Source organism: Maledivibacter halophilus, assembly GCF_900167445.1.
Taxonomy (GTDB): Bacteria; Bacillota; Clostridia; order Peptostreptococcales; family Caminicellaceae; genus Maledivibacter; species Maledivibacter halophilus.
Map to the genome: position 1 here is coordinate 56,135 of NZ_FUZT01000005.1, position 57,671 is coordinate 113,805.

Here is a 57,671-nt window from a genome sequence, read left to right on the forward strand (position 1 = left end):
TTTTCTGCATACTTTAATGCTAATTTAAAAAGTGTGCTTTGATATAATTCTCTTGCCTCACTTTCAACTTCTTTCTTTTTACTTACACAAGATATTAATACTATTGTTCTCACTACACTCCCCCCTAATTTTTTAAGTAAAAGGTACCGGGTGCTGCCCGATTCTTGTCAAAGAAACTGAAAATCCTTTTTTAGATTTTTCATTAAAGTCTGTTTTAATAACCTACATCTCTATAGAATAAAGTAAATTATTATAATTTGTATTTAATGGCTTGCACCCCTACTACCTTAAATCTATTAATGATTTAACTACTGTTTCGAAATCATTTTTGACTTCTTCTGGTATTTTTACACTTACCTCTTCCCTGTTAATCTCTATAGGATCACATCTAAGTTCTATCCTTATTATAGTTTCTTTATCGTAAAAGTAATACGCATTTAAAGAGTATTCTGGCATAAGGCTTAGTATAAAGGTAGTGTAATATTCATCATCATTATATTCATTTAACTGTATATATTCAGGTCCCCTCTTAAATTCGCCTAACTTTTAAGCTGTATCTTTGTTATAATCTTCATCATCTCACTTTACCATTAGCTCTATACCATATACATAGTTCTCTTTTAATTCTTCTATATTTTCATAAGTATAATTACTCTCTGAAATAGACATATTGTACACTGCAATCATATAGTCATCTACACCTGCATCTTTATAATAAGATCTGTACATCTCCCCTTCAGTATCGTCATCTTCAATATATCCCTTAGGTACTTTATATTTAATATCTCTCCCTCTTACTTTATGTACCCTACTTTCTATGATTTCCTCTTTTTCTAGCATTATTTCTTTATTGTTTACATTACTACACCCTACTATTGTTATAAATAATATTAAGTTAATTATGATTTTTACGCTCTTTTTCATTTTCATCCCCCTTATTATTTTAAACAGTAGTCAGTTATATAACTGTGTAACTGTCTAAAAACTATTTTTTAGAGCTTTCAAAAGGATTTTCCTTCACTATTTGTAGAACTATTAATATATTCTCAAAGAAAAGATAAATCCAAAATATTCTTATAATATTATAACATTTTTGTTATTATTATGTAGTATTGGTCTTATTGTGGAAGCAAAAAAGACTAGAGCATATAAACAATCCCTAGTCTAAGCAAATTAAGTTTTAGCAAAGAAAAAACCTAAAATTCTTCGCTAGGTTGAAAATCACATAATTCATCTAAAAAAACCCCTAACCCTTTAGCTAGTTTCTTAGCAGTGGAGACCTTGCAGTCTCCACGCTTTCCTATATCTTGAATAGTTCTTCGTGGTACTCCCGATAACTCAACAAGCTATGGCACTGATAGCTTTTTCTCTAGTCTTATTTTCTTTAAATTCAATTCATTTCCTCCTTTTATATATGAAAGGTACCGGGTAACCAATGTCATCCAAGCAAATCCATGTATTTATTATTACCAAATGAAAATGTAACTATGGATGAATTTATAAATAACCTCAATAAAGATACATGGCACGAAATGAAGGAAAGTTTACAAGAAACTAAGGATGTATACGTGAAAATTCCACGATTTAAAGTGGAATATGGTATAAAAGATTTAAAGAATGTTTTACGTCAATTAGGTATGGAGGAAGCTTTTTCTGAATCCGCTGATTTCTCTGGTATTAAAGAAGGCATATTTATTAGCAGGGTTTTACATAAGGCAGTGATAGAAGTCAATGAAGAAGGTAGCGAAGCTTCAGGTGTTACAGTAGTTGAAATGACAGAAAGTGCACAAATAGAGCCAGATGAATTTATAGCTAATCGCCCATTTATCTATGCTATTGAAGATGATAAGACAGATACCCTCTTATTTATGGGGGTAATGTCTCATATGTAAGGAAAAGTAAACCCAATTATTGCAATAGCATTAAGAAAGAAAATTTTTTTCGTTTTAGCACATACTTTTGGAGTTTAGATATAATATTAACCATATTGTGCCATTATGAATAATTTATAGTAAGAAGAATAGAAACCAAATTATAATAATTTATGTATTATCTCCCATAATATGCTATAATATGTTAATAGTTGGTATATTGTAGAGCTGTTATGAATATGAGTAAAGATTTGATAATTGAATCTATTAAATTATTTTTAGATAAAGCTAATACTAAAATGATAAATGGTATTGTTTTGACAATAGGTGTAATAATTATTTTTGTAATTCTAATTTTTGCTATAATTATTATTAGAAAAACTATTAGATCTTTTAATCATGAACAAGATTATATCAAATTGTTAAAAATTCACACAGAAGCTAATGAAATGTTACGTCTCTTAGCTGAACAATATGAAAAATTAATTAATATTAATAACTCAACAAGTAAATTGTTTTGCGCATTAAATAAACTTATATTTAATAGATTAAATGGAGATGATAATATTTATAAATTTAATGAATTAATTGAAGCTATTATTTATCAAGTTCCAAGTGTCTTAAAGTCATCTCTTTCAAAAAAGCACAGATGTGTATTATGGATACCTACTAAAGAAAATAATAATCTAACAACTTTATACGCTAGTTCTACTGAATTACAAAATAAATCTTTTTCAATAAATAAGTCATTTGTTGGCCGAGTTTTTCTTGAAGGTGAGATACATAATTGTGGAAATGTAATTGAAGAAAGTACTTATGATAAAAAGAAAAAGAATAAAATACATTATAAATCATTGGCTGGAATACCTATAAAAATAAATAATGAAGTTGTTGCAGTTCTTACTATAGATGGTAAAGAGGAAAATTCATTTTCTGATGAAGATATAGATAATTTATATATTTATTCCCAAATGATAAGTTTATGTATGTTGTTCATTAAGGAAAAACATGGTATAATTAATTTGAAAGAGGAGGCGTTATAAATGTCTATAGCTATGTTAGAAAGAAATGTAAATAAATTTTTATCTGGGCAAATCAGTTCTAAAAAATTCATAAAGATGACGTCTTTTAACCAAACCACAAAAAATGAAGCAAAAAAAATAATTAATAAATCTGATAAAATATTAAGAAAAAATAATATAAAATAAAAATTTAACCCTTTTGCTTATTTCTTATAAACAAAAGGGTGTTTTTAATCTTCCTATATAAATCCCTTTATCCATAACATCATTTTAAATACCACTTAAAAATTGGATAAGATGTTGATACTATTCCCATATTAAACTGGATTGGCCTTTAGGAGGCTTCTCATTTAACATATTAAGAACCTTAGATACAAGACCCTTTCGGTAAGCAATTTCATTTAGCTCAGGAAGTAATGGATTTCCAAAAACGTGAAGAACACTATTCCCTCTGAAAATTCTGTTGAAACCAATTCCTTTAGCAATTTTTGTAAGGTTTGAGATTCGGGTGGTACCCGGTACCTTCCATACTTTTATGACTATCATAAAACATATACAGGTCTTCATTTTTTCTAATATAATCTTTCTTTTGGATTTCATTTATTTTGCCTCCCTTTATTCTTTATATCTGTATTATATACATTTTAATTTTCTAAAGAATTAAAAAAATATTTCCAAGATGTAAACTTTTGGTTTTTTATTATCCTTTATCCTATAGTAATTACATGGCATAGGCTTAAAATATACAAAACTCTCATTGTCAAGGTAGAAGGTAATAATCTATCCTTCTTGGTGTATCAATATCATCATAAGTCATAAGTTCTACTTTGTTTTGAATAAAATTTTTATCTGTTTTAAGCGGATTCTTACCTTGTAGTTTCCATACTCTGTAGGTTAAATCATATATTTTTTCATATCCAATAAAGTGTAATTTTTTATAAGGTTTTTTAAATTTTTGTTTCTGTGTATTATCCCCCACATCTTAGAGTTTTAAAATCCTCACCAATTTTGATACCTCCTAGAATTACACCTACAGGCTTATCTTCTCTAAAAACAATATAAGATAAATTAAAGGTACAGGGTATTACCGCAATCGAATAACCAATATCACGTTCCAAACTGATTTTTCCACCTTCCTAAACTGCAATAAAAAATAGATCGTCAGATAGTTCCAATCCATTTATAAATCTTTTACGTTCATCTTCCCATTCATCCCATGTATATTCTTTGCATTTATAAATAAATTTTTAGCATTTCTCTTCTCCCTTCCCTGTTACAAATTTCTCTATTGAAAAACAATATCCTCAAATTATCTATCACAAGTTTCGATAAGTAATACTTCTAGCCTTTTCTATTCGTCTTCAATATAAATAGTAAATCCTCCGAAATACTTTGAAAAAGCATTATAAATCAAAGTAAATAATACTGCAACTACGCAAAATAATAATATTGAGAATATATATTGTTTTATCAATGTATCAATTCCAAAAATCTCAACAAAACCATTGAATTCTGGATATATTCTATATAAACTAAATATTACCCTCATGATACTGATAATAATACCTAATTTTATTGAACTTAAGTATTGGATTTTTCTAATTTTAACTTTTTTCACCTCAACACCTCCAAACTATATTGGGTGATATATTCTATGTTATTTAATTAATTTCCTTTATTTTACTCAATGAAAGGTACCATGTGCCGCAAAAATCTTATATGCCATAATCCAATGACTCTAAAAAAACCTTTTTTACACTTACAATTAATACTTACTATAAAAAAAGAACCTTTATTTGGCTCCTGATTATGTCTTAAAAGTGGCAGATATCACACAATTAAAAACTGTCTGATTTATATTAGTTTTAAAACAGACAGTTTTTTACAATTCCATTTATATATTTACCACAATTATTTTCTGGGAATTCCTATTTTTTGAAAGCCATCCACATTCATCATCCCACATAATAGTTACTTCAGGTGACTGTGCAAATTCATATTGATTCAATAGTTGTTTAATTTTCCTTATGCTGACAAGATGTTCTTCAATAGCATCTGCTAAGTCCATATAATATTTCGCTTTTTTTAAAGCCTTTAATTTATATTTTGTTTCTCTTTCTTCTATTAATTTGTAATTATTTTCTTCTCCACCAAATTGTGTGATAATAGTTTTCATAGGTATTTCCATAGAACGATATTTGGCATAGAAAAGCAGCCTAAATATATCCACAACATTATAATATCGATGACCATTTTTCCCCTTTTCAACTTCAATTAAATCTTCTTTTTCATAATAATGGATAGCACTAGTTTCACATCCAAGAATTTATCCCAAATCCGAAATACTATACCTCATAGCCTCTCATTTCTACCTAAAGCTGCTTTAGGTATTTATCTAGAAATTTCTTATTTGTCAATTTTATCACATTATTATAATTTAAAGTGGATTTTTCTTTTTTCTTAACAAACTAACCCCTTTCTTAGAAAGCGGTTAGTTTAAATTTCAAAGAGCTTATAATCCATTGTTCCCAGTCCTATTTTTTCTGCATGTTCAAGAGAAATTCTCCCCTTTTCAAAAAGGTTTTTGCCGCTATTTTTCTGTACTAAATCTAAGCATGCAGTATCTAATGCAACTGGGTCCTTTCCAGCTAGAACTCCAATATCATCTGCAATAGATTTCATTGGTTTCCCAACACAATCACACTCCTTAGTAATGTTATGGACAAAGGTAATATATATAATATCCTTGTCCTTTGATGCTCCATAGGCATATTCTGAAAGTTTCTCAAGGAAATTAGACCCTCCCCATGTGTTTCTAATTGCACCTTGAGGACAAACAGCAATGCATCCAGCACATCCAATACACTTATTTTCATCAATTTTAGCAGTATCTGATATATATATAGCATCGAAATCACACTTGTCTACACAAAGACCGCAGGAATTGCATTTTTCAGATTTTACCTTAGGTGATATTCCAGAGTGCTGTTCTAACTTTCCTCCACGAGAAGCAAATCCCATTGCAAGCTGTTTAAGTGCTCCACCAAATCCTGCCTCTATATGACCTTTAAAGTGACTCATAACAATAAATTGATTATATTTGCCATATTCTTTACCTATTTTGCAATTTTTTATATGTTCTTTGTTGATCTCTATTTCATTATAATCTGTTCCTATTTCTCCATCTGCTATTATAATGGGAATCTGGGTAAACCCATGGGATTTTGCTGTTTCAATATGGACCTGGGAGGTTGTTCTGCTTCCCCTATATAATACATTGGTTTCAATATAGGATGTAGATACTCTATTTTCTTTAAGGTAATTTATAATTTCATCATAACATTTCGGTGGAATAAAGGTTTTATTTCCCTTTTCTCCAAAATGAACTTTTATAGGAACTTTGCTCTCAAATTCATGTCCAGTTTCTGATACTATTTTTTTAAATAATTTTACAGCATCCCTCCCTAGTTGATCATAATTTGAAGTTGAATTTTTTATAAAATATACTTTACTCATATAATCTCTCCTTTATATTATAAAGATACGTAGTTATTTTTTTTGAGAAGATAATTATGCAATTTGCTCCCTTGTTTTTCTTTCTGATTTTAATATGAATATATCATACCGTTTTAATGTACCATATTATAACAATAAAGACAAATAAAACATCCCTAAAATAAAAGGTACCGGGTACCACCCGAGTCTTCTACTTGAGCTTTCTATTGATCCTAAACATCTAGGTGCTAAAATTGGTTTTACTTCTATTTTACACACTTGGGGTCAAAACTTGATGTATCATCCTCATATTCATTGCATTATCCCTGGTGGAGGTCTAGCACCAAATTTCAATAGATTTATTCAACCTAAGAAAAAGTTTTTTATCCATGTGAAGGTTCTTGCTAAAAAGTTTCGCGGTAAATTTCTTTATTATCTCAAAAAGATGAATAAGAATAATGAATTACAGTTTACTGGTAATATCAAATATTTACAAAATGCTGATAAGTTTCAAGAACTTATTGATTCTTTATATACCATACCTTGGAATGTTTACTCTAAACCTGTTTTTAAAAATCCTAATCAAACAATGAAATATCTAGGGAATTACACCCATCGGGTTGCTATCTCCAATCACCGTATTGTAACGGTTGAAAATGATAAAGTTACCTTCAAATGGAAGGATTACAAAAATGGTAGCAAACAAAAGCTGATGACATTAGATGTATTTGAATTCATTAGGAGATTTTTACTTCATGTTCTTCCTTTTAAGTTTGTAAAGATTCGGCACTATGGTATTTTAAGTAATCGTAATAGACTTAAATCTATCCAGCTGTGTAAAAAATTAATTACACTACGTACAGGTAAAATTCATCCCAAAATTGAACTACTATCTTCATATCAACTTATTGAAAAAATGATTGAAATTGATATCAGGCTTTGTCCCCACTGTAAAAAAGGTAATATGCTGCCAAAACAATATCAGTATTTATCCCTGGTTGATTCATCCTAACTTCCTAGCAACTTCATATTTTAAAAAAGTCCTCTTATGGGGAGGGGGCACTATACTCTTTTTATGGTTATATTTATCATATATTGATTTTTTATCCATAGCAATAAGAGTTAAAATTCTATTTAAACCACTATCTTATAAAGAAAAATGTATTGAATCTCCATAGCAGCAGCTGAAATATCCCGCGGCTATCGTTCAACAAGGTGTATCAGCAATTGAGCTCCTAAGTTCTCGTTAATTCGAGACTATTTTTTTGCTCAACTGCTGATACACCACTAGATGTTATGTGAAGGTTTACTTCGTCCCATTTCCACTATCTTCCCCTAAAATACTAACTTCTTTATTCTCCATGTTGATCTTGTGAATAATTGAATTATTATCCCAATCAAGTACATATATTTTATCTTGAAAAACATTAACACTAGTTATTCTTCCACTAAAAATCTCTTCTACTTCTTTAGTTTCTAAATTCATCATATATAAAATATCTTTATTAATATATAATAAATATTTCTTTCCATCCTTATTATAAATATTTGATACATAACCATCAGCTAATTCCTCAAATTCAGTTCCATCATCACGTACTCTACATATACTTAAATTACTATCAACAGCTCCATTAAGCTCATCGTGATTTCTATTATTAAAATATATCCACTCTTGGTTAACTATGAAGTGTGTTGTCTCTATATACTCACCTGTACCTTGTATTAGTATTTCTTCATTGTTTTTCCCATTTAAATCTATTCTAAATAACTGACCTTTTGTAGATTTACAATAATATATATAATCTGATTCATACTGCATGCAATTTATACTTGCACTAACTAACTTCTTTTTCTTAGAACCATCTAAATCTATTCTATACAAGCCGTTCTCATAATATCCTAAATTCACAATATTTGCATATATCACTCCATCTACAATAATACTTTGATACGTGTTTATATCTGAAATAATTTCCCTTTTTTCTGGATTATTAATGTCTAATCTCATTAATTTTGCACCGTTTTTATAATCTCTATAATACAAATAATTATCATACAAATTTAGATTCATTCCATATGTATTAACATAAGTCTCTTTCATAGTTCCAACTAACCTAGAAATATTATTATTACTTTCTCCATCTTGAAAATAAACGAATCCATCTTCTCCTTCCAAAACAAATCCCATTTCTACAATATTAATTGGGTTCGAATTCACTTCATGATCTCCTGATGTATAGTCCTTACACCCACTTAACAAAAATGTTGTACATATTAAAAATATTATTATACATATATTTCTTACTCTCATACCTACTCTCCATTTCTATATTCAGAAGTAAACTTTCATATAACGTCTCGTGTTTGTGACGTCCCTGAACTGTACTCGCAGAGTCTTTCCCATTGGCGGTGCTTGCACCCGGTGAAGGGATGTGGTGTGGCTATTCTTCAGAGATTGACGCCCCAGAGTTTTCCTCATAGGAGACCCTACCACACACTTGTACAAACATTTTGTTAGATGATGTTTTGACCTCATATCCTTAGCCCATTCTTAAACGTGTCTTTTACTCTACATAAATCTCCTCTTTATCTATACTTGTTTTTAATAACACCTTACCAATTTTTTCAATCCTATTTATGTCTGGATATTTAGAGACTTTTGCCATAAGAGTATCTTCATCAATAAACATAATAAAATCTTGTTCACCACGCTTTGATAAGTGATACCTATCTTTTGTAGCAATATTGTATCCAAGTATCTCATGACTTATTATCCCAGATCCCATAGCTATATTTGTATAGACTTCATAAACACTATCCTTATCCAAGTCTGCAAGAAAAATGCCCATAGTTGGCATACCATGTAAAATTTCTAATACCTCATTATATTTAATTATAGCAACTCCGTAAAACGAAGCGTAACCTACATCAACTTTATAGAGCTGAGTTCCTGCATTTTTCCATATTTCTTGTGTTGTAATCTCTTCTATAATCGCAACTTCCTTAGCATTTCCTTTTATACCTCTGTCTTTTAGTTTCTGAATTATTAACATTCTTGCATCCGTAATTGTCAATCCATCTTCTGGAGAAATAAATTTATCTTTCACTTCAACAGCATCTAAACCTTTTGAACTATGACTACCATTAATACATGATGTTAAAGTAGATATGATTAAAATCATACACATCCACCTTAGATATTTCAACACTCTATTTCCTCCTTTATTGTAGTAATAACAACACTATAAACTCCTTGCTATAAAATGACCCTTAAGAACTCCTTCGATATGAGGACAAAATTTTATCTAACTTAGGAATTACCGTCTTCTTTATGTCGGTAATACTCTCCTATATATGAAATAGACTTTTTATATTATATAACATTCTGGTAATATTTTACTTAAAGATATTATATATGTCAAACCTCATATAATAAAGATAGAGCAGTAGAAGAAGATTTATTGGCATTTAATAAAGTCTTTAAAAAGTTTATAGAGAAGAAAATGAGTATAAGAAAGTATTTATAAAAAATAATAGAGTGATTGGTGCAATAGTAATTGGAAATATAAGATATTCTTCTATCCTTAAAACAGCTATTGAAAAAGATATAGATTTAAGTGGTGTAGACTATAAAAATGTATGATTTAATGAACTATTTGAAATAATAAAAGAGAAAAAATAAGTAAAAGGATTAATCAACTTTCTTTAGTTGATGATGTGTTTATACAAATAGATACACCATATAAGCTATGTAATAAAATTAAAAATTCTATTTAGATAAAAAATTAAAGAGGTGAATAATAAGTGGAAAATGCAATGTTTTGTTATCAGTGTGAACAAACAATGGGAGGAAAGGGATGTACAAAGCATGGTGTGTGTGGAAAAACACCAGAAATAGCTAATTTGCAAGACTTATTGATATATCAATTAAAGGGTATATCATGTTATGCAAAACCTTTAATTGAAAAGGGAGAAATTATTGATAAGGAAATTGTAAAATTTGTAGAGAATAGCTTATTTACTACCCTAACAAATGTAAATTTTGATGCCGAGGTTCATGTAGAGTTATTAAAGGAATCACAAAAAATAAAACAGACGCTAAGGAGTAAAGCACCTACTGGACAATATCCTGAAGAAGCTACATACAACCTCAGTGATACTAAAGAAGCAATGCTTAAGGATGCAGTGAAAGCTGGTATTATGTATGACCAAAATCTTGATCCAGATATTCGCTCCTTAAGATGGACAATAATTTATGGATTAAAGGGTATAAGTGCTTATGGACATCAAGCAAGATATATCAATTACCATAGTGATCAAGTAGATCACTTTTACTTCAGAGCTTTAGAAGCTACTACAAATGATGATTTAACCCTTCAGGATCTTATTCGAATGACTATGAGAACTGGAGAAATGAGTATAGAAGTAATGAGAATTTTAGATGAAGCAAATACGGAAGTCTATGAAAATCCATCCCCCCATAAAGTTAATGTAAATGTTAAAAAAGGACCATTTATAATAGTATCTGGACATGATTTAAGAGATTTAGAGCAGATTCTTCAGCAAACAGAAGGAAAAGGAATCAATGTTTATACCCATGGAGAAATGTTACCATGTCATGGGTACCCAAAATTAAAGAAATACAAACATTTAGTAGGTAATTTTGGTTCAGCTTGGCAAAATCAGCAAAAGGAATTCAATGATATACCGGGAGCTATTGTAATGACAACGAATTGTTTAATGAGACCAAGAGAATCCTACAAAGACAGATTATTTACTACTAATGTTGTGGGGTGGGATGGCGTTAAGAACATTAAACTCAATCAAGATGGTACTAAGGATTTTAGTCCAGTTATAGATAAAGCATTACAGTTAGGTGGATTTAAAGAAGATGAAGAAGAAAAGGAAATTTTAGTAGGCTTTGGGCACAATGCAACCCTATCCCATGCTGAAACCATAGTAAATGCAGTGAAAAATGGAGACATTAAACATTTCTTCGTAATAGGGGGATGTGATGGTGCAAAGCCAGGAAGAAATTACTATACTGAATTTGCTCAAAAAGTTCCACAGGATTGTATAATTCTAACATTGGCTTGTGGTAAGTACAGATTTAATAAGTTAGAATTTGGAACAGTGGCAGGATTACCTAGACTATTAGATGTGGGACAGTGTAATGATGTATATTCAGCAGTTAAAATCGCATCAACACTTGCAGATGCTTTTGATACAGATGTTAATTCTCTACCACTTACTATAGTGCTGTCTTGGTATGAGCAAAAAGCAGTAGCTGATTTGTTAGCATTATTATCTCTTGGTATAAATGGAATGTACTTAGGACCAAGCTTACCAGCCTTTATATCTCCTAATGTACTACAATACTTAGTAGATACATTTAGCCTAAAACCAATAAGTACGCCAGATGATGATTTAAAGAGTTCACTTCAACAACATTATCAATAAGTATGAAAGGTACCGGGTACCCAATGTCATCAACTTAAGAAAAAAACCTTTAATGTAAAGGATTTTTTCTTAAGTTGATGACATTGACCGGGTACCACCCGATTATACCTCCAAGACTCGATACAGGGCTGTTGGCTAAACTTTACCCTGACGGGATTCGCACCCGCTAGAATGTAGCCTTGCCAGGGCGCACCGCTAAATATATTGTTTAGTTGATGGATGATGTGACAATGTGGCAATAAACTTCAGTTAACTTATCCAAGTCATTTCTGCACTGTCTAAAATCCATTTTCCGTTTTCTTTAATAATAGTACTCTTAACACCAATTGCACCTATGCCAGATCTAAATTTAGAACCCTCTATTATTACTCTATTCTCTGAAACTTGATTAACACTTTCTACTACTAATAAAACTCCTTCTATATAGTTACCATCCTTAACCATTCCCTTTTCCTTTAACGATTCAAATGACTCATCTATTACATCAACCTTATATTTCTTAAAAAAATCTAATATTCTTTTTATATCTTCATCGGTTGCATTCTCTAAAGTCTGTGTATTTATTGCTATATATTGCATATCACTATTTAGCCCTTCATCTATCGGCATACAAGAATCTAATGCTATTGTATATATGTCGCTGTAAATACTAACTTCTTCATTTACTTCTGACTCAACAACATTTTCTTTGTCTCCATTTCTATCGCTATTACTACACCCAATTGTACTTGTCACAATTAAAACAATGACTAATAATAATATTTTTTTTAACTTCATCAGATTCACCTCCATTTTATATACGAAATTCGACTAATACTCTATCATTTATTAAGACGCTTTAAATACTAAATATGTTCCAAATTCAATATAAAGAGGCAATTATAGAACACCATCTGTCACCTAACGTTCTGGTGTTGCCGATGTGGACATCATTCCTCTGTTTGTCCATGTAGGCAACACTTTGTTAAGTGATGTTGGATACGGAAATTGCCACAATACATTAAATTCTTCATTTCACTTCATAATAAATATACTTTTCTTATTTAGCTCTAATTCCTTTGATATGAGATGAATAATTAGTTCCTCAATTGCCGAGGCACTCCCAAATAGGCAAAGTATATACGTTAGTACATCTAATTGGATACGCACAAGTAATAGAGGTGATAAAAATAATAAAAATCCTGTGACCTTATTACCATAAGTGTGAAGTATTCCAAAAGTCTTATGCTTTGCAAATACTACTATCATAGAAACTACTCTTATCACTACTATAACAATAATCCAATAATAAAATTTTACAGGTATTTGTATAATAGGATATAGTATATATATCACTATAAATATCATTAATAAATCTGCTACAGAGTCTAACTTCTCTCCAATTCTACTTGTAGTATCAGTTTTCCTTGCAACATACCCATCAAGCATATCACTAATTCCACATACAGTGTATATTAAAAAAAATTCTACACTTAAAGGTCTTACTATTAATAATGTGAAGACAAGAAAAAGTCTTGTAATCGTTATGTAATTTGCTATTGTTGTCATCAAAACACCTTTTTATATAAAATTATATATCATCAATACCGTAGTATCCAATGTCACTTAACTTAGGGGTTACCAACTACGCCTATGTCGGTAATGCTCTCCTATATATGAAATAGACTTTTCATATTATATAACATTCTGGTAATATTTTACTTAAAGATATTATATATGTCAAACCTCATATAATAAAGATAGAATTGAACTCTATTTATAATCCACCGATAAATTATTCTTCTACAAAAAATCAAGACCAGGTTTCCTAGTCTACGCTAACTAAAGTTTTAGTACAGAAAACAAAATAAAGGTAAAGACTATGCTCTAGCTATCGCCAAAATCTTTCTAACATTATCATAATTCAAACTACAGTACCATCATTTATAGAATTTAAATATTTAATCTAATATTTCTTTAACTCTACCCACAATACCACTCTCAAGCATTACTTTAATACCATGAGGATGAGTATGAGAGTTGGTAAGAATTTTTTCAACTATACCTTCTGTTACTTTTCCAGAACGTTGATCTTGTTTCTGAACTATATTGACTTTTGTACCTTTTTTTATATTTTCTCGTTTAGTTCCTGACATATTCTTACCTACTTTCTTTTTGATTAAACTGCTTTTATTCTTGTAGAAGTAATTTTACCTTTAACTTTATTTAAATTCTTAATCTTTAAAGTTGGATTTATTACACCAGATTGATGCATAATATTTTCGAGCACTTTAAATTCTTTTCTGCTTATAACAACCTCTACTTTATACCTTCTCCCACCATTATTTCCACGTGCTAGGAAGTTATTAACTGTATAGCCTTCTTTCCTAAGTTTTTCTGCTATTTCAATCATCTTGCCTTTATTATTCAGAAATACATCTACTTCTAAAATACCTAGAGCAAGTCGTTCTTCAATTTTACCACCAATGTAAACTCCCAAAGTTTTCCCTAAAGCATATGCAATTGCAAAATGAAAACCTTCTGAGTTAGTTACTTTACCTAACACTGTTGCAAAAATGATAGCATCTATAAATACTAAAAAATAAACAGGATTCATTATATTCTTTGCAAGCAATATACTTTTTAATGTTGCTAAAATATTTGTAAGCGCTGTTACTAAAAACAAGCCGATAAGAGTTAATATTATATCTTGTGTCATTAAGACACCTCCTTTTTCAATTTCTAATTGTCTTTTATTTAATTAAATATGTTTATTAGCATACTAATTTTTACATTTAAGTATCAAATCACAAAAAAGCCAACATGATAGTAACATGTTAGCAATTAATCAGTATATTTTATAAATCCATCATTAATCTAAAAAAATCTACAATATACATAACTTCCGTTACTAGGGAATAACAGAGTAAGCACACATATAGTATTAAGTGAGATCAATCATGTAATTATTTATTTTAATAATTCATATTGAAAATTCAAGAATAGAATAAATATACTTTTTTATTAGATATTATTGATAATCTAATATATCCTAAGGAGGGCATCTACATTATTATAAGCCTTAGACATAAATGAAAAGCATCTTCATAGTAATTTTGAAACTATCTATAAAATTATTGCAAAAAATAATCTAACTATACATCAATTAACTTTGTGTAACAAACAAACTAACTGCTTAAGTATATCATATTTGGAAATCATATGCAAATTCTTTTTTATATCTAAGTTGTTTTAAGGTAAAAGGTACCAGGTACCGCCTGAATCTTCCGCCTGAATCTTGTCGAAGAAACATTTCATTAAAATCTGTTTTATTGAAAAATCATATTAAATCCTTTAATACTTAACTCAAAAGTTAATAAAACTATCTACGCCAGCTTCATCAAGTAACCTAACAAAAACACCTATTTCTTCTAAACAAGGACCTCCTTTACCTAAATTTGGATTTTCTTTTCTAATTGGAAACTTATAGTCAATAGGCATATCATAAAATTCTTCTCTAATCTTTTTAACAATTTTTACTGACATTTTTACTCTATTTTCTTTACTTCCTCCATATTCATCTTTTCTTTTACTAAATATGCTGAAAGTAAAACTACCCAAAAGTCTATCACCATGTATTTGAATCATATCAAATCCTGCTTGTTTGGCTCGCCTAGCTGCATTTATGAAATTAATTTGTATTTCTCTTATTTTTTCTATAGATATATCATTTATATAATCAAACATATTTTTCTTCAACAAGTTTCTTATTTCACCATTACTCATTTTATTTGAATACATTATTTTTTTTATATAATCTACATCATAATCAGGATGAAACAATTGAGCAGATATTTTACAACCATGGATATATTACTCCTCAGTTATGTGAAGACATGGCTAAAAAATCTGCATAATTTGTTCGAAAAAATGTGTCTACTATATTGACATAGTTCCATATTATACCATAATATAATGATTAACCCTAACTTTCATATCTAAGTGACAGCCCTTTTGCAAGGATGCTCTGGACTATTCTCGGTCTATAACGAATAAAAAGCCGTTGCATTTCTCGTGCAACGGCTTTATCATTATTTACAGTTACAAGTTTTTCATTGTGTCACACTCCTTTTAGAACGGCTTATCAACAGTGCAATCACAAGCACAAGTGCCTCAGCTACAATCATACCTGTCCAAATTGCTTGCTCGCCAAACAAAGCAGGCATAAGGAAAATAAAAATACTATTTGCAATAAAGCTTCTCAATACAGAAAAAATAACAGCCTGCTTTGTCCTTTTGGTTGCAAGGTAGTAAATGGTATAGACGATATTGGCAGCAGCAAAAATAAAGCATATCCCATATACTTTGATACACTCGTACCCAAGTTCGATAAGTTCTGTGCTGTTGTTAAAAATAGAAATAATGCCTTTGCCAAAACTGAGCATAATCACATAAATAATGGCTGCAAGAAAAATGTTCAGTCTTAATCCTTTGCGGAAAAAATACTGTTCCTTTTCCTTTTCACCTTCTCCAAAGCTACGACTCAAAAGTGGCTGTATACCCTGAGCAAGACCGATGAAAACTCCGACTACAACCACAAGGATATAGGAAATAACGGAAAACGCAGATACTCCAATTTCTCCAAATGCCTTTAGAACAATAAAGTTATAACACAAAATGGTGACTGGTTGGCTCATTTGCGTTATAAATTCCGGAATTCCGGTTTTAATGATCTGAAAAGCGAGGGGTTTAGATAATTTAGGAAATGCGATTATAAGTTCACCTTTTTTGCGTATAAAATGAGTGGACAAAACAAGGCAGGCGAGCACTTGTCCGAGTCCGGACGCAACAGCAGCACCCACAAGTCCCATTTTTAGCGGATAGATAAACAGCCAGTCTAAAAACACATTGCTAACAGCACCTACAATCATTCCCCAAAAGGCAAGACGAGGATTATTATCATTTCGTACAAAAGCAGAAAGAGTGGTTGAGCCACAGAAAAATATGCCAAACATAACAAAGTATTGGATATAATCGGCAGTATCTTTTAAGAGCAAATCACTTGCTCCCAAAATTTTAGCAAGATTTTCAGAAAACAAAAAGCTAATAACGGTCATTGTAAAGGAAAAAGCCAATACCATTAAAACACTTAGACGAAAAGTGTTATTTGCCTCTGCTTTTTCACCTTTTCCAAAATGGATTGAAGTAATCGTAGCTCCGCCTATGGTGATCATCATACTGACTGCTGTTAAAATAGAAATAAACGGAACTGCAATGTTGATAGCAGCCAATGCTGATGTTCCAACACCCCTTCCGACAAAAATACCGTCAACCACAAAATATAAGCCTGTTACAAGCATTGCACCGATTGATGGTATGACAAATTGATAGAATTGCTTATTTTTCAAATTAGATATCCTCCTATCCTCCCTATGGAATAAAACATCATTGTATGTTATACTTCAAATTATAAACTATGCCATAATGGCAGAGTCAATAGGGAGTGGAAAACATAATGAAAAAATATTTATCGATAGGAGAAGTAAGTAAAATTAAAGGGGTAAGTGTAAAATCCCTAAGATATTATGGTGAGCTTGGAATACTTCCTCCTATATATATTAATAAGGAAACAGGGTATCGTTACTATTCTATGGAACAGCTTGTGATTGTTGATTTGATAGTAGTGTGTTTAGATTTAGGTATTCCTTTAAAAAACTTTAGAGAATACATTACAGAAAATCAGAGTATTGATGTAGAAAAGCTATTAGCTGATGGGGAGCATATTGTATCTGAAAAGGTAAAAAAATTGAAATCTTCTATTGACTTCTTAAATACGATGTCAAAACATATTACAAGAACAAGCAAGGTGAAAGACAATACCGAAGAATTTGCGCAACATATACCTAAAAGATATTTTTTAACTGCCGATTGGAACGGAGATTTAACGGATTATAGAGAAATCAGCACCAAATATACTGAACTTTTTAGGCAGTGCAATAAGTTAAATATGCCAGATACTTTTAATCAAGGTGTATTCTTTGAAAAGCAGAACGAAAAAATCATATCTAAAGTATTCTTGGAAATTCCTTGCCCCTCTTCTGATATAACCAATTTGCATATTGTCGAGGAAGGAAATTTTATTTGCAGAGTTCTAAAAGACGATGAGTTATCTGCTCATTTAGATGATGATTTTAAGGGTATATTTATCATTAAAGAACTATTCGATTTGAAGATTGAGCCGCAGGTAGGTTTACTTGAAATTCAGAAATATGCAAAGGATAACAATTATACTTAAAGGTACCGGGTACCGCCCGAATTATGCATCGTCTCTAAAGCTATATGCACCTAAACCAATGAATCCAAAATACAGTTAAGCTGTTTGCTTACTTAGTGAGAGTTTTCTTCTTTTCTTTGTCAAGTATATTGCAAGAATTGTTACAAAGAGTTCAGTAAACACAAATGCTAACCAAACACCAGTCATATCTAAAATTTTACTTAATACAAGTACCATGGGAACAATTATCACAAGTCCTCTTGCAATTGTAATGAAGAATGCATCCCTTGCGTTTTCTGTGGCACTAAAAAACATAGCTGTTACTATATTAATCCCGACAAAGAAAAATCCTATAAAGTAAATTTTTAAACCAGTTTCTGCAATTCGAGCAATACCTATATTATTGTCACTGTTAAATATGTGAATTATGCTGTCGGAATATAATATGACACACATATATATTATTGTTGCTATTACTCCAGATATCAATAAAGCATATTTACGTACTTTTCTTACCATGTGATATTTTCTCAATCCATAATATTTACTGGTAAGAGGTTGTATTCCCTGAGCTAATCCAGTAAACACAGCTATTCCTACAAGAGTTAAATTGGCAACTATTCCATAAGCAGCTACCCCTAAGTTCCCCTCAATTCCCAAAATAACCAAATTAAATGTTATCAGAACAACTGCAGATGAAATCTCGATAATAAATGCAGATAAACCTAATCTAAATATATCTGGAATAAAATCCCATTGCAGCTTACTTTTCAAGAAAGCAAATACATTTTTCTTATTAACAAAATGAAATAATAATATACAGATACTGATTATCGGAGCAAGACCTGTTGCAAAAGCAGCCCCAAACATTCCCATTCCAAGAGGGAACATAAACACATAGTCTAAAACAACATTTGAAAAGCTTCCTACCAACATCGCAATCATTGATAAATTTGGATTGTTATCGTTACGAACAAAAGCAAGAACTACATTATTTAAAATAAAAAACGGTGCGAAAGAAAGTATTGTTGTCAAATATGTTTTTGTAAGGGGTAGTGTCAATGTATCAGCCCCTAGAGCTAAAGCTAAATGTTTTGCTTCGAATAAACCTATGATAACAAATATCACTCCTATCATAACGCCTAACTTGATAGCTGAAGAAAACACTACACTGGCTTTTTTATCTTTATTCTGGGATTTTAATATACTGAATCTAGTAGCTCCTCCGATTCCAATCATTAGACCCATTCCATGAATCACACTATAGATCGATATAGAAAGATTTAGTGCTGCAATTCCCGTTAAGCCTAATGCTTTTGAGACAAAATATGTGTCGGCCAAAATGTAAAAAGAAAGACCAATCATACCCAGTATATTTAAACTGACATACTTTGCAAAGTTTCTTAATAAAGAATTTTCCATTTTATACCTCTCCTTTCAAAATAAAAAAAGGCGTTCCGACAACATTCCTTCTAAGACCTAATGGAATGTTTCAGAACACCTTAAACTCTTTACCCGGTGGCAAAGTTTAAGTTCTAATTATTAATATCCAATAAATTATATTGTATTCTCAACGAATTGTCAATACAATTCCAGTAAAAATAATTACCAAAGTGTCCTACTATATTGCGGTTAAATTTATAGACAAAACTTTAAAGCTTAAATATTGTATTAAAGGTACAGGCCGAATCTAAATTTATAAAGCAGCTTGAAGAATTATCCTATTTATCAATTCAAATATCAAATAATAAATAATAGTATAGTGCTTGATAGAACAAATAGAAGTATTAGTAAAAATGAAATAGAAAAAGCTTTGGCTTTTGTAGCATTAGAAAATACAGTACCCCTACAACACTTACAGGCACCTTCCTATATCTATGCCATATTAATAGATGATAGAATAAAACAATCAGATCGGTAGACAAACAGCCACTATTTAAAATAACTAAAATCTGAAAATTAATAAAAAGAACGTTCAGTCCAACAAGAATTTAGAAAAAACTTAATCTTGAAAGCTTCTAGCTTCTAACTCATTGCCTAAGGCATCCATGCCTCAGGTCGCTGAACTGACGTCCCGTCAATTTCACGAATTTTTCTAAAATCTCTCAGATAGTTTTCTTTCTAAATTCTTGAAATCATCCTCTTTTCTTTTTATTAATCTTCTTAGTAACATATCTATATATTAATTTATATTAATTTAAGATTCTTTTTTAATTGCAAAGTCATCTATACAAACCTTTCTAATTTTAGTTTTATTTAGCACTTGACTCTGTTTGATTTTACGTAAATATATATAGTTTCATCTTTTATTTTATAATTTATATATTCTAAATTCTTATCTAATGATTTTACTAGCTCATCCACTTCATTTCCTCCCAAATAAAATAATATAACTATCCCATATAATAGTTTTTTTACTATGTCAACTAACTTTGGAAAGAACCAGTTTTTCCTTGACACTAACACTTACAATACAGATTTGATTATTTTCATCATCGCATTACCCGCTAACCTATGTCCTTTTCCGTTTATCTGATTAGTGGTACCACAGAAGTATAGATCTGTTTGAGCATTATAAAAAGCAAAAGAACCCGTTTGTCCCCAAAAACCTACTATTTCTTTAATTGGTTTAAATGGTGACACGATTCTTGGTGTCCATAATTTTTCTAAACCTATTCCAAAGTAAAACAGTCCTGGCGGTGGCAGAATTAAATTCCACTGCTTTAAATCATTGATTCTTTCCTTTGGGAAGAAACGCCCATTGAAAAATTCTTTTAAAAAGATCATTACCTCATCAACTGTTGAAACAATGCCCCCTTCCACCGTTACTGATGCTATGTATTGAGGTAGCCATAATTGTTGGGATTTATAGTAGAAAGGTACAGGTGAATTATCATCGATATCACTATATGCATAGGTATTAGATAAATTCAATTTAGAAAATATATAGTCATGAAAAACTTCACCGATATTTTTCCCTGTCACATTTTCTATGATTCTACCCAGGAGTTGGTAGTTCGAATCAGAATACGCTGCTTTCCCTTTAGCCCCTGGCTTAAAATCAGGTCTAAGATTCTTTATTAATCCAATTGTTTTATCCAAATGCCAGGCTTCATCATTACCATCCATTAGTTCATCAGAAACAGTTCTACCATTAGCTTGCTTATGAAAGAAATAGTCAGGTAAACCCGATGCATTACAAATTAAATGAACAATAGTAATCTCATTAGAATAATCCACACCCTTTAAAACATGAAGTCCTTCACAAAAGTAATCAGGTAAATACTTAGAGATTTTATCATTTAGTTCTATACGATTCTCCTCAATAAGTTGCATCACTACTGCTGTAACATAAAGTTTAGTGACACTTGCAATAAAGAATCTGCTATCCTTTTGCATATTACCAACTGCCCCAGTCCAAGAGAAACTCCTGTCACCATTTTCAACGCACAAAACAGCACTAAAAATCCTTTTATTGTCAACCATTTTATTAAGTAAATCATTGAGTAATTTCTCATTAACCATCCTTTTTCTCATCTCCTCAATTCACTTAATTTTCAAAATACTAAATACAGATGTTTTGCTTGAGTCTAACGAGTAGGGTTTTGAGTGCATAATTAATTTACCCTTGAAAAGCCCTTAATTTTAAGGGTAAATTATATCTTTGCTATATAGTTATATCTCAATTTCAGATGCAATCATGTTGTATTGAAAGGTACCGGGTACCGCCCGAATTTTTGACGTTCCCCACGGAAGTTACCAATAGCCATTAACTATATATGTTAATTATAACTTTATGTTTATATATGTTTCAATGCAATCAATAATAATGGCATATACATACTTGCCAACAACAATCGTTGCCAAAGTCCACTAAAACCAATTATAGAATTCTGAAAAGCTTCTTTTTCAGACATAATAAAGAGTACAAAAAGAACTATACTTAATATGAAAAACGCAATTGAAACTATGCCAATAATGCTGTCATATTCTTTAAAGGATATTAAACCAACTACTAAAGGAATGAAAGTTAAACCTAGAAAACCTAAACCTGCTCCAATTCCATGAATTTTGGATGTTATTGTTTCAATCTCTTTACCTTCATTGACACTAAATATCCCGGATATTATTCCTGCACCTATTCCAAAAATAAATAATATTATTAATCCTGCACTTGCATAATTTTTTGATACCCCAGAATACACAATATAAAAATTTACTGCCGATATACATATTAAAATTCCTAGAATGATTAACCAAACATTATAAAATAAAGCTACTGGACTTTTAGGGTTTCCAAGAACACTCATAACTTGTTTTGTATTACTATAGCCAGGATTAAAAAAAGCTAAAACATATGCAACAACAAAATCTCCAATTATCGCTATTATTAATAGTATCCAACTCAATTTAGAACCCCATAAACTCATAAACTTCACCTCTTCCTTTTAATAATCTAGTGGGGGATGTCTTATAACGTTGGCATTGGCGACTACTTTATGTCATCAATACTCTACTATATATGAAATAGACTTTTTATATTATATAACATTCTGGTAATATTTTACTTAAAGATATTATATCTGTCAAATCTCATATAATAAAGATAGAATTTAACTCTATTTATAATCCACCGATAAATTATTCTTCTACAAAAAATTAGGACTAGGTTTCCTGGTCTACGCTAACTAAAGTTTTAACTTAAAAAAGTAGAGCCTAAGCCATACCCCTATCTCTAAATTATTATTTTACTCTTCAAATAACTACATTAAAATATTTAACTTATCAATCTCATTATAAACATCGATGTAACTAGCCCTATAAACTATTAAACAAATGCTTAATTACTGTTATTGTATCTTTATCGCTATAATACTTTGCATCATTGTAAATAAGGTTCTTTCATCTACATCTCTTTATTATATTTATAAAGATAATAAAGTCCATACACGATAACGAAAAGATAGGCTGCAACTAAAAGAAGAATAGCCATTGTATCAACTCCCATTAAAGCAAAGGAAAGCATTAAAGCTCCAAAAATAAATATCATACTATCGTAGGCTTTTGCTTTCGCAAGATTACTAATGGCAATATTCCGTTCATCCTTTTTATTAATTTCTAATTGTTTAACGATATCAGGATTATTTTTCATTACTTTTCGACTGATAATATTTCCCATTCTTTGACCAAAAATACCACAACCGAGGCCGATAAAAACATAGGGCAATGCTTTCATTATCCCTTGTGGTTCTACAGTAGTTTTTATAAGAAACAAACCTATCACAAATAATAATGCACCTAAAAATACCAAAAAGTATGATGAACTTTTATTTTTCATTTTGATTCCTCCTCATAGATAAAGATTTCTTCAATACTCATATTAAAATATCTTGCAATTTTAAATGCCAATATAATTGATGGATTATATCTTCCATTTTCAAGTGAGCCAATTGTTTGCCTTGAGACTTCAAGTGCCACTGCCAACTCTTCTTGCTTTATGCCTCGCTGTTTCCGTATTTCACCTAACCGATTTTTCACAAGCACACTCCTTCCTATGGAAAGTATGCTTTCCATAGTTAAATGATAATACACTATCTCAATAATGTCAAGTTTACTTTCCATAAAATTAGCAGGTCAAAATTTTGACCTGCTTGTTATAATATAGTTCTAGTATGTGATTGTTTATAAATTGACCCTATCAAAAAACCTTGGATCCGCAGATTCTCTTTCATATCGCTTTTCCAAGGTCTGATCCTTAAAGGTTGTTCCTATCCGATATTCTTCCCACCCATTATCTTCTTGTCCAAACCAACAAATTTGGTAAGAACGATTAATTGTATCCATGACTACGGATTTAATGGTTCCAAACCATTCATGGTAATAATAGGTGGTCATTCCCTCAGGATACTTAGTTAAGAAAAGCTTTTTAATCTGATCCTCTTCCAGACTTTCTTTTCCTTCCATAAAACGTTCTAACGTATGGAAGCGAACCAAAGAATTTCTCATTGCAAAAGGTTCAAATTTCTGAAAAGAAGGAATAACAATATGGTTGGTTCCCCATAAATACTTTTTCTCACTCTCAGAAGAAATCCTTTCAAAAGAAAATTCCCCATCCATCGTCTCTACAATACTTCCATTCCCCTTAGCATCTGCTAAATAGAGATTGATATTGTAGGCAATGGGCATCTTTTCCACTAGCTTCATGGCCTCTTCCACGTCCTTACAGTTTTCAAGGAGACTTCTTATGACAGCCCAGAACTGGAGTCCTTTTATTTTTGGAGGACGCATACCTTCCAAATTGCTTACAGGAAATCCACAAGAGGACATTGATACGGCAAGACCACATTCATTAATACCTTCCGTTCTTCCAAAGAGTGCAACGCTTCCTCCAATATGTGCGTACTTGCCTTTTACTCTTGTTTCGCATAGCATAAGATCCTCATCTTCTATACTAAACTCATAATTTCTTATAAGTCTCGTATGTCCATCCTTCATAAGACTTCCTTCAATAATAAGACCAGAACAGCGAGGGATTAGGTATGTCATCCAAGTATAAGCAATGTCACTTAAGGGAATATTGCATGCCTTTCCGTATCCCTCTAGCTCTTCAATAAGACCTGGACAATAAGTTTTATAAAGCTCCATTGCTTCTTCTAATTCAGTCTTGGTAAAATATTTTGGTGACGGCAGAGCTACACTTCGATTTTTTGTCTTTCTTGCCACCTGCCTTCCAATTTCTTCGTAACTTCCTTCTAATTTAAGATAAGATACATGTTGTATTTCCATAGAATCATTCCTTTCTTTTTTGTAGGTCTATTCTATACCACAAAAGGTATCCTATCCTGTCATTTTCAGCTTTTATTTGTCCTTTTATTTTAGCTTATTTTTCAGTTCGTTTCTTTACTGGAATCCAAATTTCACTTTTGTAATTTAAATCTTGAATATCTCCTTTTTCATAAATCTCTATGTTGTATCCTGAAGCGATTTCATAATCCTCATTTTCCGGAAGCCACTGATTATAAATTCTAGCATTTAACGATTGTAAAGTTTCTGGCATTGGACCTATACAACGAAATTTTGCCCAAGTAAAAGCCGGAATCTTAATAACCTTCAATCCTTCTTGAATAAGATTTTCTTTAAAGTCTCCTGCAATGAGATAGTAAAAATTTTTACTGTCAAATCCTTCAGCAATACTTACACCATATTTCCCCATATTCCATCGGTCAGCTTCTTTCCTGAAACACCATTTATTTTTCCATTGTTGCCAAAATAAAGGTATTTGATTAAAAGCTTCTTCATAGGGAAACATACGCCCAATACCAGCTACCTCAAAAGCCTCCATGGACTCAATGCTATATTCCATCTGCTCTCCACCTTTTACAGATATGCTTATTTGCAAAGGATAAAATGGCTTAATTTTATAAGGTTCCTTTTTTATTTGCATTGGAGACAACCCATGAAAACGGCTAAATGCCTTAGTAAAACTTTCTGGGGTATCATATCCATACCGATAAGCTAGTTCAATGACCTTTTTTTCTGTCTTAACTAAATCAAGTGCTGCAAGATACAAACGCCGATTCCTTACATATTCTCCTATGGTATAACCCGTTATAAGCTTAAATGCTTTTTGAAAGTAAAAAGGGGAAATATTGACGTGATGGGCCACATTCTCCAGTCTACAGTCTGAAATCAGATGCTTTTCCATATAATAAATGGATTCCTTCAGTGCTTTTATCCATTCCAATTCCATCACCTCTTGATAGGATTATAGCAAATATTTTCTGATGATTACAAGCATTTTCCTTAAAAGAAAGGTACCAGGTACCACCCAATTCCTGTTCCTTGTCTTTACTTTGACATTTAATGCTTAGATGCAAACCGTCTTAAAAGATGTTTATATAGTGTATCTGATTTGTATAGGTACCATACATGAAACCAACCTAAACCAATTGCATAAATACCGAGTAATTTCATTAAAACATAGCCTTCTTCATCTGATTGAATTTGACTAAATAACCAAAATCCTAAAATGTTCAAAATAACATTGGCAACATGAAACATAATTTCATAGCTATGTTTTACTCTAATATCACCTACTAGATAGATGCCATCATGTTGCTGCTTTACATTTCCTACAAACTCATGAGCAGTACCATATCTTTCACGAGTGCTTAGTTTAAATGACCCATTCTCATTCATTTTACCAACAATTTCTTTAAGAAAATGCCATTTCCCCCAAAACGTATCTTCTTTCATCTCTCCACAACTATTTATACACTCTTCAATAGATTTATATTTTGTTTTTATTTTTGTATTTTTTCTATGAGCCATATTACTTACCTCCATTATCTGTTAAAGGTACCTGGTACCTTTCAATCTATTGTTGGTAATAATGGTAGCGGAAAAAGTTTTTTATCTAAAGAATTATCTGTTATAACCGATTTGCCACTCGTTCATCTTGATGTGGAGTTTTGGCGTCCTAACTGGGAAAAGCCACCCAAAGAAGAATGGATAAAGAAGCAAACAGAACTTATATCAAAGGAAAAATGGATTATTGATGGCAATCATACTGACACAATGGAGTTGCGATTTAAAGCAGCGGACATAGTTATATTTCTTGATATAAACCGTTTTGTATGTTTGGTTAGCATATTTATAAGATGCGGCAAAAAGCGTTCAGATATGCCACAATATCTTGAGGAAAAATTGGATATGGGATTTTTTCAATTATGTAAAAGTCTATGGAGTTTTTCTAAAACACGTAAACGTATTATAATGGATTTAAATAAAAAATATCTTGATAAACCGTTTTTTGTCATTAAGAGCAGAAAAAAATGAAAAAGTTGTTAAATCAATGGAAAGATGAAAAAGCTAAACATATCAATCCTGCATTATAAGCATAACACGAAGTAAGTTTGGCTCGCAATCATTATATATGGCAAAATAAGTGGCATACGGAAGGAGAAGTTTAAGGGGCTCACAGCCATAAGCGACTTCCTATAGAGCTGGAAAGCATCTCGAACACGACCCGTTAGATGAAATTTTCAGCTACATTGTAGAAATAGTAAATAATATAGAAATGAGGGTTTATAGTGGAAATAAGAAAATACTGTCATGGAGAAGAGTCTCAACTGATGGATATCTTCGTATCATCAATTAGAAAGAATGCAAAAAGTTTTTATAGTGAAATACAATTAGAATCATGGGCACCTGATAACATGAATTCTGAAAAATGGAAAGAAAAGATTCAAAGAATTAATCCATATGTAATAGTTGATAAAGATATGATACTGGGATACGCAGATTTACAAGATAATGGTTATATAGATCATTTTTTTATACGTGGTGGTTATTCTGGAAGAGGAATTGGAAAGCTACTAATGAGTCATATTATAGAAGAAGCTAAGAGAAAAAAAATATTGGAGTTAACGTCGGATGTTAGTTTAGCTGCACAAGCCTTCTTCGAAAAGTTCGGATTTAATATTGTTAAGCGTAAAAGTGTTCAAATTAGGGGAATAGAATTAGAAAATGCATTAATGAGTAAGAAAATGACTGAGGAGTGTATTTAATACAAAATACAAAATTAGCATATCCGCTGAAAACTTCATCTAAACGCCAGTTAGGGATATGCCTTCATGAGGATAAGGTATTACGAGAGATTGGATAATTAATGAAGATGCTATTAAAAGTGAAATATGGACAAGACACGATCGCGAACTGCTGGAACGTTATATAAAACTTTTTTGATAGGTAGTTAGGGCAATACTAATGGGTCTTTTTGATAAGAGTTTCTAGATTGAATTGAAATAGAGTTAAAAAAATATCGATTAAATATTAGGAAGGAGCTAGTATATGAAGAAAGAATTGAGATTTTTTTATATATTCTTAATTGCAATATGTACAATATCATATTCTATCTCTATACTTGTAACACAATTGGGTATATTAGTTTTTGGAACTCCTATTTTTATGTTAATATATGGTGTGGCAGGATATTCTCCAGCTATTGCAGCATACTTTACAATTAAAAGATACGGTGGTCAAAAGAATGAATTAAAATTATTTATGAGAAGTATTATAAACATGAAACAAAGTGTTCCTATGTATGTATACACAATTTGTACTCCGATTATTTTGTGGATTACAGCATACATAGTTTACAGAACAATAGGAGGAGAGGGAGATCTATTACTATTTCGTAAGCCTATTTATTCATTAATTTGGCTGGTACCTGTAATGATTATAGGTGGAGGAATTGAAGAAATAGGATGGAGAGGCTATTTGTTACCAAAGCTTTTAGAAAAGTTTTCACCTACTCTTAGCACTTTATTAATTGGTGGCGTTTGGGCTATTTGGCATCTTCCAATGTGGCTTGTTGTAGGCGCTCCACAGCAAAATTTTGAGTTTATAACTTTTGCCATAAGTTGTATGGCTACATCATTTATCATGACTCCTCTTTACTGTAAGACAAGAAGTATTTGGTTATGTATATTACTTCACTCAATGGTTAATGCTTGTTTTTATGTATTTACTGTTGCCATAGATAGTAATTATCTCACGTCGATAACAACATTATTTATGGCTATTGTGTTATTTTATATATCTATGAACATATTTGAAATAAAGAAAAGAAATATAATGGTTGAGGAAAACTGAGTAAATCAAAAAGTCATCAGATAAAAATGTGTTCGCCGTTCGTTCAGGGCAGGGTATTCCTCTAGGGTAAAAGCCCTCCACACATTCCTCAACCTAAGCGCGTCACGACAGTCGGTGCATTAAATAATTACGCCTAATGCTACGACTGACCGGTTAGCGAGAAGGTGTGGTGTGAAGGTCATCCCCACCCAACAGGAATCCCCTCCCTGAACACCCTTGTGCAAATACAGGGTTATCAGACGTTGCCCTATCAGATACGTAGTATTTCCCCTATTTCTTATTTTTTATTTTTTATTTATTATCTTGTTTTTTAATTATAAATATTATTAATATGTATAGGCATTACTTTTTTACCAGTATATAATCTAAATATGCAGATGTATATTCTCTCTCATCAATTTTTCTTTGAATTATTCGCTTTTCCTTATAAATAATTTCAAATCCATAAAAATTTTGTTCAACTTCATTGTCTTTATAATGACAATAAAAGACTTCTTGATTATCTTCAATTTGTTTAAATTCTCCGTCGCCTACTTGAACACCTTTTCCATATGTATCACAATCTTCACTTAAGAAATTTATATAACACAACCCGCCATGTTTTAATACTCTATAAAATTCTAATAAAGCTTGTGAAAAGCCTTCTTTTCTCATATGAACAGATGTATTATAAGAAAACAAAAAACTAAAAAACTCATTAATAAAAGGAATCTTTTTCATATCACCCTTAATAATGTTTAAGTCCATATTACATGAATTACAGAATAAATTTGCCTTTTCCAATTGTTCTTCACATATTTCAATTCCATAAGTTTCATATCCAAACTCATAAAATAATGAAAGTGGTGGATTAGACCCTCCAGCACCACAATCAAGAATAACCTTTTCAAGAGAAATGGTATTACAGTATTTTAAAAAGTTATATAATGGAAAAGCATTTATAAGATTATGCATATTCTATCCCTCACTTTATATGTATTAAAATTAAACTATCGCATCATTACAGTTAATATTTTTAGTAATGCTCTTTCTGTTACAATAAACCCAAAAGTAACGCTTTGAAGTAATGGGAAAATCTCTGATAACGGTTTACATTTGCGACGTCTCTAAATCGGACACACAGAGCCATTCTTCTTGGTGGAGCTTTGCTCCCGATGAAGAGATATGGTGTACCTGTACTACCCCAAATATGTGCCTCCGTGCACCCTTACTCAAATGCTTTGTTAGGTGCTGTAGTCGCGACCCTTAAGAAATATCTTGTATAAACTGGACTTGCCTCTTAAATAAATAACAAATTAATACTATGAGCTTCATCAACCTATTAAAATCTCTAACATCTCAGCATTAACATTTCAAGCATATACCTATTTGTCTTTATCTGGTAAATCCTCAATCATCGTTTTTAATAATAATCTCTTTATAAAATCCAGAAATAAACCGTAGATTATGAAAGTTATAAAGTGGCAAATATATAAATATACCGATGTTTCACCAAATAATGTGTTTGTTTTAATAGTCGGTCCAGAATTAATAATCTCTCTAAAACTATCAATCTTAAATAAATTATTTAAAATAACATTAAAACTAATAAGAATTATATTTTTCGAGTCATAACCAATGTATTGATTATATATTAGTAGAATACTGAACAACATAAAGTAGAATGTAAAACTTTTAAATAATCGTTTCATTACTGTCCCCCTAAAATTATTCATTACTATTACTATTTTCTATTCTTATCCCATAGTACTTAAGTCTCAACAGTAGAAAATATTCCTTATTCATCATGGATAAATTTTTGCTTGTTTGATTGTCCTAGTAAAACTTTCAAATTTTATCTGATAATCAGTTTACCTCTAGTATAACAATCTCCTCATATTATTAAGACACTAAAGAAATTCCCTCCGATAGCGACTATGGCACCTAACTTAGGGGTTACCGACTACGCCTATGTCGGTAATACTCTCCTATACATAAAATATTTTTTACTTATTATATCATGTTTTGGTAGTATTTTACTTAATAATGTCATATATGTAAACCTGCCTATAAAAGGATAAAATTGAACTCTATTCTAACCTTCCATTAATCTATTCTTCTATAAAAAAGTATAGACCGAGTTTCCCCAGTCTACGTTAACTAAGAATATTGCGAGGTAATCTGCTAAAAGATTATGCTCATTTTGTTCATACCGTTACTTTCCTCAAAATTTTGCCATAAGGATGTGATATATCCTTATTCTCAACAATAATTAGTTTCTTTTCCTCAATCATCTTCTCTATACGCAAAGCATACCACCTATCACTAACACCTAAATCGTAATCTCCCATAATCTTACCAATAAAACGAGCCATAAGAAAATCATAGTCAGGAATATTTTTTGTAATAATGTAATCATAAAAATCTTCGGGAACAGAAATCAACTTTCCGTTTACAACAGCTCTTAATGGGGCATTTTCCCTTACCAAGCCAATCCAACGGCTGCTAAACATTCGTTTTTCAGATTGAGATAATTGTCTTTCCGAAGGCAAAAATTGATAAAATTTTCCTGGCTCTATTTGTCCCCAGTCGCTATAAATAACAATTTCATTCTCAGATACTTGCTTATACTCTGGTAATGAAACAACGCTTATTTCACAATCAATATTTTTTAATACATTGCAAATGAAGTAAAATCCGCAAGTCGAATAAGGAATGTTGCTCTTCCAAATTCGTATTGGAGTGCCGTTGATTGCAGCAGACAAGAGTTTTTCCATATCTTTACGTTGATTATAAAAAAGCTGTTCCTTTTCATTATTGTCAAAATAAAATCGCCCCCATGCTTTTTGGAAAACATTTTGACGCTCAATGCCATCAAATTCACCGGATATATCACCAATATCCAATGCAAATCCTATATAAACTACATCTTGTGAATCTCCTCCAACAGCCTGACCTTCAAAGTGTTTCTTTAATTCAGCTTTGGATGGCTTTTTTCCAATATATCCGATAGCTCCACCAAGCATACTTTTTTCATTATAGTATTTTGCTACTTTCATAGAACCTTTCGTACTATCACTAAATACAACTTCAAGCATTATTTTACCTCCTATTATATAAATAATCTTTGTTACGTAATATTCTACAATTCCAAAACAACTTTATAAGATTCATATTATTTTTAACAACTTCCTTAAACAGAGCCTAAATTTATCATTTAATTAAAATTTACTAAGCTCATTGTCTTTATCTAGTTTCTCGTTCATTATTTCCTTTTGGCTCTGTTTTATGTGATGTTTTAAGAACAGTGAGAATTAGCCTATCTATAGCTTATGTTCATAACCTTAATCCAAAGTTATCCAATATCTTTGTGTAATTCGGTTTTCTTCTAGTATTTCATTTTCCAATTCCGCACCATTATTTATTATAGTCTTTGCCGATGCAACATTATCTTTATCGCAAGTAACTAAAACTTTTTTAATATTTAATTTTACACATTCAATTAAAGCTAATGATAACATTTCAGTTGCATATCCTTGTTGTCTCTCTGATTTTCTGACACTATAACCTATATGTCCACCGAAATTAAGCAAATAATCATTTAACTTATGTCTAATATCAACCATACCAATTAAACAACCGTCATCAATAGAAATAGCCAGATATGTAGTTGCGGGAACTAAACCGTCTCTTACAGTTTCTTCTTTTAAATTATCGCAAAAAGCACTATACCATTCTTCAAAAGTTTCAGCATTTCTCAAACCCCCAGTACCATCCATGCTGTCTCCGCTTTCAATAAATTCTCTTTTATAATCCATAAGTTTTTCTTTATACTCTGGTTTAGGTAAAACTAATTTTAATCTGTTCATCCTCTTCCTCCTCTAGATAATTGATTCATTCTAAATCTACACAGAATTTTTTTGTTGTAGTTATGTAGATTAAACACCATAGGCAATAGCAATACAATTATATTTTTGTGGTTCATATTCTGAATAATCTGGATTGTCAACCCTTTTTAAGACACTTTTTTGTCGGACATTAATATTCTATATTCTTTAGGTGTATAGTATACAAGGCTCCTATTTAATTTTAAAATTTTACACATGGCGCTGATACTGTACTTATGTTTATTATCCTTTATGATAGCTATTTTCGTCCCATTATCAGTGCCGCCTGCTTTAAGATATCATTTTTAGTCTCTGGTTTTCTTTTCTTAGCTTTACTAATTCATTTTCATTATCAGTTCTGTTATCTTTAGTTTTAAAGGATCCTGATGTAGTATAGTCACAAACCCACTTATGTACAGTAGATCTAGCTATATTATATTCTTTTACTATTTCAGCCAAATTTTTCCCATTATTTATCAATCCTACTATCTGCTTTTTAAATTCTTCTTTGTATCTTTTAGATCTATTAGACATGATTAAACCTCTAAATTAATTTTATTTATTATATCATGTCCGAGTTTTTATTGTCTAATTAAGTATAACCTATCCACTCCCTGAAAATAAGATTAAAACAAAAAGATAAATCACCTGCCCATTATGACCGGTGATTTATCCTTAATTTGTTCTATATAATTTAAAATTTTAAAAACCGCCTGTAATTAATTTCAATTTGTCAATAAAATCTTGATTACAAACTACTTCATACGCTGCTTTAATATCTGGAGTCAGAGGTCTATCATGTTCTAAAAATGGTATTCTAGATCGAATAGCATCATATAAACATTTTGATCCTACACCCATTTTATCTACTTTTCTAAGGTCTACCGCTTGAGCAGCATGCATTGCTTCAAGTCCTAATATGTAAAAAGCATCATCAATAATCTTTTCTGTCTTTTCCACAACATATGGAGCATTTGTTGCATGATCTTCCATATCACCTGAAAGTGAATAGTAATCAGTGGATGCAGGATTCATCAAGTGTCGAATTTCTCCATCAAGAGATGTGAAAGTTTTTTGTATTGTTTGGTATGCTTGAACTTTTCCTTCATCAGGGCTAAGAAATCTAGGAAGCTTAGTAAAATGAGGATTACAAAGCTTTATAGTTCTATGACAGGCACTACGAGCAACGTGAGCCACAGCTTGTCCCAACATTTCAAATCCCAATACCCAGTTTGCTACTTCAAAATTGCTACATGATATGATTTCTTCTTTTTCAAGTACAACACAAGGATTGTCATCTGATGAATTTAATTGTGTAGTCAATAATTCACAAACATAGTTTAATGAATCGAGTATTGTTGCATTAATAGCATGAGCTCCCCTAAAGCTGAGAGGATCTTGTACTGTTTTAGTAATACCCTTATCCTGTAAATAACTCCCTTCTAAAAGTTTTCTAATAGCATCAGCACATCTTATTTGAGATTTCATTTTTCTTGCTTCATTAGGTTCTGGACGGATTGGAGTTATGTTTCCATCTAGACCTTCTACAGATAATGCATATACGGCATTAGCAACTTCTAAAAGATTTTTTGCTTTTTCTAATACTAAAGCACCAGTTCCTGCAGCAAGAGCATTTGAAGAAACAATAGCAAGACCATCTTTAGGCCCTAAAATGATTGGTGTAAACCCTTCTTTTTTCAAAGCTTCAATGGCAGGAATACGATTTCCATTATGAAAAACATCTCCTTCTCCAATCATCGCTAAGCCAATATGGGATAAATTTGTTATATCTGCAGCTCCGACACTTCCTCTAGCAGGAATAACCGGATGTATTCCATGATTGAGAAAATCTCTATACATTTCAACAATTTTAATCTGAATTCCTGTACGAGCACTTAAAAGAGCATTAAGTCGTGCAAGCATTACAGCTCTTACTTTTTCTTCTGAAAGTATTGGATCAACTGCAAGGCAATGTGCATAAATTAGATTTCTATTATACTCCTCAAAGTAATCTTCAAATATCTGCTTGTCTTTGTTCCAGCCTACACCTGTTGTAAACCCATAAATCGGCACTCCTTTGTCAGCTAATCTAAATACTAATTCTCTAGTTTTTTCCAGTTGTTCAATTGCTTCCTCTGCTATTTCTATTTTTATGTCACGGCTTGTTGCGATTTTATATGCTTGTTCAATTGTTAAATTATTGCTATTAAGCACAAATTTCATAATTATTTTCCTCCCAATAATTTATATATTTTTTTGCAGTTATTATTCTGTTTCAGCTGCTAAATATTCGCAACATCTGAATCAGATTTTTTCTCGCTTGCTCTTTCATTAGGTAGTTCTTCGTCTGGCTCTGTTATAATACGATCCATAAACCAGCATTTGAAAAAAGATACCAGTTGAATTGCAAAAATAAACAGAACAACAAATCCGCTGGCAGCTGCCAGTGCTTTTACACCGTCAACCCCTTGCACTCCTCCGCCAAAGGCTGCCATAACAATAGCTACAACGCCAAGTGCAACTCCCCATACGATTTTAATTAATCCAGGAGGTTCTGTACCTATTGGAACGTCCTTTACACACATGGAGCCTATATTTGTTAAAGTAGCATCTGCAGCAGTAATGAATGTTACAAGTATTACAAGCATATTAAATGGCACAATAATTTTCCCTATTCCAAAAGGAAGGTTTCCTAGAAATGTCCAAAGTGCAGCAACTGCACCACCATCATTAATAACTTGAATCAAATCCACAGCTCCAGTTATTTGCATATGAATGGCACTTCCACCCCAAATTGAAAACCAAATCATTCCAAATACAGATGGAAGAATCCAGTTTACAATCATATACTCTCTTATTGTCCTGCCATAAGATATCATAGCCAAGAATATACCAGTAACTGGTGCAAATCCAACCCAGAAGGCCCAGTCATAAAGTGTCCAGGACATAGTTAAGGCTTCACCTCCTATATCTATAGGGTCAAGGCCCCAGCGGAAGAAGTTTTGAAGCCATTCGGCAAGACCTGCAGTACCAATTCTCATTATATATATTGTAGGACCAGTTATCAAAAGCAAGGCAAGCAGAAAATAATAAAACCATGCATTAAGGCTACTTAGCTTTGCAAGACCTTTTTCAAGTCCTAAGTATGAAGAAAAAGTAAACATACATATGATAAAAATTCCTATTATGATAAACAATGAAAGACTATTTTTGACATTATAAGCTTCTTTCAAACCAGTCATAACTAGTGTTATACACATAGTAAGCCCTGTAGTTATTCCAATAGCCAGACCAAGCATAGATAACATATCAATAATTCCAGAGAACCAACCTTTAGTAACTTTTTCACCAAAGAGAGGCTTTAATGTAGAAGTAACAGCCAATCTCTCACGTTTATTAAAATAGATGTATGCAACTAACAACCCGCAAAAAGCATAAATTGCATAAGGTATAAAAGTCCAGTTATAAAAACTTCTTGCTATTGCAAAAATTGCTGCTTGCGAAGTATTTGCTTGAATTCCCAATGTGTCAAGTTCACCCCATACATTTCCATAATATATAAGCGGTTCATTTACCCCCCAAGTTACAATTCCAGTAGCTACACCACCGGTTAAAGTCATTGCAAACCATGTGGCAAATTTAAATTTGGGTTTCGCATTCTTCCCACCAAGACGAATATTTCCATATTTTGAAAACATCATGATGGCTGTAAAAACAAAAGATATCATTACGGTCCATTGGAATAGCCATCCAAAATTTCTAAGAGACCAAAAGAAGAAATCCATTACACTTTTTGTAAGAACATCTTTATTGACAATTCCTAAAATCGCCGCTCCACCTATTACAATATAGCCTGGAATAAAAACTTCCCACCGGATATTGTGGCGTTTTACGTTGGCATTTCCCTTTTCACCTTTCATAGATTAAACCTCCTAGATGTTAGTTTTTTTTGGAAATTAAATGATAATCATAATAATCAATCATTTAACATTTAATTTCCAAAATTGTATAAAATCTTTAATTGCAATTTCAATATTATTGAAAGTTGTTTTCTTGGCTTTCAAAGAAATACCTGTTTCTCTTACAATCCCACATTTTTTGTTTATTTCAGCAATTGCATTTTGGCATATCTCATTAATATCTACATTGCAATTTGATTCACATAAATAATTTACTATTGAGTTTTCAGTTTCTTTAAGCTCAATAGGATATGAACTTACTGCTCCAATAAATATTCTAAGATGCTGGTCATTATTTTCTTTCTCATAGGGATTAAAGAAAATTGCAATATTCATTGTGGGAAAATCAATGGATTGGCGAACACTATATTTATAAAATTTATTATAAGAATCTGCATAGTACTTAAATTTAAAACTTTTAACCAGCATATCTGTATTTTTTACAGTTCCATTCTTGATTGAATGTTTTAAAATTAATTCTTCAACTGAAATTTCCTTTTCGACTCCCTTTTCAATTATAGTAGCAGTGGCATTAAGTGCCAATAATACTGGCGCAATATCAGAATAATAAATTGCTTTGCATACAGAAGATTTTTTTACTTGATGGCAAATTTCACCCCCTGTCTTAAAACAAGAATCTATGCTTCTTCTCCAGTCAGCAGTTTGATTAAAATACATACATCTTCTGTCCTGTAATATGTTGCCTCCTAACGTTGCCATATTTCTTATCTGTGGAGATGCTACACATTTCGCAGCGTAGGAAAGAAAGGGAACGCTTTCTTTAATAAAAGTATTATTAGCTATATCATTAAGTCTAGTTAAAGCACCTATTGAAACATATTTATTGTCACATAATATATAATTCAGATCACTTAGCTTTGAAATATCAATTAGATATTCTGGATTTTTTACTCCATACTTCATCAATGGAATTAGATCAGTCCCTCCAGCGAGAAATTTAACTTTCGAATATTTTTCTTTTTTTTTCAGTGCATCACTAATATTTTCTGCTCTTAAGTATTTCATTTGTGAATTTATAAGCATATGATCCCTCCTGGCAATATTCATCTTGAGTCATTCTTGTTCCTGAAATTGTAAATTTTTTTGATAAAGGTAGATGATCAATTTCAATCCCTGTAGCATTGCTTATTGCATTTGCAATTGCTGGAGCTACTGCTACTGTTGAAAGTTCTCCAACGCTTTTTGCACCATGAGGACCTTTAGGTTCATAACTGTTGGCTATATATACATAAGTATTTGGCATATCAACTGCAAGGGGACCCTTGTAATGCAGCAGATCAGTTGATATAGGCTTCCTAACTACATTATCAATTTCAATTTTTTCCATAAGAGCGTACCCTATTCCCATTTGAATGCCTCCTTCTACCTGGCCTTCAACAATGACTGGATTAATAGGAGTTCCAACATCCACAGCTTGAATAAAATGCTTAACTTTTATTTCATTTGTTCGCTTATCTATTTCTACCTTTGCAAAACATACTGAAAAAGGAGGTGGTGCTGCTTCTGCAGAATAACTTGAACTTGCAATTATAACATTCCCTTTTTTACCAAAAGTAATTTCTTTAATAGCATTTTTAAAGTCACGTTCAATACGTCCATTGGGAGAATTTATGAAAAATATTCCATTGTCAAAGACTATATCTTTAGTTGCAACTTCAAATTTATTTTTGAGTCCATTTTTAATTTTTACAATTAAGTCCTCTGCTGATCTTTTCACAGCATTACCACAAACAAACATCTGACTACTTCCGAATGTTCCCGTATCATAAGGGGTTGTTAAAGTATCTGCTGCTTGAATTCTAATGTCTTTAATTTCAATCCCCAATGTCATTGCGACCACTTGACTCAACGTGGTTTCACTTCCCTGTCCAATATCTGCTGAACCTACCAGAAGGTTTACTGATCCATCATCGTTTGCAATAATTGCTGAAGAACTCATTCCTTCTTTTGAAGATGGTCCTGATGTATGACATCCAAAGGCTATTCCCCAAGATTCTACAATATCACTGCCATTAGTTTGAGTTTCAGAAGAATCTATCATCTTTTTAATTTTTAGTGCTCCCGATACACAGTCATCGATTTCGCAACTTAAAATTGGATCTGTCCATCCTGGAAATTTTTCTCCGGTTTTTATATGATTCAACATCCTAAATTCAATTGGATCAAAACCTAATTTTCTAGAAATTCTATCAAGCATTATCTCCCGTCCAAAAGATATTTGTGGATTCCCGTATCCCCTCACAGCTCCACTTACAGGAGAATTGGTCAAAACACAATATCCATCAAATCTATAATTTGAAATATTATATTGAACCTTTTTACTAGCTGCAGCTACAACTGTAGGCCCATGAGTTGTATAAGGACCTGTATTGAAATAAGCTTTTACATGATAAGCATTAATCTTTCCTGTTTTCATAACTCCAAATTTTATTTTGCACTGAACTTCATGTCTTGCTACAGTTGAAATCATTTCCTCTTCTCTGGAGTTAATAATTTTAACTGGACGCCTTATAATCTTTGAAAGAAGTGCTCCAACATGCTGATTGTGAAGCTGTTGTCTCGCTCCGAATCCACCTCCCATAAGGGGTTTTACTATCCTTATGTCGCTTTCCTGCATTTCAAGCAAATAACTTAAAATTCTTCGCTCTTGAAAAGGCGTTTGAGATGTACTCCATATCGTCAATTTATTTTCATTATTGTAGTCGCATACACATCCAGTAGGCTCCATTGCTGTAACTTGAATTTGAGGAGTAAAAAAATCTCCTTCAAATATGTAGTCGGACTCTTTAAAGCCAATATCTATATCTCCAGTATTCACCTCCATTGTTTTAACAATATTGGTGCTTGAAAGATGCGGTTGTATAATCTCAGCATTTTCTAAAATAGCATCTCTAATTTTAAAAATTGGTTTAAATATTTCATATTCAATTTCTATATTGTCCAGTGCTTTTTGACACAATTCCTCATTAAGTGCTGCAACTGCTGCAATTCTATCCCCTACATACAAAGGGCGATTTGTTAGTATTCTTTCATCTTTTAAAAGTAGTGCTGAAGGAGGATTTCCAGAACAATTAAACAATTTATCAGGGATATCTTCTGCTGTTATAATTGCTAAAACTCCTGGTATTTTTTGAGCTTTTTCAATATTAATGCTTTTTACCTTTGCATTTGCATAAGGAGATCTTAGAATTTTCCCGTAAACAAGGTTGGGAAAATACAAGTCATCAGTATATTCTGGCTTTCCAGTAACCTTTCTTATGGATTCATGCCTTGGATATGAACAAACGTTAATATTATTTTTACTCATTACTATTCCTCTTTCTCTTTTATGTCATTAATATTTTCTGAACAATATTTTATTGCTTCAATAATTTTAGTGTATCCAGTACATCTACAATAGTTTCCTGATATAGCTTCTCTAATTTCTTGTTCATCCGGGTGAGAAGTTTTGTCCAATAAACCCTTTGCAGACATTACCATCCCTGGTGTACAAAATCCACATTGAACAGCACCTTTATCAACAAAAGCTTTCTGAATAGGGTCTAATGAACCTTCTTTAGATAACCCTTCTATCGTTAATATTTTTTTCCCATCTGCCTGGGCAGCCAGTGTAATACATGAATTTACAGGTTTACCGTCCATAAGGACCGTACAGGCACCGCAATTTCCATTATCACATCCTTGCTTTGTTCCTTTTAAATTTAACTCATTTCTTATAAGTTCCAATAGAGTTGTGCTTGGTGTAACATTTTTTACAATTTTAGTTCCGTTTACTTCTATTTCAATAGTTAAAAATTGAACATCCACTTTAAAACCTCCTCTTTCAATTTGCTATATTATTTTCATAATTGCGAAAATAAAGAATATGCATATAAAATATGCATATTTTGTGCCAAAACCTATTTATTTTTTTTATAATCAAAGGTAACAATTTTTTTAATGCTAAGCTTTTTCATTCTTGACTGCAAATTTTGTCTTTTTATTCCTAACATTTTAGCAGTTTTAGTAATATTAAATTTATTTTTCATCAAAGCTTTTTCAATAATTTTTTTTTCAAATTCGTTGAGAGTTTCAGGTAATATACCTCCTTCAGCAATAAGTTCTTCATAACTATTTGGAATAGTATTTATTCTTGAATTTCTTCGGTTTATCTTTTTTCGAAAATGTTCCGGTAAGTTGTTTTCTGTTAGTGTAGTTCCTTCATCAATAAAACTATATGAAGATTCTATGACATATTCTAATTCTCGAATATTTCCTGGCCATTTATGATTCAAAAACATTTTTTCTACTGAAGGAGATAATTTAGTTACAAACTTTCCATAGATACGATTAAATTTATTGATAAAATGTTTCGAAATTACTATAATATCATTCCCCCGTTCCCTAAGTGGAGGAATGACCAAAATAAATGCCGCTATTCTATAAAAAAAATCTTCTCTCATTTTTCCTTCATCAATTAATTTTTCAGGTGGTTGATTAGTAGAACTGATAAGTCGACATTTGATTGGCATTTCTTTACTATCTCCAAGTCTTCTTATTTTTCTTTCCTGTATTGCCCTTAAAAGCTTAGCTTGAAGTTCAGAACTCATTGAGTTTATTTCATCTAAAAATAAAGTTCCTTCTCCAGCTTGTTCCATTAATCCCCACTTATTTTCCGCTCCAGTATAGATTCCTTTAGTAGTTCCAAACAAGATACTTTCCAGCAAAGTTTCTGGAATAGTAGCACAATTTACTGCTAAAAAAGGCTCCTTTGCATTATCACTGTGATTATGTATACTTTGTGCAAAAAGTTCTTTTCCTGTACCGGTTTCTCCTTGAATCAATATTGGAACGTTGTTTTTTGAAGAACGTATAGCACTTTCTTTGGTGGCATTTATTATATAACTTTCTCCTATGATATCATCAAAAGTGTAGCTTGTATTATTATTAGGCAATTTTTTTCTTTTGTAAACGCTTTCTCTATACTGCAAGTTTTGTGCTTTTGTAAGAGTTTCAAGAACTCTATTGAGGTATCTATTTATTAAAAGTACTGCCTTTACCTCGTTTTGATTTATTACTGGAACAAAAGTCGATAGCATATGTATTTCTTTATGTTCTTTGTTAAGGTAAACATTATATAAATTAGGTATTTCAACTTTATCAATAAAAACCTGCTTCATTTCTCTTATAAGCTTTTCTTTATAAACAGGAATAAATCTTTCTATTTTATTGTGAAAAATTTCGTTGCCGTCTTTATCTATTGCATAAACAGCATCCTGTACATATCCTATGGCTTTTTTCATTATTTCATTTTCTAAACTCATTTTATCCAATGGTGTGATATCAACCATAGCAACTATCAACTGATCATCATTCAATTTGCTGCTAAATAACATATAATTTCTATCATCAAGAGTAATTAAAAGCTCTCTGTTGATTTTTTCAATTGATTCTACAACAAAGCAAGGTATAATTTCACCGCTTTTGCAGAACAATGCTGCAACCCCTGTAGATTTTATACATTTATTTGTTTTCAAATCTGCAAATATTAGACCGATTTTTAGATTTTTCATAATGCTTAGCCTCCTCATATGTTGCAAATTATAAAATTAAGCATAAAAAAGTTGCGCATCTTTTTTATGCTTATGCAACTTTTTTATGCACTTTCTTATAAATATAAAATAGATATCTTATGAATGAATCAAGAATCCAATTGATTTATTATAACATCAAATTCTTGATTGTTCACAAATCTTCATTTTTTTGCAAAAGCAACTCCCCTTATAAAATTTCCCCATAACTGTTCAGGTGATGCTGTTTTGAGACCTACAGGTTGAACATACTCTATCTTTATAATCTCTTATGGAAAGAAGTGCTGCATCAATTCCCTCAATGGTAAAGGTCATGATTAAAATATATTTCGTAAGCCTTACAACACCTGAAGTATTAAATTGATTTAGGGCTTCCTGTATAATCAATCTTTCTCTTAATGTTATTTTTTTTTCCTACTATAATAGTAAACAGCGTACCCATCGTCATAAATCCCAAGCCACCAATTTGAATCAAAAATAAAATTACTATTTGCCCAAAAATTGCCCAATGGGTAAATTAAGAAGCAAAGCTCGTGTCAATATGACAGCGGCAAAGCCCAAAACTAGTATTTGTGTTGGATGAAGATCAACTTTATTCGTTTATCTATTTTTAAAAATTAACTTTACATCCTTAATAATTTTCATAGCCGCAAAAAATACTACGATAAATTCCAGTCTTCCCAGCATCATACCAATTGTCTCAGTCCAAAGTACTATTCCTGGGGCATCTGGTGAAGTTATTCCAACAGATAAACCTACTGTTCCAAGGCTGGATGCAAATTCAAACATGGAATCCTTCAGCGGATAACCGTTGAGTAATAATATTCCTACACCTATTGCATAGGTAATCATATAAAGAGTAGCAAAATTTGATATCTCTAAAATATGATTTTTCGTAACATAATATTTGCCCTCAGGTCTATTTACATAATTTTGTCTAATGACATTCTTAGGTAAAAGATATCCTTTAATGTCCCATATTAATGATTTTAACATTATATAAACTCTGTACTGTTTAAGTCCTCCTGCCGTTGAACCTGCTCCTCCTCCAATAATCATTAATATAATCATACCAAATATTGCAAAGTTATCCCAATCACCATATCCTACTGTTGAAAAACCAGTTGTAGATAAAGCTGAAACCAACTCAAATATTCCTACCCTTATGACTTTTCCTGTACTTCCAAATAGTTTTGATAGTGAAAAATAGGATACAATTGGAATAGCAAAGGATAATAGAAAAAACATAAATTTTATTTCTCCTATTTTAAAGAACTTTTTTATCTCTCCCTTTAATAGAACATAATGAGCGGCAAAGTTGATTGTCCCTATAAGCATCAGTATTATTGTAATTAACTCAATTGCCACGCTGTCATAAGCACCTATACTTTCGGTTTTAGTTGAAAAACCACCAGTAGAAAGTGCTGCAATAGAATGATTTATAGAATCAAACCACGGCATACCCGCAATGATGTAGAGTACAGTCCCAGCCAAAACGTAGCCTGTATATATTGTCATTATGAGTTTTGTTGATTTAGCAATATTGGGTAACAGTTTATCAGATCTACCCTCGGCATTGTACAATCCTAACCCATGGGGACCAATTATGGCTGACAGCATAACTACCGCAAGTCCTGCTCCGCCTAAAAATTGCATTATACTTCTCCAGAGTAAAAATACATGGGAAGTTTTGGTTACATCTACAACTGACAAGCCTGTTGTAGTCCATCCACTTACAGCTTCAAAAATGGCTTGGGTAAAATTGAGCTGTCCCGATAATATAAAGGGCAATGCAGAAAAAATAACAGTTAAAAACCAAGCCAAAACTACTATAATGCCACCTTCTTGAAGAGTTAATGTTGCTTCTTCGCTATGTTTCATTCTACTCCTCATAATATAGCCTATTATAATAACTAATATTGAAGGAATCACAAAACACCATATTTCATTTAATTCATTTCTATATATAGGAATTATAAGGAGTGGCATGAGCAAGGTTATACCAACTCCAATAAGCATTGTACCTACATAACCTATAACCAATTGATATCTTTCTTTAAGCTGCCTTATATAAAGCACTTTAATCTACCCTTCCCCTTATAGTTTTAAGTACATCTGATTGAACCATTGGCAGTGACAAAATTATCAGTTTATCTTCTTCTTTTATATCTGTATCTCCTCTAGGAATTATGGCAGTATTATTTCTAATAATACATCCTACTATAGAGTCTTTGGGTAAACTTATCTCACTAAGTTTTTTACTGATAATAGGGTATTCCTTATTCATTTCTATTTCCATAATTGCCAGCTTACCTTCCTCAATAGGAATAAGGTTATTTATATCATCAATTGACACCTTTTGCTCAATTAAAGATGAAATAATATTTGATGTACTAATTACTGTATCAACCCCTAGTTTTTTAAATATTTCTATATTTTTAGGGTCATTAACTATGGCAAATGTTCTCTTTACTTTATAGATTTTCTCGGCTATTTGACATATTACAAGATTATCTGGGTCTTTAGGTGTTAAGGCGATAACCATATCTGAATAGGCTACACCTGCGTCCTCTAATATATATGGTTTAGTACCGTCACCGTAAACTATGTCGGCTCTATGCATTCTAGCAAGCTTCTTACAATACTCCTCATCATTATTAACAATAGTTACATTATAGCCCTTTGAGATAAAAGACTTTGCTAAAAAATGTACTTCCTTTCCTCCACCAACAATAATAATATTCATTATTTTTCCCCCACTTCTTGTTCGACAATGATATTTTTAAATTCTATAGCCGAAAGAACTGTAGGACAAAGGGTTTCAATCTCTAGTTCTTCATAGACCTTTTGTCTTGAGGGTTCAAATAACCTTGCAATAACCTTGGGTACTCCATATATTGATTTAGCTATCTGTGCAATCATGATGTTGGTATTATCATCATTAGTTGTTGTAACCACAACATCGGCCTTGTCAATCTTAGCTTGAAGTAATGTATCTATCTCTATAGCATCAGCTTCTATGGTAAACCCACTGAAATCTTCAGATAATCTGCCAAAGGACTTCTCTTCTTTATCAATAACAACAACGCTTTTTCTAGACTTAGAAAGCAAGTTGGCTAAGTGAGAACCTAGTCTCCCACAGCCAACTATAATAATATATTCATCCTTACTTCGATTCCTCTTCATGCTCTACATCTCCCTTATCGGTTTCCACTCCCATGTTGATTCCAATCTGAGTATATCTGAACTGGGATGTTCTTTCCAAATTCTTGTTAGCCGGTTCATAGGTAGGGTCTAATGCAAGAGCTGCTCTATAATGCTTCTGAGCTACTTGTACTTCTCTTCTAAACTCAGCTAAAACACCTAATAAATTATGGGGCTCAGGAAAATCTACGTCCATTGCTACAGCTTTTTTTAAATATTCCTCTGCTTTAGCATAATCATTTTGTAAAATACATTTCTTTGAGAAGTTTATAATATCCTTATAGCTTTCCAATTCATTTTCTTCTAATTCTTGTCTTTCTAAAACTTCCTTTACTACCTTTCTTATTTCATCTGGAGTAAAGGGTTTACTGATAAAATCAATAGCACCAAGCTTCATTGCTTCAACAGCTCTTTCTATGGTTCCATAGGCTGTCATCATTATGACATCTACATTATTTCCTTTTTGTCTAATTTCCTTTAGAACCTCCATACCAGTTAAGCCAGGCATCTTAATATCAAGAAGTATTAAGTCAAATTTCTCTTCCTGCAGCTTATGAAGACCTTCGTCTCCATTTACTGCAATATCTATTTCATAATTTTGTTCTACTAAACAGTGCTTTAAGGTCATTCTAATATTCTTTTCATCATCAACGATTAAAATTTTCTTGTTCATAAAATCATCCTCCTAAAGATATTTATTTATTAAATTTCTTATTTCTTCATGGGTAAATGGTTTTACAATATAGTCACTTCCACCTACTTCAAAGGCTTTATTAATATCACTTTCCTGATTCTTGGCACTCATGAATATTACAGGTATATGTTTTGTATCCATATCTTCTTTCAGGGCTTTACATACTAAATACCCATTCATGCCCGGCAGTAGAATATCAAGTAATATAAGGTCAGGAATATATTCTTGAGCCATTTTAATTGCATCAATACCATTAGGTGCAACCTTAACATCAAAACCTTCTTTCTTTAAATACATCCTTAGAGATAGAACAATGTTTTTCTCGTCTTCAACAATCAATATTTTTTTCATAATAAAGCCCCCTTTACTTTCTTATATACCAATGCTAAGTGTAAAATAAAACGTACTTCCTTCTCCAAGTTTACTTTGAACCCATATTTCTCCACCATGGGCATTTACTATTTCTTTACTTATAGCCAATCCTAACCCTGTACTTCCATTAGTTTCTCCATTTTTATCTCTAACCTGAATAAATTTTTCAAATATTTTCTGCTGGTATTCCTCTGGTATACCCTTTCCATTGTCTACAACAGAAATCAGCATTTTGTTTACTGTTTGTTTTGCTTTAATCTGAATTTTCCCTGTTCCATCTCGAGGAACATATCGTAGAGCATTTCCTATTAAGTTAGTAAGCACCCAGGATATCTTATTATAATCAGCCTTAACCTTTGCCATATTTTCTTTAACATCAATATCTATAGATGTATTTCTCTCTTCTGCCTGCATTTTAAAAGGTTTGACAGCACTGTTCACGATATCCTTTATATCATGGGGTATAATATCCATCTGTATTTTTCCCGATTCTATTCTAGAAAGGTCTAAAAGTTCAGTAACCAGGTTTTTTAGTCTTTCCGAGTCTTCTTTGATTGCTTCTATTAATTCTCTCTGATCCTCATTAATATTTCCCGGTATTTGGTCAAGTAGTAGTCCAACACCCATACTAATTGAAGTAAGGGGGGTTCTAAATTCATGGGATACGGTTGAAACAAACTCTGATTTTATTTGGTCAACCTCTTTAAGCTTTGTAATATTTTGCATAAGTGTTACAACACCAATGTTCTCACCATCTCTTGTTATAATGGGTTTAACGTTAATTCTATAATGTTTAGTTTCATTTTCATCCTTAATCGTTACGTCCCTATACTTTTTATATTCATGGGTATCCTTTCTATTTTTTACTTTATCTATCATCTCGAAAATATCTTCTCTTTTTATTACTTCTAAAAAATGTTTGCTGAGTACATCTTTTTCCCGTATATTAAGGACTTTCTCTGCTGCTCTATTAACTAATAATAGTTTGTGCTCTTCATTAGTAACGATTATACCGTCACCTATACTTTCCACAATAGCCTCTGCCTTTTGTTTTTCTCCTTTAAGCTTTTTAATGTTTAGAATTTCATATGACTGTAATTTTTTAGTCATTATATTAAACTCTTCGGCAAGCTTTGCTATCTCATCGTCTCCTTCAATATCAAGCTGCTGACTGTAATCTCCTTCGGCAATCTTTCTTATTTTCTCAATGAGATTATATAGTGGCTTAGCTATCTTATTACTTAAATAAATAGCTAATATCAAGCCTATAAGTATAGTTGCTGATGATATAATCATAGTTGAATAAGTTGCCTTAGTAGATATTGTATGAGCTCTATTTTTTCTTATTATCATTCCTTCTTGATTTAAATTAAGTAAATTTCTGCCCTCGGTCTTCGTTTTTTCAAAAAGAGGTAAAATTTCATTGTAATAATATGCTCTGGCTGCGTTTATATCTTCTTCTGCTTGAATATCAACAAACTCAGAAAATGCATCGACATATTCTATGTAGAGTTTATTAATATTATCCAAAATCTCCTTTTCACCTGGTTCAGTTATATTATCCTCGGCCCTAGATAACCACTTTAAAAACTCCATTTCATTCTTTTTAAAGGCTTGAGATGTAGTTTCACTACTCGAAAACATATGGGCAAGCTCTGCACTATCCTGCCTTTCAAGGGCAATAATCATATTTTGTGCTGCAACAATACTTCTATAATTGGACTGCATTATGTTTTCTATGGAATTACTAAGACTATTAAAATTCTTGATTGCCCAAATACTATTGGCTGCTAGCACTACAAATATTAAAATAAAAACTCCTAAAAATTTAAACCTTATACTCTTTCTCATAATCCTCACCCAGCTTATTTTATTTATAGCTATTATTAACCAAAAAATCAAAAAAACCACAGAGAACCCATGGTTTTAGATACATCCATACATACCATTTCCTCCTCTTTCAACGCTTACGAGGTTAGCTGTCGGGCTCGGATTGAAAGAGTTATCCTATCCTTTCGGAATTCGCCCCAAAAGTGGGTCCCCCGCTTCCATATGGAACTCAGCGTGTATGATATTTAATTTATTAAAGATTATACTCCCAAATTTTACATTAGTCAATATTTTTTTAATTACAGATATCCCTAACTTAATCGAAGATACTAGAACAACATCAAATATTACTTTTCTGCTCACTTTCAATTTAAATTTATTGCTAAAGTGTATTTTAATGCTAAGAAAAAGGCAAAGAAAACGTGCGAAAGAAAAAGCGACAAAGAAAAGTTATAGCTGTTTTTCACTTATAAGTCATTTAAAATGGCGATTTTGTAGCAATTATATTTTTAAAAAATTGATAAGTTAGCAAGAAGATATCAGGTAAGAAATCCTTTTAAAATTGCTGACAGCTTGAATATTACTATAATAATGTATGTATCATCAGTTAGCTTCTTCATTGTAAGTAAGTAACTATTACTTTATATTTTGTTATTTTCTATGTAACTACGTAATAAATCACTGGCACTCTGCCTTGATTTATCAAGGCAATTAATATCTCCAAAGACTAAAAAACTATCTTTTGTACGTGAAACTGCAACATTTAACATACTCTTTTTTATATCAATAAAGTAACATCCATCTCATCTGCCATATACTGTTGACATAATAACAATTTGTCTTTCAGCACCCTGAAAAATATGTACAGTACCATAGTTTATATATTTTCTAATCTCAAAGGGCAATAACTTTATAAACCCTTTCTTCATCAATGTTTCTTGAGCTTTAAACGGTGTTATTATCCCTATCAAATTTTTTTCATCTTTATCTGGATATGCTAGCTTAATACGTTCAAATTTTTGGTTAATCCACATAGCTATAGCTTGAATTTCATTTAAGTTATACCTACTCCCCCCCGCTTTTAGAAGATCTTTCTGTGTCTATTTGCATATACCCCATGACTCTCACCATAGAGGTGATATTTGTTGCGTTTTCCAGAAACTTTTAAAAAGAGTTTTTGAAATCAAAAAAAGCACACAGGCATACTGATTCATCTGCTTGTGTGACTTTTTCAAAGCGTTTGGACTTGCGATAAAAGAATACTATGAAAAATAAAGATCTTACCCATGAGTAAGTTAATGTTTATGGAAATATTAACACAGAGATTGAACCTCTATTCTATTACTCCCATTTAAAATATTTAATTGAAATCACACTACATACAAGGGTAATAACTGCCATTAAGATAAGTGGAAAAATTATATTGTCAACAGGAAGTCCTAATGATGTAGCTTTTAACAGTTTAATACCTTGCGTAAGTGGTAGAAAGTCAGCAATACTTTGTAACATTTTAGGCATTACTTCATAAGGTAAAGTAGCACCAGAAAAAATCAACATTGGAAAATATAAAATACTTGCGATTATACTTGCAATTTTAACATTAGGTGCAATACCACCAACCATCATGCCTATACTAAACATAGAAATCATCACTAATAGAAATGTAGCAATAAATAGTAACGCAGAACCAGTGAGGGCAAAATCAAGAAATATGGTAGCAATTATGGTAATTAAAGTAAGAGAAATCAGTGAGTAAAGTGAATAGATGGTTACTTGCACTCCCAGAATTAGCATTGGACTTACAGGTGTTACTTTAAATCTCTTTAATATTTTTCTATTTCGATATTCAGATACTACAAGTGGCAATCCCATAACACCACCTGCACAAATTGCAATCGTTGATACAGCTCCGAATGATTGTTCTAAAAAAGTATAATCAGCCCCTTCAAAAGCAGGCTTGTTTCCATAAATGATACCAAGAAGTACCAGAACCACAACAGGCATACATATAGCAAATATAAACATGTCCATGCCTCTTAAAGATAGTTTTAATTCTGTTTTCAGCATAGTTCTAAATGCTCTCATCAATCTTTTCCTCCTCTGCATACCAAAGATATACATCCTCAAAATTTTCATAAGGACTATTTTTAATAGCTTCTTCGACAGTTCCATTAAACACAATGTTGCCCTTTTTCAGAATCATAATTTTGTCACATAAAGCTTCTACTTCATCCATAAAATGAGACGTTAAAAAGATTGTCAATCCCTTTTGTTTTAAATCTGATAAGCATTTCCAAACATCATGTCTTGCCCTTGTGTCAAGTCCTGTTGTTAATTCATCTAGAAATACAACTTTGGGATTAGGAATAAGAGCTAAGACAATGAACAGCTTTTGTTTTTGTCCTCCAGACAATTCAGAGACAGGGCTATTTACCTTTTCAATTAATCCGAATAGCTTCAAGAGTTCATTATAGTCAGTAACTTCTTTGTAAAGACACTGTGTTTCTTCACATAACTCTGATACACATATCTTATCTTGATAATTTGCTTCTTGAAATTGAACTCCAACATATTCAAACAATTTCTTTCTGTCCGTTTGTGGATTCATTCCAAGAATTGAAATTGTGCCATTATCAGGCTTACGAGTACCTAGAATACATTCGATAGTAGTACTTTTTCCAGCACCATTTGCCCCAAGAAGTCCAAAGACTTCTCCACTTTTTACAGAAATATCTATGTTGTTTACAATTGTAGTATTTCCGTAGGATTTTTTAAGTTTCTCAACTCTGATTGTTGTTTCCAATTTACATACCTCCTTTATTTTCTGACATAATAATAACACCAGAAAAAACTCTGGTGTTAAAGTGGAAGGTTAGTTTGAAACATTTTTTTCATATTTATAAGGGTTACTTTCATAAATAGAGCATTTTGTTTAGCATCATGTAGAGATAACAGTAATTTGTCATAAGCTGTTATAATATCGTCACTTTCTTCTGGCATACCGATAATATTTCTTATATCTATTTCTGGATTGTTAGACAAAGCATTTAACATTCTTAATATAGCTGATAAAGAATAATTGGCACATCGTAATGCACGAATAATTTTCAAACGGCGTAAATCTTCATCCGTATATACACGATAACCGTTGGATTTACGCTTTACTGTTAACAGACCGTTAAGCTCCCAGTTTCTTAGTGTATCCATTGAAATATTTAAATAGTCAGATACTTCTTTTCTTTTCAAAAGGAATTCATTGGAATTATACTTACCAGATAACAAATTTTTGACTATATCAATTGCCTCCTCTGCATTACTTTTTTCTTGTTTTAACTGCTTTAAATACTTATCTGTTAAAGCTATGGCTTTATCAAAATTACCAGTTGCAGAAATTTTGATTATATTCATAGCCGTTTTTCTAAGTCCATTTTGTAAAATCTCCACTTTTAATGCTGCACGGGCTAATCGAAACTGTTCAACATGAAAATCAGTAAAAATACGATAGCCGTTTTTTTGTCTTTTAGCTTTCGGTATTAATCCCAATTTCTCGTATAATCTTACCGTATTAGGGTGTATACCAATTATTTTTGCTATTTGGGTTGTTTGATATGTATTCATTAATAAACCTCCTTCTATCATAATTATAGCATCTCAAAAAAGTCTGGTGTTTTAATGGAGGGTTTTAATTACACAGTGGAAATAATAAAAACAAATGTATTGACAATGGACCAATGGAAGGGTTTTGGGGAATTCTGAAATCCAAGATGTATCATTAGCGATTATGAAAGTCTTAAGAGCGCTATAGAAAAATATATTAATTATTATAACAATAGCCATTACCAAAAACGCTTAAAATGTATAACTCTATTAGAGTATCGTTATTATCTATCTACTTTAGTTACATAAATTAGCGCCAATCTGTTGATTGACGCTACACGAATTTTTTATTATTTTCACTGTCTACTTGACAGGAGGCTCTTCATATGTAAATACCTATAAACTACATTTATTTAATCTCTTATATTTTGATATATAATTTATTTTACTAAAAAATTAGCAGTTTAAGCACACTTTGCTTTCATCTATATCATATCTAAAAATATTTTTTTCTCTCTCTATTAACCTTCTAGTTAATAGCTTATACAAATCACAAGCTCCTTCATCCATAGACGTAATACTTCCATATTTTTTTTCAATAGACCCAAGACAAAGTCCTGAACAATGACCTATTAGTTCACAATTAATACAATTATTACTATTTATAAAACTCCTACTAGCATATTTAATATAGTTTTCAGAAGAAAGCAACCCTTCAAGATCATTTATATTCCCAAAATAACCTGAAGAACCTTTACAAGCAAATACAACTCCCATTGGTTCTATACTTAATTGTCCTCCAGTTGCCGAACAAGTCTTATACCCTCTCTCTATAGATCTATTCATTATTATATTTTGATATGAATTATGCCAATAACCTGTTACTACTATTCCATTATTTAATCCGTAGTCATATAAATCAATAATTTTATTTACAATATCATCTAAGTTAAATTCCTGATAAAAGCCTGGATCTAAATCCAATAAAACTCCAATCTCAGATACATTATACTTTTTGGCAAAATGTACTATATCATTATTAAAATAATCAAATGTATCTCTTGATAATACTGAATTAAATGCAATATAGTTATTATTTTCTTTCAATATCTCTAAACTTTTAATGGTATTTTCTATACTGTTTGACCCGTTATTTGCATATCTATGACTATTATTAGGAGAATCAAAGCTCATTATAACTGGAACATTATATTTTTTAAAATATTTTGATACTTCTTGGGTTATCAAAGCCCCATTTGTAACTATACTATAGTTTATATTTAATCTATCTTCATCTTTATAATGGTCAAGAACACTTTTTATAGTATCCCAATTGGTAAGAGGTTCTCCTCCAAAGAACTGTATTGCCAATTCTCTATTATTTGCTTTGATTACCTTTTCTATTACTTTTTCTATATAATTTATTGCATTTTCAGGCGTCATTAATTGGTTTTTATCATGTTTCTGATAAATTTCTCTTTCTTTTGATGAATATATAGAGTTTGTAAAACAATACTTACAACTATAATTACATTTATTGCTTACCACCAGTTGAATGGCTTTTATTTGCTCCCCAGTCTTAATCTTATTTACTCTTTTACTTTCATGATCCATATAAGATTTTATTTCATTTTGACCATTATAAATTATAAATCCTTTTTCAAAGAATTCATTTATTATATCATTGACTTCTAAAGTATCTATATAAGAGAACTCATTATAAATATCTGATAATACCCTACTTTTTTTTAAGTACTTTAAAACCTTATATATCTCATTATCAACCTCACATAGTCCTCCATGAATTGAATGAAATAGTCTAAAGCTATTATCATTCTTTTCTATTGTATTTACATAGTTGGATAATAATAATTCTCTTGAATTTAACATACCCACCCTCCTCTTAGAAATTATATAACTTCTAATAAATCATCTGGTGTACTAAGTATAAGATTTTTAGTAATATTTTTATATAGTGAACACAGTATATTTTCTTTATAGAATATACTACCTACTTTCTTTTCAGCTGATCCCATACATACCCCTGAACAGAATTTATCCAATTCACAATCTGCACAGCTATCACTATTTTTATATATTCTATTACTGTAGTTCTTATAAATATCACTTTTATAGATATTGTCGTAATCTTCTATATCACCGACCTTCTGGACACAACACTTGCAAATATATACCTCACCATTTGGTTCAATACTTAGCTTGCATCCTGTGGCCGGACAAGTTTTATATCCACTTAATAAATACAGTGGCTCATTTCCAATTATTTGTGAATATATTTTTTCCCAGTATCCTGTAACATTAATTCCCTTTTCTCTTGCATAGCAATACGTGTCAATTAGTAAATCCTGTACTTGTTTTGTATCATAAGAGGTATTATAATAATTTGCGTCTAGGTCTAATATCAATCCAATATTTTTTATATTATATTTATCAGCTAAATTAACTAATTCCCTATTGTTATAATCTCTTAATGTAGTCTGTGAAATAACAGAATTAAATGCGATATTTATATTCCTATTTGATAGCATCTCTAGCTTAGGAAGTACTACATCCATTACTGACCTACCATCTTTATGTACTCTCTCTTTATTTGTAGGTGAATCAAAACTAATTATTAAATTACAGCCATACTTTTCAAAATAATCTAACATTTCTATATTAAGCAATGCGCTATTAGTAGTTATAGTATAAAATAACTGTATATCATATTTTTTACCATCTTCATATTTATCAAATACTTGTTTTATAGTACTCCAATTTAACAGAGGTTCTCCACCAAAAAACTCAATAGTTAAATTATTGTTACCATTAGATTTAACATTATTAATAGCTTTTTCAATGGCTTTATCGGCTATATGAAATGGCATATCCTTCTTAACCAGCTTTTTTCTATCCATACAATTATTTGTATCTTCAAAGCAGTAAGCACAATTAAAATTACAATCATTTGATAATATAAGCTGAATACCTCTCACAAGATATCCACTATCTAAATTTTGTGTTCTATAAATTTTCTCCGCTTCAAAATAATTGTCTTCATTAAAATCTTCTTCATGTATAAAATAGTTATCTAGTAACTTTTCAACTATTTTCTCATCTAATTTACTAATTTCAGTATTATCTAGTGAGTTCAGAACATTTAATGTTTCATCTGTAATCAAACATAAATTGCCAAAATATTTATGGTAAAGATAATTTTTTTTATCACCTTTGATATATATCAGCTTATCAGATTTAATATATCTCATTAGTAAACCCCCATAATCATTACTAGGGGGATAACTCCCCCTAATAATTAAGTAAGTAGCCTATATTGTCTTCCTTAAGTAAGTTTTACACTGAGCCTATTGTTCCTGACACTGAACCAATGGTTCCTGATACTGAACCGATAGTTCCCGATACTGAACCGATAGTTCCTGATACTGAGCCGATAGTTCCTGATACTGAGCCAGTTCCTGATACTGAGCCTATAGTTCCTGAAACAGATCCTATTGTTCCTGCAATTGGCTTGTAAACAAGGTCCATAGAACTTCTCTTCATAAATCCACCTCCTTAAATATTTTTTAGAAATAGCACTTATAGATATTAGTGCTAATAACTAACATTTATATTTAGACACTTATCGTGCTTTAATTTGTCATAAAATGTTCTATAGATAGGATTTTTCTCGTATAATTCATTATGATTGCCTTGACATACAATATTACCTTCAGCTAAGTAAAGGACATTATTAATTTCTTTAATTAGCTCTGGATTATGAGTTATTAACAAGATTGAATTGTTATTTTTAAATCTATTTAATATATTTATAAACCTATGTATGCTCTTCCCATCTAAAAAATTAGTTGGTTCATCAAGTATCATTATCTTATTCTCTTTTAAAATTGTTCTAGCTAACATTAGCTTTTGTGCTTGACCACCTGATAGGCTTACTCCATTTTGTAGTATTTTTGTATTGTATCCCTTTTCCAATGACATAATGAAATCATGAATGCCTAATTCTTTAGTTATTTTAACTACTTGTCCATAAGTATATTGACTATTTTTCAACGTAATGTTATCATATATACTCATATCAAACATAAAAGGCGATTGATTTATCACAGATATATTACTTATATAAGAACTGTAGTCATATTCGCTAATATCTATATTATCTACTGTGATTTTACCTTTGGTGCATTTATATAATCTTAATATTAGATTTACTAACGTAGACTTTCCACATCCATTATCTCCGACTAGTGTTAAGATTGACCCCGCATTAACTTTAAAAGAGATATTTTCAAGTACAGGTTTCTTATCATACATAAAAGTAACATCATGAAATTCTATATCTCCGACAATATTGTCACATCTATGATTTCCAAACCTAGCATCTTCTATCTCATGATTTTCTACTAGATTATTTATTCTTTCTATAGAGTTCAGTAATTGCTTAATACTTATATTCTGATTTAATAAATTTGAATAAGCTAAGGCAAATCTATCTGAATATGCAGTAAATGCAATATAGTATTCATAAAGTAATCTATCCTTTAAAATCATTACGCAGCCAACTACTAGTACTATTATTGACATAATAAAGCTTAGGGTATTTTTTACAAAATAAGCAGTTATCTCTATTTTACTAAACTGTAATTGCTTATTTTTAACATTAATAGCCTTTTCTTTGTATGTATCTAAAACGATATTTCTTAATCCTAATACTTTTATACTCTTTAATCCATAAAGTATTTGATGTATAAAATTTATATACTTATCTCTAGTATTTAATATTTTTTTACCTTGCTCTTTAATCTTAAAACCGTATTTGATGTTAGTAAGTGCTATAAGTGGTGTAAAAAGCAATATTATAATACCAAGTAATAAATTCATTTTTAACATAATTATTGTCAAAATAGTTATTTGGATTATATTTAGAGATGTTTCAAAAAAATAGTTGAGAATTGATGATGCAATTGATGGGGCATCACTTTCAAGAATTTGTTGTAAATTACCTTTTTCAAAACTTAGAAAATCATTGTATTCCATATGTATTACAGTATGATATAGATATGTCTTTATGTTGTATGTGATCTCCAATGCCACTTTTTCTTTTAAATATTTTTCAGTTACCTCACATATTGATAAAATAACATAGATACCTGTGATTCCAATAATGTAATATATCAGCAAATCAGAGCTTTTATTAAATAATAGTACTAATAGCTTTCCCCACAATAATGGCTGTAATACATTTAGAATGACCTGTAAAATAAGTAACAATTCAATTAAGAATATAAGCAACTTAAATTTTTTAAAAAAAGGAATTAATTTTAGGAGTAATTTATAACTGCCTTTTTCCATTTTTTATCTCCGTTTCCATTTTTCTTAATTATATACTATTTCTATTTTTTTGTAAATATTTATTTTTTACCCATATATTCAAATTCCCCACAACTTTCTAAGGTACCGGTTATAACCCGACTTACTTAACAAGATTTACTTCTTCTGTCTTTAAAGATGCATGAAATGACTCTATACATGCATTATCATAGGGATTACCTTTACCACTAAAGGAATGAATAATATTAAGTGTACTGTTTATAGTACAGTACACTTTTTCCAAATAAGAATTGCATCCTGTGTCGCCTTTGTAAATTCTTCGTTTGACATTTGTGCAAGGTTCTTGTAATCGCCAATGAGATAATACACTGCTGTTATATCCTCTTTAGATAGAATAGACTCTCCATTTTTATCGGAATCAACCATTATGTTATTTCCTATTGAAAACT

62 protein-coding genes, 3 pseudogenes and 1 riboswitch (2 of these 66 running past the window's edge) are annotated in these 57,671 nt (G+C 31.2%); of the genes and pseudogenes, 12 read left to right on the plus strand and 53 right to left on the minus strand.

Translation table 11 applies throughout. From position 1 onward, the window contains the following. The 3 genes from B5X81_RS10560 to B5X81_RS10565 form a co-directional block, all read right to left on the minus strand. A protein-coding gene (locus B5X81_RS10560; RefSeq protein ID WP_079491616.1) for a DUF6884 domain-containing protein crosses the window boundary here: on the minus strand, positions 1–113 show its start. The gene continues 310 nt to the left of window position 1, outside the view; the window shows 113 of its 423 coding nt (coding positions 1–113); its start codon is at positions 111–113; its stop codon lies off the left edge, out of view. A gap of 169 nt (positions 114–282) precedes the next feature. Next, complete coding sequence (locus B5X81_RS27800) at positions 283–456, minus strand: hypothetical protein (protein WP_208985038.1); 174 nt, start codon at positions 454–456, stop codon at positions 283–285. 123 nt (positions 457–579) lie between these two features. Continuing rightward, the gene (locus tag B5X81_RS10565; RefSeq protein ID WP_079491617.1) at positions 580–924 is read right to left on the minus strand and encodes a hypothetical protein; all 345 of its coding nucleotides are present in this window, start codon (positions 922–924) and stop codon (positions 580–582) included. 530 nt (positions 925–1,454) lie between these two features. Here B5X81_RS10565 and B5X81_RS10575 point away from each other — a divergent pair. The 3 genes from B5X81_RS10575 to B5X81_RS27390 all read left to right on the plus strand — a co-directional run bounded on the left by B5X81_RS10575 (position 1,455) and on the right by B5X81_RS27390 (position 3,079). Further along, complete coding sequence (locus B5X81_RS10575) at positions 1,455–1,892, plus strand: serpin family protein (RefSeq protein WP_079491619.1); 438 nt, start codon at positions 1,455–1,457, stop codon at positions 1,890–1,892. Between the two features lie 218 nt (positions 1,893–2,110). Beyond that, a complete protein-coding gene (locus B5X81_RS10580) occupies positions 2,111–2,914 on the plus strand; it encodes a GAF domain-containing protein (protein ID WP_170917370.1) in 804 nt (267 codons plus the stop codon). Then, complete coding sequence (locus tag B5X81_RS27390) at positions 2,915–3,079, plus strand: hypothetical protein (protein ID WP_170917371.1); 165 nt, start codon at positions 2,915–2,917, stop codon at positions 3,077–3,079. 120 nt (positions 3,080–3,199) lie between these two features. Here the strand turns inward: B5X81_RS27390 and B5X81_RS10585 are convergent, their stop codons facing one another. From B5X81_RS10585 to B5X81_RS10605, 6 genes are all read right to left on the minus strand, one after another. Continuing rightward, entirely contained in the window at positions 3,200–3,493 is a 294-nt protein-coding gene (locus B5X81_RS10585) for a hypothetical protein (RefSeq protein ID WP_079491622.1), read from the minus strand. A 160-nt stretch (positions 3,494–3,653) separates the two neighbouring features. Continuing rightward, positions 3,654–3,872, minus strand: coding sequence for a hypothetical protein (locus B5X81_RS27805; RefSeq protein WP_079491623.1), 219 nt, complete (start codon positions 3,870–3,872; stop codon positions 3,654–3,656). Continuing rightward, complete coding sequence (locus tag B5X81_RS27395; protein WP_170917372.1) at positions 3,862–4,011, minus strand: hypothetical protein; 150 nt, start codon at positions 4,009–4,011, stop codon at positions 3,862–3,864. The genes B5X81_RS27805 and B5X81_RS27395 overlap by 11 nt, the downstream gene beginning before the upstream one ends. A 233-nt stretch (positions 4,012–4,244) precedes the next feature. After that, positions 4,245–4,511, minus strand: coding sequence for a hypothetical protein (locus B5X81_RS10595; protein ID WP_079491625.1), 267 nt, complete (start codon positions 4,509–4,511; stop codon positions 4,245–4,247). A gap of 276 nt (positions 4,512–4,787) precedes the next feature. Further along, positions 4,788–5,219, minus strand: a complete 432-nt coding sequence (locus tag B5X81_RS10600) for a MerR family transcriptional regulator (protein ID WP_280175269.1) — start codon at positions 5,217–5,219, stop codon at positions 4,788–4,790. A 170-nt stretch (positions 5,220–5,389) separates the two neighbouring features. Continuing rightward, complete coding sequence (locus tag B5X81_RS10605; protein WP_079491626.1) at positions 5,390–6,409, minus strand: DUF362 domain-containing protein; 1,020 nt, start codon at positions 6,407–6,409, stop codon at positions 5,390–5,392. A 160-nt stretch (positions 6,410–6,569) separates the two neighbouring features. Between B5X81_RS10605 and B5X81_RS10610 the strand changes: the two genes are divergently transcribed. Next, the gene (locus B5X81_RS10610; RefSeq protein ID WP_456298917.1) at positions 6,570–7,400 is read left to right on the plus strand and encodes an IS91 family transposase; all 831 of its coding nucleotides are present in this window, start codon (positions 6,570–6,572) and stop codon (positions 7,398–7,400) included. A gap of 294 nt (positions 7,401–7,694) precedes the next feature. Here the strand turns inward: B5X81_RS10610 and B5X81_RS10615 are convergent, their stop codons facing one another. Together B5X81_RS10615 and B5X81_RS10620 are read right to left on the minus strand one after the other, a co-directional pair. Continuing rightward, entirely contained in the window at positions 7,695–8,702 is a 1,008-nt protein-coding gene (locus B5X81_RS10615; protein WP_079491629.1) for a DUF5050 domain-containing protein, read from the minus strand. A gap of 253 nt (positions 8,703–8,955) precedes the next feature. Next, complete coding sequence (locus B5X81_RS10620; RefSeq protein WP_139380298.1) at positions 8,956–9,600, minus strand: hypothetical protein; 645 nt, start codon at positions 9,598–9,600, stop codon at positions 8,956–8,958. Between the two features lie 296 nt (positions 9,601–9,896). Between B5X81_RS10620 and B5X81_RS27400 the strand changes: the two are divergent. Further along, a pseudogene (locus B5X81_RS27400) lies at positions 9,897–10,034 on the plus strand (hypothetical protein); the annotation flags it as partial. Positions 10,035–10,207: 173 nt separating this feature from the next. Beyond that, positions 10,208–11,851, plus strand: a complete 1,644-nt coding sequence (gene hcp, locus B5X81_RS10625) for a hydroxylamine reductase (protein ID WP_079492020.1) — start codon at positions 10,208–10,210, stop codon at positions 11,849–11,851. A gap of 249 nt (positions 11,852–12,100) precedes the next feature. On the opposite strand, the gene B5X81_RS10630 is transcribed toward hcp, so the two are convergent. The 6 genes from B5X81_RS10630 to B5X81_RS10655 all read right to left on the minus strand — a co-directional run bounded on the left by B5X81_RS10630 (position 12,101) and on the right by B5X81_RS10655 (position 17,238). Beyond that, on the minus strand, positions 12,101–12,628 hold the full coding sequence (locus B5X81_RS10630) for a hypothetical protein (protein WP_244282062.1): 528 nt from the start codon (positions 12,626–12,628) through the stop codon (positions 12,101–12,103). Positions 12,629–12,865: 237 nt separating this feature from the next. Next, positions 12,866–13,399: a CDP-alcohol phosphatidyltransferase family protein gene (locus B5X81_RS10635; protein WP_079491632.1), complete on the minus strand. Its 534-nt coding sequence runs from the start codon at positions 13,397–13,399 to the stop codon at positions 12,866–12,868. 392 nt (positions 13,400–13,791) lie between these two features. Beyond that, on the minus strand, positions 13,792–13,986 hold the full coding sequence (locus B5X81_RS10640; RefSeq protein ID WP_079491634.1) for a YwbE family protein: 195 nt from the start codon (positions 13,984–13,986) through the stop codon (positions 13,792–13,794). A gap of 23 nt (positions 13,987–14,009) precedes the next feature. Then, entirely contained in the window at positions 14,010–14,549 is a 540-nt protein-coding gene (locus B5X81_RS10645) for a DUF5698 domain-containing protein (RefSeq protein WP_079491635.1), read from the minus strand. A 647-nt stretch (positions 14,550–15,196) separates the two neighbouring features. Beyond that, positions 15,197–15,700 carry an oxidoreductase gene (locus B5X81_RS10650; protein ID WP_330397374.1) on the minus strand — a complete coding sequence of 168 codons (504 nt, stop codon included), beginning with the start codon at positions 15,698–15,700 and terminating at the stop codon, positions 15,197–15,199. Between the two features lie 242 nt (positions 15,701–15,942). Continuing rightward, entirely contained in the window at positions 15,943–17,238 is a 1,296-nt protein-coding gene (locus B5X81_RS10655; protein ID WP_139380299.1) for an MATE family efflux transporter, read from the minus strand. 107 nt (positions 17,239–17,345) lie between these two features. Here B5X81_RS10655 and B5X81_RS10660 point away from each other — a divergent pair, with 107 nt between their 5' ends. Further along, positions 17,346–18,125 carry a MerR family transcriptional regulator gene (locus B5X81_RS10660; RefSeq protein ID WP_079491637.1) on the plus strand — a complete coding sequence of 260 codons (780 nt, stop codon included), beginning with the start codon at positions 17,346–17,348 and terminating at the stop codon, positions 18,123–18,125. Positions 18,126–18,200: 75 nt separating this feature from the next. Here B5X81_RS10660 and B5X81_RS10665 read toward each other — a convergent pair whose 3' ends face one another. Then, a complete protein-coding gene (locus B5X81_RS10665; protein ID WP_079491638.1) occupies positions 18,201–19,526 on the minus strand; it encodes an MATE family efflux transporter in 1,326 nt (441 codons plus the stop codon). Positions 19,527–19,812: 286 nt separating this feature from the next. On the opposite strand from B5X81_RS10665, the gene B5X81_RS27810 reads away from it, so the two are divergent. Further along, positions 19,813–20,025 carry a hypothetical protein gene (locus tag B5X81_RS27810; protein ID WP_079491640.1) on the plus strand — a complete coding sequence of 71 codons (213 nt, stop codon included), beginning with the start codon at positions 19,813–19,815 and terminating at the stop codon, positions 20,023–20,025. Positions 20,026–20,360: 335 nt separating this feature from the next. Here the strand turns inward: B5X81_RS27810 and B5X81_RS27815 are convergent, their stop codons facing one another. The 8 genes from B5X81_RS27815 to B5X81_RS10705 all read right to left on the minus strand — a co-directional run bounded on the left by B5X81_RS27815 (position 20,361) and on the right by B5X81_RS10705 (position 26,435). Then, positions 20,361–20,564, minus strand: a complete 204-nt coding sequence (locus B5X81_RS27815; protein ID WP_139380300.1) for a hypothetical protein — start codon at positions 20,562–20,564, stop codon at positions 20,361–20,363. Between the two features lie 6 nt (positions 20,565–20,570). Continuing rightward, positions 20,571–21,629, minus strand: coding sequence for a serine hydrolase domain-containing protein (locus tag B5X81_RS10675; protein ID WP_079491641.1), 1,059 nt, complete (start codon positions 21,627–21,629; stop codon positions 20,571–20,573). Between the two features lie 275 nt (positions 21,630–21,904). Further along, the gene (locus tag B5X81_RS10680) at positions 21,905–22,534 is read right to left on the minus strand and encodes a DUF998 domain-containing protein (protein WP_079491643.1); all 630 of its coding nucleotides are present in this window, start codon (positions 22,532–22,534) and stop codon (positions 21,905–21,907) included. A gap of 476 nt (positions 22,535–23,010) precedes the next feature. Beyond that, positions 23,011–23,442, minus strand: a complete 432-nt coding sequence (locus tag B5X81_RS10685) for a DUF6442 family protein (RefSeq protein ID WP_079491644.1) — start codon at positions 23,440–23,442, stop codon at positions 23,011–23,013. Beyond that, a complete protein-coding gene (locus B5X81_RS10690) occupies positions 23,439–23,642 on the minus strand; it encodes a helix-turn-helix transcriptional regulator (RefSeq protein ID WP_079492025.1) in 204 nt (67 codons plus the stop codon). The genes B5X81_RS10685 and B5X81_RS10690 overlap by 4 nt, the downstream gene beginning before the upstream one ends. 144 nt (positions 23,643–23,786) lie before the next feature. Then, positions 23,787–24,890 (minus strand): C45 family autoproteolytic acyltransferase/hydolase, encoded by a 1,104-nt coding sequence (locus B5X81_RS10695; RefSeq protein ID WP_079491646.1) that lies wholly within the window; start codon positions 24,888–24,890, stop codon positions 23,787–23,789. 94 nt (positions 24,891–24,984) lie between these two features. After that, positions 24,985–25,848, minus strand: coding sequence for an AraC family transcriptional regulator (locus tag B5X81_RS10700; RefSeq protein ID WP_079491647.1), 864 nt, complete (start codon positions 25,846–25,848; stop codon positions 24,985–24,987). 116 nt (positions 25,849–25,964) lie between these two features. After that, positions 25,965–26,435, minus strand: a complete 471-nt coding sequence (locus B5X81_RS10705; protein ID WP_079491649.1) for a hypothetical protein — start codon at positions 26,433–26,435, stop codon at positions 25,965–25,967. Between B5X81_RS10705 and B5X81_RS10710 the strand changes: the two genes are divergently transcribed. The 3 genes from B5X81_RS10710 to B5X81_RS10720 all read left to right on the plus strand — a co-directional run bounded on the left by B5X81_RS10710 (position 26,427) and on the right by B5X81_RS10720 (position 28,760). Then, complete coding sequence (locus B5X81_RS10710; RefSeq protein WP_139380301.1) at positions 26,427–26,942, plus strand: P-loop NTPase family protein; 516 nt, start codon at positions 26,427–26,429, stop codon at positions 26,940–26,942. The genes B5X81_RS10705 and B5X81_RS10710 overlap by 9 nt on opposite strands. Positions 26,943–27,196: 254 nt before the next feature. Then, positions 27,197–27,673: a GNAT family N-acetyltransferase gene (locus B5X81_RS10715; RefSeq protein WP_079491652.1), complete on the plus strand. Its 477-nt coding sequence runs from the start codon at positions 27,197–27,199 to the stop codon at positions 27,671–27,673. Positions 27,674–27,956: 283 nt separating this feature from the next. Beyond that, entirely contained in the window at positions 27,957–28,760 is an 804-nt protein-coding gene (locus tag B5X81_RS10720; protein WP_079491653.1) for a CPBP family intramembrane glutamic endopeptidase, read from the plus strand. A gap of 342 nt (positions 28,761–29,102) precedes the next feature. Here B5X81_RS10720 and B5X81_RS10725 read toward each other — a convergent pair whose 3' ends face one another. The 21 genes and pseudogenes from B5X81_RS10725 to B5X81_RS10825 all read right to left on the minus strand — a co-directional run bounded on the left by B5X81_RS10725 (position 29,103) and on the right by B5X81_RS10825 (position 51,894). Further along, positions 29,103–29,714 carry a class I SAM-dependent methyltransferase gene (locus B5X81_RS10725; RefSeq protein ID WP_079491655.1) on the minus strand — a complete coding sequence of 204 codons (612 nt, stop codon included), beginning with the start codon at positions 29,712–29,714 and terminating at the stop codon, positions 29,103–29,105. A 1,232-nt stretch (positions 29,715–30,946) separates the two neighbouring features. Then, positions 30,947–31,837, minus strand: a complete 891-nt coding sequence (locus B5X81_RS10735) for a DUF3658 domain-containing protein (RefSeq protein ID WP_079491658.1) — start codon at positions 31,835–31,837, stop codon at positions 30,947–30,949. Positions 31,838–32,083: 246 nt separating this feature from the next. Further along, on the minus strand, positions 32,084–32,608 hold the full coding sequence (locus B5X81_RS10740) for a GNAT family N-acetyltransferase (protein WP_079491660.1): 525 nt from the start codon (positions 32,606–32,608) through the stop codon (positions 32,084–32,086). 173 nt (positions 32,609–32,781) lie between these two features. Further along, positions 32,782–33,160, minus strand: a pseudogene (locus B5X81_RS28100) (transposase); the annotation flags it as partial. A 168-nt stretch (positions 33,161–33,328) separates the two neighbouring features. Continuing rightward, on the minus strand, positions 33,329–34,849 hold the full coding sequence (locus B5X81_RS10750; RefSeq protein WP_079491663.1) for an HAL/PAL/TAL family ammonia-lyase: 1,521 nt from the start codon (positions 34,847–34,849) through the stop codon (positions 33,329–33,331). Between the two features lie 59 nt (positions 34,850–34,908). Continuing rightward, entirely contained in the window at positions 34,909–36,546 is a 1,638-nt protein-coding gene (locus B5X81_RS10755; protein ID WP_079491664.1) for a BCCT family transporter, read from the minus strand. Positions 36,547–36,606: 60 nt separating this feature from the next. Next, the gene (locus B5X81_RS10760) at positions 36,607–37,629 is read right to left on the minus strand and encodes an FAD binding domain-containing protein (RefSeq protein ID WP_170917374.1); all 1,023 of its coding nucleotides are present in this window, start codon (positions 37,627–37,629) and stop codon (positions 36,607–36,609) included. Beyond that, on the minus strand, positions 37,583–39,913 hold the full coding sequence (locus B5X81_RS10765; protein WP_079491667.1) for a xanthine dehydrogenase family protein molybdopterin-binding subunit: 2,331 nt from the start codon (positions 39,911–39,913) through the stop codon (positions 37,583–37,585). Before B5X81_RS10765 ends, B5X81_RS10760 begins: the two co-directional genes overlap by 47 nt. 2 nt (positions 39,914–39,915) lie before the next feature. Continuing rightward, on the minus strand, positions 39,916–40,413 hold the full coding sequence (locus B5X81_RS10770; RefSeq protein WP_079491669.1) for a (2Fe-2S)-binding protein: 498 nt from the start codon (positions 40,411–40,413) through the stop codon (positions 39,916–39,918). A gap of 92 nt (positions 40,414–40,505) precedes the next feature. Then, positions 40,506–42,158: a sigma-54 interaction domain-containing protein gene (locus tag B5X81_RS10775; protein WP_170917375.1), complete on the minus strand. Its 1,653-nt coding sequence runs from the start codon at positions 42,156–42,158 to the stop codon at positions 40,506–40,508. A 231-nt stretch (positions 42,159–42,389) separates the two neighbouring features. Further along, a complete protein-coding gene (locus B5X81_RS28585) occupies positions 42,390–42,563 on the minus strand; it encodes a hypothetical protein (protein ID WP_170917376.1) in 174 nt (57 codons plus the stop codon). 213 nt (positions 42,564–42,776) lie between these two features. Further along, positions 42,777–44,255, minus strand: coding sequence for a TrkH family potassium uptake protein (locus tag B5X81_RS10780; RefSeq protein WP_208985039.1), 1,479 nt, complete (start codon positions 44,253–44,255; stop codon positions 42,777–42,779). 1 nt (position 44,256) lies between these two features. Then, complete coding sequence (locus tag B5X81_RS10785) at positions 44,257–44,922, minus strand: potassium channel family protein (protein ID WP_079491672.1); 666 nt, start codon at positions 44,920–44,922, stop codon at positions 44,257–44,259. Beyond that, a complete protein-coding gene (locus B5X81_RS10790; RefSeq protein WP_079491674.1) occupies positions 44,922–45,362 on the minus strand; it encodes a potassium channel family protein in 441 nt (146 codons plus the stop codon). The genes B5X81_RS10785 and B5X81_RS10790 overlap by 1 nt, the downstream gene beginning before the upstream one ends. Continuing rightward, positions 45,343–46,053, minus strand: a complete 711-nt coding sequence (locus B5X81_RS10795; protein ID WP_079491675.1) for a response regulator — start codon at positions 46,051–46,053, stop codon at positions 45,343–45,345. The genes B5X81_RS10790 and B5X81_RS10795 overlap by 20 nt, the downstream gene beginning before the upstream one ends. A 12-nt stretch (positions 46,054–46,065) precedes the next feature. Next, positions 46,066–46,425 (minus strand): response regulator, encoded by a 360-nt coding sequence (locus B5X81_RS10800; protein WP_079491677.1) that lies wholly within the window; start codon positions 46,423–46,425, stop codon positions 46,066–46,068. Between the two features lie 21 nt (positions 46,426–46,446). After that, positions 46,447–48,297 carry an ATP-binding protein gene (locus B5X81_RS10805; protein ID WP_079491678.1) on the minus strand — a complete coding sequence of 617 codons (1,851 nt, stop codon included), beginning with the start codon at positions 48,295–48,297 and terminating at the stop codon, positions 46,447–46,449. Positions 48,298–48,396: 99 nt separating this feature from the next. Next, a riboswitch (cyclic di-AMP (ydaO/yuaA leader) is annotated at positions 48,397–48,521 on the minus strand. Positions 48,522–49,079: 558 nt separating this feature from the next. After that, positions 49,080–49,337 (minus strand): annotated as a pseudogene (locus B5X81_RS28110) (AAA domain-containing protein); the annotation flags it as partial. Positions 49,338–49,617: 280 nt separating this feature from the next. Beyond that, positions 49,618–50,361 (minus strand): ABC transporter permease, encoded by a 744-nt coding sequence (locus B5X81_RS10815; protein WP_079491681.1) that lies wholly within the window; start codon positions 50,359–50,361, stop codon positions 49,618–49,620. Then, positions 50,348–51,079, minus strand: coding sequence for an ABC transporter ATP-binding protein (locus B5X81_RS10820; RefSeq protein ID WP_079491682.1), 732 nt, complete (start codon positions 51,077–51,079; stop codon positions 50,348–50,350). Before B5X81_RS10820 ends, B5X81_RS10815 begins: the two co-directional genes overlap by 14 nt. 56 nt (positions 51,080–51,135) lie before the next feature. After that, entirely contained in the window at positions 51,136–51,894 is a 759-nt protein-coding gene (locus B5X81_RS10825; protein ID WP_079491684.1) for a MerR family transcriptional regulator, read from the minus strand. A 153-nt stretch (positions 51,895–52,047) separates the two neighbouring features. Here B5X81_RS10825 and B5X81_RS28750 point away from each other — a divergent pair, with 153 nt between their 5' ends. Then, the gene (locus B5X81_RS28750) at positions 52,048–52,182 is read left to right on the plus strand and encodes an IS3 family transposase (RefSeq protein WP_408606795.1); all 135 of its coding nucleotides are present in this window, start codon (positions 52,048–52,050) and stop codon (positions 52,180–52,182) included. 147 nt (positions 52,183–52,329) lie between these two features. Here B5X81_RS28750 and tigE read toward each other — a convergent pair whose 3' ends face one another. From tigE to B5X81_RS10850, 6 genes are all read right to left on the minus strand, one after another. Further along, positions 52,330–53,763 carry a radical SAM cyclopropyl synthase TigE gene (gene tigE, locus B5X81_RS10830; protein ID WP_079491685.1) on the minus strand — a complete coding sequence of 478 codons (1,434 nt, stop codon included), beginning with the start codon at positions 53,761–53,763 and terminating at the stop codon, positions 52,330–52,332. 20 nt (positions 53,764–53,783) lie between these two features. Next, on the minus strand, positions 53,784–55,142 hold the full coding sequence (locus B5X81_RS10835) for a radical SAM/SPASM domain-containing protein (protein WP_079491687.1): 1,359 nt from the start codon (positions 55,140–55,142) through the stop codon (positions 53,784–53,786). A gap of 85 nt (positions 55,143–55,227) precedes the next feature. After that, on the minus strand, positions 55,228–55,434 hold the full coding sequence (gene tigB / locus B5X81_RS10840; protein ID WP_079491688.1) for a methyl-cyclopropylglycine-containing RiPP peptide TigB: 207 nt from the start codon (positions 55,432–55,434) through the stop codon (positions 55,228–55,230). Positions 55,435–55,485: 51 nt separating this feature from the next. Continuing rightward, positions 55,486–57,243 carry an ABC transporter ATP-binding protein gene (locus B5X81_RS10845; RefSeq protein ID WP_079491690.1) on the minus strand — a complete coding sequence of 586 codons (1,758 nt, stop codon included), beginning with the start codon at positions 57,241–57,243 and terminating at the stop codon, positions 55,486–55,488. 121 nt (positions 57,244–57,364) lie between these two features. Further along, the gene (locus B5X81_RS28430; RefSeq protein WP_280175272.1) at positions 57,365–57,496 is read right to left on the minus strand and encodes a hypothetical protein; all 132 of its coding nucleotides are present in this window, start codon (positions 57,494–57,496) and stop codon (positions 57,365–57,367) included. Next, positions 57,481–57,671, minus strand: partial view of a zf-HC2 domain-containing protein gene (locus B5X81_RS10850; RefSeq protein ID WP_079491691.1) — the 3' portion only. 523 nt of this gene lie beyond the right edge of the window; only the last 191 of its 714 coding nucleotides appear in the window; the start codon falls outside the window, past its right edge; the stop codon is at positions 57,481–57,483. Before B5X81_RS10850 ends, B5X81_RS28430 begins: the two co-directional genes overlap by 16 nt.

Bases quoted from the DNA above. Each gene is read 5' to 3' on its own strand.
- B5X81_RS10605 (WP_079491626.1), bottom strand. From the start codon at position 6,409: ATGAGTAAAGTATATTTTATAAAAAATTCAACTTCAAATTATGATCAA.
- B5X81_RS10615 (WP_079491629.1), bottom strand. From the start codon at position 8,702: ATGAGAGTAAGAAATATATGTATAATAATATTTTTAATATGTACAACA.
- B5X81_RS10635 (WP_079491632.1), bottom strand. From the start codon at position 13,399: ATGACAACAATAGCAAATTACATAACGATTACAAGACTTTTTCTTGTC.
- hcp (WP_079492020.1), top strand. From the start codon at position 10,208: ATGTTTTGTTATCAGTGTGAACAAACAATGGGAGGAAAGGGATGTACA.
- B5X81_RS10750 (WP_079491663.1), bottom strand. From the start codon at position 34,849: ATGAAATTTGTGCTTAATAGCAATAATTTAACAATTGAACAAGCATAT.
- tigB (WP_079491688.1), bottom strand. From the start codon at position 55,434: ATGAAGAGAAGTTCTATGGACCTTGTTTACAAGCCAATTGCAGGAACA.
- B5X81_RS10585 (WP_079491622.1), bottom strand. From the start codon at position 3,493: ATGAAATCCAAAAGAAAGATTATATTAGAAAAAATGAAGACCTGTATA.
- B5X81_RS10765 (WP_079491667.1), bottom strand. From the start codon at position 39,913: ATGAGTAAAAATAATATTAACGTTTGTTCATATCCAAGGCATGAATCC.
- B5X81_RS10790 (WP_079491674.1), bottom strand. From the start codon at position 45,362: ATGAAGAGGAATCGAAGTAAGGATGAATATATTATTATAGTTGGCTGT.
- B5X81_RS10645 (WP_079491635.1), bottom strand. From the start codon at position 14,549: ATGACACAAGATATAATATTAACTCTTATCGGCTTGTTTTTAGTAACA.
- B5X81_RS10845 (WP_079491690.1), bottom strand. From the start codon at position 57,243: ATGGAAAAAGGCAGTTATAAATTACTCCTAAAATTAATTCCTTTTTTT.
- B5X81_RS10660 (WP_079491637.1), top strand. From the start codon at position 17,346: ATGAAAAAATATTTATCGATAGGAGAAGTAAGTAAAATTAAAGGGGTA.
- B5X81_RS10725 (WP_079491655.1), bottom strand. From the start codon at position 29,714: ATGCATAATCTTATAAATGCTTTTCCATTATATAACTTTTTAAAATAC.
- B5X81_RS10640 (WP_079491634.1), bottom strand. From the start codon at position 13,986: ATGTCAGGAACTAAACGAGAAAATATAAAAAAAGGTACAAAAGTCAAT.
- B5X81_RS10735 (WP_079491658.1), bottom strand. From the start codon at position 31,837: ATGCTTGAAGTTGTATTTAGTGATAGTACGAAAGGTTCTATGAAAGTA.
- B5X81_RS10800 (WP_079491677.1), bottom strand. From the start codon at position 46,425: ATGAAAAAAATATTGATTGTTGAAGACGAGAAAAACATTGTTCTATCT.
- B5X81_RS10675 (WP_079491641.1), bottom strand. From the start codon at position 21,629: ATGGTTAATGAGAAATTACTCAATGATTTACTTAATAAAATGGTTGAC.
- B5X81_RS10580 (WP_170917370.1), top strand. From the start codon at position 2,111: ATGAGTAAAGATTTGATAATTGAATCTATTAAATTATTTTTAGATAAA.
- B5X81_RS10825 (WP_079491684.1), bottom strand. From the start codon at position 51,894: ATGAATACATATCAAACAACCCAAATAGCAAAAATAATTGGTATACAC.
- B5X81_RS10795 (WP_079491675.1), bottom strand. From the start codon at position 46,053: ATGAACAAGAAAATTTTAATCGTTGATGATGAAAAGAATATTAGAATG.
- B5X81_RS10755 (WP_079491664.1), bottom strand. From the start codon at position 36,546: ATGAAAGGTGAAAAGGGAAATGCCAACGTAAAACGCCACAATATCCGG.
- B5X81_RS10575 (WP_079491619.1), top strand. From the start codon at position 1,455: ATGTATTTATTATTACCAAATGAAAATGTAACTATGGATGAATTTATA.
- B5X81_RS10565 (WP_079491617.1), bottom strand. From the start codon at position 924: ATGAAAAAGAGCGTAAAAATCATAATTAACTTAATATTATTTATAACA.
- B5X81_RS10815 (WP_079491681.1), bottom strand. From the start codon at position 50,361: ATGAGAGCATTTAGAACTATGCTGAAAACAGAATTAAAACTATCTTTA.
- tigE (WP_079491685.1), bottom strand. From the start codon at position 53,763: ATGTTAAATTCAAGAGAATTATTATTATCCAACTATGTAAATACAATA.
- B5X81_RS10695 (WP_079491646.1), bottom strand. From the start codon at position 24,890: ATGGAAATACAACATGTATCTTATCTTAAATTAGAAGGAAGTTACGAA.
- B5X81_RS10760 (WP_170917374.1), bottom strand. From the start codon at position 37,629: ATGCTTATAAATTCACAAATGAAATACTTAAGAGCAGAAAATATTAGT.
- B5X81_RS10740 (WP_079491660.1), bottom strand. From the start codon at position 32,608: ATGAACAGATTAAAATTAGTTTTACCTAAACCAGAGTATAAAGAAAAA.
- B5X81_RS10665 (WP_079491638.1), bottom strand. From the start codon at position 19,526: ATGGAAAATTCTTTATTAAGAAACTTTGCAAAGTATGTCAGTTTAAAT.
- B5X81_RS10685 (WP_079491644.1), bottom strand. From the start codon at position 23,442: ATGAAAAATAAAAGTTCATCATACTTTTTGGTATTTTTAGGTGCATTA.
- B5X81_RS27800 (WP_208985038.1), bottom strand. From the start codon at position 456: ATGCCAGAATACTCTTTAAATGCGTATTACTTTTACGATAAAGAAACT.
- B5X81_RS10785 (WP_079491672.1), bottom strand. From the start codon at position 44,922: ATGAATATTATTATTGTTGGTGGAGGAAAGGAAGTACATTTTTTAGCA.
- B5X81_RS10805 (WP_079491678.1), bottom strand. From the start codon at position 48,297: ATGAGAAAGAGTATAAGGTTTAAATTTTTAGGAGTTTTTATTTTAATA.
- B5X81_RS27390 (WP_170917371.1), top strand. From the start codon at position 2,915: ATGTCTATAGCTATGTTAGAAAGAAATGTAAATAAATTTTTATCTGGG.
- B5X81_RS10630 (WP_244282062.1), bottom strand. From the start codon at position 12,628: ATGAAGTTAAAAAAAATATTATTATTAGTCATTGTTTTAATTGTGACA.
- B5X81_RS10705 (WP_079491649.1), bottom strand. From the start codon at position 26,435: ATGGCTCATAGAAAAAATACAAAAATAAAAACAAAATATAAATCTATT.
- B5X81_RS10835 (WP_079491687.1), bottom strand. From the start codon at position 55,142: ATGAGATATATTAAATCTGATAAGCTGATATATATCAAAGGTGATAAA.
- B5X81_RS10775 (WP_170917375.1), bottom strand. From the start codon at position 42,158: ATGAAAAATCTAAAAATCGGTCTAATATTTGCAGATTTGAAAACAAAT.
- B5X81_RS10680 (WP_079491643.1), bottom strand. From the start codon at position 22,534: ATGAGTTTATGGGGTTCTAAATTGAGTTGGATACTATTAATAATAGCG.
- B5X81_RS10720 (WP_079491653.1), top strand. From the start codon at position 27,957: ATGAAGAAAGAATTGAGATTTTTTTATATATTCTTAATTGCAATATGT.
- B5X81_RS10710 (WP_139380301.1), top strand. From the start codon at position 26,427: ATGAGCCATATTACTTACCTCCATTATCTGTTAAAGGTACCTGGTACC.